Origin of the sequence: Streptomyces sp. NBC_01775 (assembly GCF_035917675.1) — a bacterium.
Taxonomy (GTDB): Bacteria; Actinomycetota; Actinomycetes; order Streptomycetales; family Streptomycetaceae; genus Streptomyces.
In genome coordinates, this window is record NZ_CP109104.1 from 7,572,128 (window position 1) to 7,628,684 (window position 56,557).

The window sequence follows — 56,557 nt, forward strand, 5'->3', positions numbered from 1 at the left end:
ACTCGCGGTCGTGATCATCCATGCCACGGCGCGCGGCGCCGTGCTCACCTGGCTGTCGCTGCCGGAGGGCCGGCGCCCTCCGGCCCTGTTGACCGCCCTGCGGGAGTCCATGGTCACCGCCGTCACCAGCCAGGAGCCGGCTGTGCGGGACGCGGGCCCGGCCGGTGCCGCCCGTGCCTTGCGTGCCGTGCTGCCCGAACAGACGACGCTCAGCGGCGCGGAGCGGCAGCTGCTGCGGGAGTGGCTGGACCGGCTCGCCGCCGACGGTTGAGGCGCGGCGGCTCCCGTCTGGCGCGGTGGCTCTCCTCCGGGTGCGGTGGCTCCCGTCTGGTGCTGACCTGCGGTGATCCTTCCCACCCCTTCATTCGAATAGTAGTTCGAAATCTGGTCTATGGTGGAGCCGGGACAGCAGAAGAGGGGGGTGCGGAAGTGGCAGGAGGTGTGCGCCGGTGGCCGAGTTCTCCGGGATGCCCGGATTCACGCATCTGCACGTCGCCTCCGGCTTCTCGATGCGCTACGGCGCCTCGCACCCCGAGGCCCTCGCCGAGCGGGCGGCCGAGCGGGGGATGGAGGCGGTCGCGCTGACCGACCGGGACACGCTCGCGGGTGCCGTACGGTTCGCGAAAGCGACGGCGCGGGCGGGGGTGCGGCCCGTGTACGGGGTCGAGCTGGCCGTCGGGGAGCGCGCGGCGCGGGGCGGGGAACGGCCCGGCGTCCGCCGCCGCACCCCTGTCAGAGGTGGGGCCTTTGTCGATGAATCGGCACAGCGTGCCGTCTTCCTCGCCCGGGACGGCGCCCACGGCTGGGCCGAGCTGTGCCGGATGGTCACCGCCGCACACGCGGACGCCGACGGGAAACCGCTGCTGCCCTGGGAGGCGCTGCGCGGCGAGGCGGTGACCGTGCTGCTCGGCGCCGACTCCGACGTCGGCCGCGCCCTTGCCGCCGGGCGCCCCGACCGCGCCGCCGCGCTGCTGGGGGAGTGGCGCGAGATCTACGGCGACGCGCTCCGGCTGGCGGTCACCGCCTCCGGCCCGCTGCGCGAGGCCGCCAGGGCGCTGGGCCTGGCAGCGCAGGAGGGCGTCAAGCCCGTGTTGACCAACGCCGTGCGCTACGCCGACCCCGCGCGGGCCGACGCCATCGAGGTCGCCGATGTGCTCGACGCGGCCCGCCGCCTGGTGCCCGTCGACCCGCGCAAGGGGCTCGACAACGGCGAGCGCTGGCTGAAGGGGCCGGACGGGATGGCGGAGGCCGCCCAGCGGATCGCCGAGGCGGCCGGATACCGCCACAACACCGCGCTCCGGCTGCTCGCCCTCACCGAGGAGACCGCGGCCGGCTGCCGCATGGACCCGGAGGAGGACCTGGGTATCGGCCGGGTGCACTTCCCCGAGCCCTGGCTGGCCGGGACCGGCGGCCACACGGCCGAGCGCGCGCTGCGCTCCCGCTGCGCGGCGGGAATGGTCTCGCGCGGGTACGAGCGGGAGGGCAAGCGCTGGCGCCGGCTGGAGGACGAGCTGGCCGTCATCGAGAGCCTCGGCTACTCCTCGTACTTCCTGACCGTCGCGCGGATCGTCGAGGACGTACGGGAGCTGGGGATACGGGTCACCGCGCGCGGTTCGGGCGCCGGATCCCTCGTCAACCACCTGCTGAACATCGCGCACGCCGACCCCGTCGAGCACGGGCTGCTGATGGAGCGCTTCCTCTCCCCGCGCCGCGCCGTGCTCCCCGACATCGACGTCGACGTGGAATCGGCGCGGCGGCTGGAGGTCTACCGCGCCATCTTCGAACGCTTCGGCGAGGAGCGGGTGGCGACCGTCGCCATGCCGGAGACCTACCGGGTGCGGCACGCCATCCGGGACGTGGGCGCGGCGCTGGGCATGGACCCCGACGAGGTCGGCCGCCTCGCCAAGGCGTTCCCGCACATCAGGGCGCGGGACGCGCGCGCGGCGCTGGCCGAGCTGCCGGAGCTGAGGGAGCTACGGGAACTGCGGGAGACCGGCGGCCCCGGTGCGCACGGGGAGCACTTCTGGGAGCTGGTCGAGGCGCTGGACGGGCTGCCGCGCGGGGTCGCCATGCACCCGTGCGGGGTGCTGCTGTCGGACTCCTCGCTGCGGGCCCGTACGCCCGTCGTGCCCACCAGCGGCGAAGGCTTCGCGATGGCGCAGTTCGACAAGGAGGACGTGGAGGACCTGGGCCTGCTCAAGCTGGACGTACTGGGGGTACGGCTCCAGTCGGCGATGGCGCACGCGGTCGCCGAGATCGAACGGGCCTCCGGCGAGCGGCTCGACCTGGACGCGGTCCCGGCGGGCGACCCCGCCACCTACGAGCTGATCCGCGCCTCGGAGACCCTGGGCTGCTTCCAGATCGAGTCGCCGGGCCAGCGCGATCTGATCGGCCGGCTCCAGCCGGAGAACTTCCACGATCTGGTGGTCGACATCTCCCTCTTCCGCCCCGGCCCTGTGGGCGCCGACATGGTCCGGCCCTTCATCGAGGCCCGGCACGGGCGGCGCCGGATGCGGCTCCCGCACGAAGACCTGGAGCCCGCGCTGCGCGAGACCTACGGGGTGGCGATCTTCCACGAGCAGGTCATCCGGATCCTCTCGATGCTGACCGGGTGCGACCGGGGCCGGGCCGACGAGGTGCGCCGGGTGCTGAAGGACGACGAGAAGCGCGCGGCGGCGAAGCTCTGGTTCGAGCGCGCCGCCGGCCGCCGGGGCTACGCGCCCGAAGTGATCGAGCGGTCCTGGGAGATCGTGGAGTCCTTCGGCTCGTACGGCTTCTGCAAGGCGCACGCGGTGGCCTTCGCGGTGCCGACCTACCAGTCGGCCTGGCTCAAGACGCACCGGCCCGCCGCCTTCTACGCCGGGATCCTCGAACACGACCCCGGGATGTACCCCAAGCGGCTGCTGCTGGCGGACGCGCGGCGCCGCGGGGTTCCGGTGCTGCCGCTGGATGTGAACCGGTCGTCGGCTTCCTATCAGATCGAACTGGAGTCTGATTCTGGATTGTGGGGACTCCGCCTCGCGCTCTGTGACGTGCAGGGCATCAGCGAGGCCGACGCCGCGCGGGTCGAGGCGGGCCGGCCCTACGGTTCACTCGCCGACTTCTGGCAGCGGGCCCGCCCGCCCCGCCCGGTGGCCGAACGCCTCGCCCAGGTCGGGGCGCTGGACGCCTTCGCGCCCGGCGGCAACCGGCGCGACCTGCTGTTGCACATCGCCGAACTGCACCGCGCCCAGCGCGCGAAGGGGGCACGGGAGGGCCAGCTCGCGCTGGGCGAGGGCGGGAACGGCGGGGGCGCCGGGGACGACAGGGATGCCGGGAGCGGCAGGGGCGGGGAGAAGGGGACCGGGGCGCAGGAGGCCGAGCCCGTACACCTGCCCGACCTGGACGGGGACGAGAGGCTCGGCGCCGAACTCGGCGTCCTCGGCATGGACGCCTCCCGGCACCTGATGGCCGATCACACCGCCTTTCTGCGGGAGTTGGGCGCGCACTCGGCGCGCACCCTGCGCTCGGCCCGGCACGGCGAGACCGTACTGATCGCGGGCGCCAAGGCGGCCACCCAGACCCCGCCGCTCGCCTCGGGCCGGCGCGTCATCTTCACCACGCTGGACGACGGCACGGGCCTGTCCGACCTCGCCTTCTTCGAGGACTCCCACGAGGCGTGCGCCCACACCGTCTTCCACTCCTGGCTGCTGCTGGTGCGCGGCGTGGTCCAGCGGCGCGGGCCGCGCAGCCTCAGCGTCGTCGGCTCGGCCGCCTGGGACCTGGCCGAACTGGTCGAACTGCGCCGCGAGGGCGGCCTGGAGGCGGTCGCGGCCCGGCTGGCGGAACCCCCGGAGGCGCCCGCGGACCCCGAGGACGGACCGGCCCCGGAACGCACCATCGAGGTCGCACCCGGCTACGAGATGCACCCCTGGGCCGACCTGCGCCCGGCCGGCGAGTCCGCCGGCTCGCCCAAGGCGCTCCGCAAGATGTGGCACTCCAGCACGGGGAGCGCGGGATGAACGGCCGGACGGGACGGACGGGACCGGACGGTGCGGCCCCGGAGCACGAACCGCACGTGCTGTACGTCCACTTCGGCGCCCGCGTGCGCGAACACCCCGAGCGCTACGAGGCGCTGCTCGCGCTCCTCACCGACATCACCCCCGTCGTCCAGCCGCAGCCGCCGGAGGCCGCGCTCGCCGATGTCCGCGGCGCGCTGCGGTACTTCGGGCGAGACGCGGTGGGCCTCGCCCAGCTCGTACGGCTGCGCGCGCTCGCCCTGCACGGCACCGACTGCGCCGTCGGGGTGGCCGCCAGCCCGCTGCTCGCCCGGATGGCCGCGACCGCCGGGCCGCCGGAGTCCGGGCGGGTACGCGAGGTGCGGCCCGAGGAGGCGGCCGGGTTCCTCGACCGCAGGCCCGTCGCCGCGCTGCACGGGGTCGGCCCCGCCACGGCCCGGACGCTGTGCTCGTACGGCCTCGACAGCGTAGGCCGGGTCGCGGCAGCGCCGCCCGCCACGCTCCAGCGCATCCTCGGCGCCGTACCGGGGCGCCGGGTGCACGAGTGGGCGCGCGGCATCGACCCCACGCCGGTGACCCCTACAGCGCCGGCGCGCTCGGCCGGAGCGGAGCACCGCTTCGGCCACGACGAACTGGACGCGGGACAGCGGCGGCGGGCGCTGCTCACGCTCGCCGACGAACTGGGCTTCCGGATGCGTACGGAACGGCAGGTGGCGCGAGGCCTGAGCCTCACCGTCCGCTACGCCGACCGCTCGGCCACCACCCGGACCCGAAGGCTGGCCGAACCCACCGCGCACACCCCGACTTTGGCCGCCACGGCCTATGCCCTGCACGACGCGCTGGGCCTCCAGCGGGCCCGGGTGCGGGGGCTGGCGCTGCGTGTCGAGGAGCTGACGGCGGCCGAACTGGCCACGCATCAGCTCTCGTTCGAGGCGCGGGACGAGAAGGCCCGGCGCGCGGAGGCGGCGGCCGACCGCGCCCGCCACCGCTTCGGCGCGGACGCGGCACGCCCGGCCGGGGGGTGGGGGAGAGCGGCGGCCTGAAGCGCGGCCGAAGGCCGAAGCGGCCACCCGGTGCGACGGTGCGCTGTCAGGGGCCCGTGCCAGCATGCGGACATGGGTTTCTTTGACGATCTCGTCGTGGAGGAAGAGCCGGGGAAGGAGCCGCCCCGCGTGCTCGAACTGGGGCCTCCCACACCGGAGTCACTGTCCGACCGTCCGCCGGAGGACTGGTATCTGCCCGCCGTGCTGCCGCGCCGTACACATGCCGGCGCGGGTCCGCACGCGCGGGTGATGCTCACCGGCCTGTCCGTGTGGCCGGGCGCGGTGACGCTCCATCTGGTCGCCTTTCTCCGCCGCATGGAGACAAGGGGTTTCGGCTTCCGTCCAGAGCGCGAACGCGCGGGCGGGCTCAGAGCCGGGCTGCTGCTCGGGGACGGGCTGAGGGTGACGACGATGGACGGCGACCCGTGGCCCCCTCCGCGCGGCAGAGGGCGGCCGTACACCCTGACCAGCCACGGCGGGCACGGCGGCGGCTTCAGGACCGAGGTGGACCTCCTGCTCTCCGCGCTGCCGCCCGAGGGGCCGTTGACGCTGGTGATCGAGTGGCCCGGCCAGGGCGTGCCCGAGACCCGGACGGACCTGGACGCGGCGGAGATACGCGCCGCCGCCTCCGAGGCGCTGGAGATATGGCCCGGACTGGGCACCCCCGTGCCCGACCCGGACCCGGACCCGGAAGCGGGCCAGAACACGGAGGCGGAGGCGGACCCGGACCCGAACGCGGAGGCCGGTGAGACCGTCTCCTTCGGCTTGGTCAGCGCCGGGCCCGACGACATCCTGGCCCCCGCGCCCGAGGATCTTCTGACGGGCCCGCTCCGGCGGCTGTTCGCGCGGGCGGACCCGGACCCGGACCCGGAGCCCGACCCGCACCGCTACGATCCGCGCCCCGACTGGGACGGGATGCCCCCGGACGGCTGGAGCGATCCGCGTCTCGTACGCGTACGGCTCGACGCCGGTGCCGACCCCCACTGGGCGGGCGAGGCCGAGGACGATGAGGGGCGCACCCTGCTGCACTACGCGGTGGAGAGGGGTGCCCCCGCTGAGGTGCTGACCGAACTGGTGCGGCACGGCGCACAGGTGGACGCCCCCGACGAAGAGGGGGTGACTCCGCTGTGGGAGGCGGTCTGCGAGAGCGCGCCCGAGATGTGCGAGACGCTGCTGGCGGCGGGCGCCGATGCCTGGCGGCCCTGTATGGACGGGTGGACCCCGGGCCGGCTGGCGCTCACCCATCCCGTGCTCGCCCCGCTCTTCGAGAGCCTGCCGGGGACCGTGCCGCTCACCGAGGAGGAGCGCGCGGCGCAGGCCGAGGCAGACCGGCTCATCGAGGTCTTCCGCGCGGTTGAGCACACGGAAGGTGCCGGCTTCGCGTTCGTGGCGGGGGACAGCGAGGAGGACATCCTCCGCAAGCTGGGCTCCGACCCCGCGACGTGCCCGGTGCTCGACCTGAACCGCGAGCCGGGCCCGCACGGCACGGGCCCCGGCGGCTTCGACCCCGGAGACCACGAGGAGAGCCAGTACTGGGTCGGAGTCACCGGGGTGGAGGGCGGCTGTGTCATCACCCAGCCGATGGGATACGTCCCCGAGGACGCCCGCTTCCTGAAGAAGATCTCCCCGGGCACCGTCGCCTACGGCGTCTACTTCAACCCCAAGGGCGGCACGTTCGGGACGCTCGCGCGGGACGGGAAGGAGAAGAAGCACGAGGAGATCGGCCTCCGGCCCTTCGAGGGGGACCCGCCCGAGTTCTACCGCTTCCGCTTCTGGGAGAGCGGCGAGAACGCCCCCCACTGCGCCGCGCCCCTCGCCTACGCCTGCGCCATGGCGGGTATGGCCTTGACCGACGCGGCGCCGTTGACGGGCCCGCCTCGCCGCTGGGTCCGGATCCCGTACAAGCCGTAGCGCACGACGCACGGGCTCGCCGCCCTGGCAGCCCGGCCACGGCGGCGGGCCTCGCGCCCGTCACGCCGCGGTGCGGAACCTCCGCAGGCGCAGGCTGTTGCCGACGACGAAGACCGAGGAGAAGGCCATCGCGGCTCCCGCGATCATCGGGTTCAGCAGCCCGGCGGCGGCGAGCGGCAGGGCCGCGACGTTGTAGGCGAACGCCCAGAAGAGGTTGGACCGGATCGTGCCCAGCGTCTTGCGTGCGAGCCGGATCGCGTCGGCGGCGGCCCGCAGGTCACCGCGTACAAGGGTGAGGTCGCCCGCCTCGATCGCCGCGTCCGTGCCGGTGCCCATCGCGAGCCCCAGGTCGGCCTGGGCGAGCGCTGCGGCGTCGTTGACGCCGTCGCCGACCATGGCCACCGAACGCCCCTCGTCCTGAAGCTTCTTGACGACGCTGACCTTGTCCTCGGGCATGACCTCGGCGATCACGTCCTCGGCGTCGATGCCGACCTCGGCGGCAACCGTCTCGGCCACGGCACGGTGGTCGCCGGTCAGCAGCACGGGCCGCAGGCCCAGGCCGCGCAGCCGCCGGACGGCCTCGGCGCTGGTCGGCTTGATGGCGTCGGCGACCTCCAGGACGGCGCGGGCCGTCCCGTCCCAGGCCACCGCGATGGCGGTGCGCCCCGCCTGCTCGGCCGCCGCCTTGGCCTGCGCCAGTTCGGCGGGCAGTTCCATCGCCCGGTCCCTGAGCAGCTTCTCGCGCCCGACCAGCACCGCGTGCCCCTCGACGATGCCCTGGACGCCGAGCCCGGGGACATTGGCGAAGTCCTCGGGGGCGGGCAGGGCGCCGTACCGCTGGGTCGCGCCCTTGGCCACCGCCCGGGCGATGGGGTGCTCCGAGGCGCCCTCCAGCGCGCCCGCCAGCCGCAGGACCTCTTCCTCGGTGGCGCCCTCGGCCCCGTCCGCCACGTGGACGGCCAGCAGGGTCATCTCGCCGCTCGTCACGGTGCCGGTCTTGTCGAGCACTATGGTGTCGGCCCTGCGGGTGTTCTCCAGCACCTCCGGGCCCTTGATCAGGATGCCGAGCTGGGCGCCGCGGCCGGTGCCGACCATCAGCGCGGTCGGGGTGGCCAGGCCCAGCGCGCAGGGGCAGGCGATGATCAGTACGGCGACGGCGGCGGTGAACGCCGCCGTCAGCCCGGCCCCGCTGCCCAGCCAGAAGCCGAGGGTGCCGAGCGCGAGCGCGATCACCACCGGCACGAAGACCGCGGAGACGCGGTCGGCCAGCCGCTGGGCCGCGGCCTTGCCGTTCTGGGCGTCCTCGACCAGTTTCGCCATCCGCGCGAGCTGTGTGTCGGAGCCGACGCGGGTGGCCTGGACCACCAGCCGCCCGCCCGCGTTGAGGGTGGCGCCCGTGACCGGGTCACCGGTGGTGACCTCGACGGGCACGGACTCACCCGTCAGCATCGAGGCGTCGACGGCCGAGCTGCCCTCGGCCACCGTGCCGTCGGTGGCGATCTTCTCGCCGGGGCGTACGACGAAGCGGTCGCCGACGGCCAGCTCCTCGGTGCGGATGAGCACCTCGCGCCCATCCCGCAGGACGGTCACCTCCTTGGCGCCCAGCTCCAGCAGCGCCCGGAGGGCCGCGCCCGCGCGGCGCTTGGAGCGTGCCTCGAAGTAGCGGCCCGCCAGGATGAAGGCGGTGACCCCGGCGGCGGCCTCCAGATAGATGTTGCCGGCGCCGTCCGTGCGCGCGATCGACAGCTCGAAGGGGTGCGTCATCCCCGGCTCGCCCGCCGTGCCGAAGAACAGCGCCCACAGGGACCACAGCATCGCCGCCGAGGTGCCGACCGAGATCAGGGTGTCCATCGTGGCCGCGCCGTGCCGGGCGTTGACCCAGGCCGCGCGGTGGAAGGGCCAGGCGCCCCAGACCACGACGGGCGCCGCGAGCGTGAGCGAGAGCCACTGCCAGTAGTCGAACTGGAGAGCCGGGATCATCGCCATCGCGATCACCGGTACGGCCAGGACGGTGGAGCCCGTCAGCCGCTGCCGCAGTGGCGTGAGCTCGCCGTCGTCCTCCTCCTCGCCGCTGCCCTCACCCGCCGCTTCGTCGTCCGTCCCCGTGCGGGCGGGGGCCGGAGGGGCGGCCGTGTAGCCGGTGGCCTCGACGGTGGCGATCAGATCGTCGACCGCGACCCCGCCCTCGTAGCTGACCTTCGCCTTCTCCGTCGCGTAGTTGACGGAAGCGGTGACCCCGTCCATGCGGTTGAGCTTCTTCTCGACGCGGGCGGCGCACGAGGCGCAGGTCATCCCGCCGATCGCCAGCTCGACCTCGGCACCGCCGGTGCGTCCGGCGTCCTGAGTGGTGGTGGTCGTCATCGCTCCTCCTGGACAAGGGTGTCGCGGCCACTACTGTGTCATACCCTTCGGGGGTATCGGTAGCGCCGGGATCATGTATACCCCCACCCCCTATTGAACGCAAGGCGCTCCAGGGCTTGAATTGCTACCCCCTAGGGGTATCTTGTGCTGTGGGTTCGCCCCGTCCGGGGCGGCACGCTGGGGAAGATCCGTCCAAGGGGGCACCATGAACACCGCAGTCAAGATCGCAGCCTTCGGTACCGCGCTCGCCGCCACGTTCGGCACCGCCTACGGCGCGGGCAAGGGGCTCGGCCCCCTGGGCACCGACGCCGAGCCCGAGTCCGTGGCACGGCACGGCGCGCACGGCGAGGAGAGCGGCGGGGCAGGGGGCGACGGGGGTGGGTCGCACGGCGGCAAGGGCGCCGGTGCGCACGGCGGCCACGGGCCGGACGGGAACGCGGAGGCGGCGGGCGCCGCCCGGCCGGGGGGCCTCGCGCTCACGGAGCGGGGGTACGCGCTGGAGTTGAAGACCCCGCGCGTCCAGGCGGGCAAGAAGGAGGAGCTGCGCTTCACCGTGCGCGACACCGAGGGCAAGAAGGTCACCGCGTACAAGAAGGAGCACGACAAGGAGCTGCACCTCATCGTCGCCTCCCGGGACCTGTCCACCTTCCGGCACCTGCACCCGAAGCGCTCCGCCGACGGCACCTGGAGCACGGCCGTCAACCTGCCCAGGGCGGGGGGCTACCGCCTGTTCGCGGACTTCACCCCGGACGCCAAGGAGGCGAAGGGCCGCACGCTCGGCGCCGACCTGGCCGTGGCGGGCCGCTACCACCCCGAGAGCCTGCCCGTGCCCGCCCGCACGGCCACCGTCGACGGGTACGAGGCCCGCCTCGACGGCGGGCTGGAGCCCGGCAAGGCGCGCGAGCTGAAGCTCAAGGTCTCCAAGGGCGGCAAGCCCGTCACCGACCTCCAGCCCTATCTCGCCGCGTACGGCCACCTGGTGGCGCTGCGCTCCGGTGACCTGGGCTATCTGCACGTTCATCCGAACGGGGAGCCCGGCGACGGCCGGACGCGCCCGGGTCCGGAAATCTCCTTCACCACGACGGCGCCGAGCGCCGGCGCGTACCGGCTCTTCCTGGACTTCAAGCACGACGGCAAGGTCCGCACGGCCGCCTTCACGGTGCACGCGGGCGGCAAGGGCGACGCGGCAGCCAAGGGTGACGCGGCGGAAGGCAAGGGTGACGGAGGCGGCGAGGAGGGGGCGGGCGGCCACGAGGACGTGGGCGGCGCGGGTGCGCACCGGCACTGAATTCGTTCAGCGCGGATACTGGTCAAGCCTGCTTACTCGCGCGTAAGTTGACGGCCGTTCAACAACTCCGCTCCAACCCCAACCCTCACAGCGCGAGGAGCCGGACATGAAGCTGAAGCTGTCAGCGTCGTCAGCACAGCGCGTACGCAGACCCGCCGCCGTCGTGGCCATGACGGTCGTCGTGGCCGCACTGCCCGTCACCGCGACCGCCACAGCGGCGCCCACCGACACGCGGGCCGCCGGCGGCTGGAACGACTACTCCTGCAAGCCCTCGACGGCCCACCCCCGCCCCGTCGTCCTGGTGCACGGCACCTTCGGGAACTCCGTCGACAACTGGGTGGGCCTCGCCCCCTACCTGGTCGAGCGCGGCTACTGCGTCTTCTCCCTCGACTACGGGCAGCTGCCCGGCAAACCCTTCTTCCACGGACTCGGCCCCATCGAGGAGTCCGCCAAGCAGCTCGGTACCTACGTCGACAAGGTGCGCCAGGCCACCGGTACCCAGAAGGTCGATCTCGTGGGCCACTCACAGGGCGGCATGATGCCCCGTCAGTACCTCAAGTTCGGCGGCGGAGCCGAAAAGGTGAACGCGCTGGTCGGCATCGCACCCAGCAACCACGGCACCACCTTGAGCGGGCTGAGCAAGCTCGCCGACCAGTTCCCGCCGGTCGGCGACGTCGTCGGCGACATCGGCCCCGCGCTGCTTCAGCAGATGGAGGGCTCCGACTTCCTCAAGAAGCTGAACGCGGGCGGCGACACGGTGCCCGGCGTGAAGTACACCGTCATCGCCACCAAGTACGACGAGGTCGTCACGCCCTACAAGTCCCAGTTCCTGGACGGCCCGGGTGTCAAGAACGTGACGCTCCAGGACCTGTGCCCCGTCAACGTCTCCGAGCATCTCGCCATCGCGCTCGCCGACCGGATGGCCTTCCACGAGACGGCGAACGCGCTGGACCCCGCCCACGCCAGCCCGACGACCTGCGTGTCATGAGCGGGGCACTGTGCCCCCGGGAGTGGGCGGGACACCTGCGGTCCCGGGAGCGGGCGGGACACCTGCGGTCCGGGGGGCGAGGGCCGCGCCGGTGACTCAGCCTTCCGTGTAGATCTTCTCGGCGTACTTCGCGCCGTAGTACTCCTCCAGGAACTCCAGGGAGGCGTCGGAGCGGTCGAGTGCCTTGGCGAGCCGGGCGCGGTTCGGTACCGCGTCCGGCTGCCAGGTCTCCGGCTCCCAGGTGCGCGAGCGCAGGAAAGCCTTGGAACAGTGGTGGAAGACCTCGTCGATCTCCACCACCAGCGCCAGCTTGGGCCGGTTGCGCCGGACCACCATCTCGTCGAAGAACGGCGCCTCGCGCACCAGGCGGGCCCGCCCGTTGACGCGCAGCGTGTCGCCACGGCCCGGCAGGAAGTAGATGAGGCCCACGTGCGGGTTGGACAGGATGTTGCGGAAGCCGTCCACCCGCTTGTTGCCGGGCCGTTCGGGCAGCGCGAGCGTACGGTCGTCGAGGATCTTCGTGAACCCGGGCGGGTCGCCCTTGGGGGAGACGTCGCAGCTGCCGTCGGCCGCCGAGGTGGCCACGAGGCAGAACGGCGAGTGGGCCAGCCACTCGCGGTCGAGGTGATGGAGCCTGGCGCGTGACTTGTGCAGCGCGTGGACGGTGGGCTCGCCGATGAGGGCGCGCAGCTCCTCTTCGGTGGTGACCTCGACCATGCCGTCGGTGACAGCTGACGATTCCTGTCCCATGAACGCCCCCCGCCTTTCGTCGTGTACGAAAGAGCGTACGACAGCGCCGCCGCCTCCCCCTGAGATGAAGACAAAGGAGGGAGACGGCGGCGGGTTCGGCGGCAACGGCCACCTCTGGTAGCGGCCGGGGCGCCGGGTCAGTGGCCGGAGCGCCAGGTCAGCGGCTGGGGCGCCGGGTCAGCCGCGGTACTTGGCGGCGCGGCGGCGGGAGGTGGCGATCAGCAGACCCGCACCGGCCGCGACGATCGCGGCACCGCCGATCGCCAGCGGGGCCGTATTGCTCTCACCGCCGGTCTCGGCGAGTTTCGCCTTTTCCGAACCGCCCTTGGGATCGGGCGCGTTGGCATCCTCCGTGGGGTTCCCGGAGCTGGGTTCCACCGTGGGGTTGGCGTGCGAGGTGGGGTGCTTGCCGCCGTGGCCCTGGTGGTCCACGGTCGACTTCTTCAGTCCCTCGACGATCTGCTCCTCACCGGGGGCGGCGGGCGCGGGGGCGGCGGTCTCGGGCGGGGTGTCGCCCGGTGCCTCACCGCCGAAGGTGACGTCCGAGCAGGTGTAGAACGCCTCCGGACTGTCCGAGCGCTGCCAGGTGCTGTAGATCAGGTGGCGGCCCGACTTCTTCGGCACGGTGCCGTCGAAGACGTAACTGCCGTCCTTCAGCGTCGGGTTCGTCACCGACGCGAAAGGCTTTTCCTCCAGGTCGGACCACTTCAGCGGCTTGGCCGGGTCGTAGCCGTCCTTGGTGATGTAGAGATCGATGGTGCCCTTGTGCGGGGCCGTCGCCTTGTAGCTGAAGGTGTGCTTGCCCTCCTTCATCTCCGAGGCGGGCCAGTCGGCGCGCGGCAGGTCGAGGCCCTTGTACTTGTCGCGGCCCGCGCTGCACAGCTTCCCGTCGGGAATGATCTCCTTGTGCTTGCCCGCCGCGTCGGGGATGTTGACCTCGTTCCAGTCGTAGAACGCCTGCGGCCCGCTCGCCTGCAACGCGGCCTTGCAGGCTTCCGACTTGGGGCTCTCCGGCCCTTCGGCGAAGCAGGTCGAGATCCGGCTGACGGGGTCGGACATGGATCCGTGCGCGGCGGCGGGTCCTGCGGACACCATGGTGAGCACGAGCGGGGCGAAGCCCAAGGCCGCGATGCCGGCGGTCTTACGGCGAACAGTCATGGTGGAGGTCTCCTTGGTCACGGGGGACGTCGAAGTGGTGCGCGGGGATGCCGGATTGTGTGGGGGTGCGGGGCGGGCCCACGGCGTGCCGTCCTCCCCGGCAGCGCGCCGTGAACCCGACCCGGTGATCAGCACGCTAGCCCTGCCGAGGCCCCGTTTCGCCTGTCCAGCCTGGGTCAGGGTGATCCTTATGGCTGCTTTAAGGCCGGCCTAAGAGCCCGCACAGGATCCGGCCGCATGGCGAGCGCGAGTGCGCAGAGTGCCGCCGTGGCGACGAGCGCGAAGCGCAGCCCCCACGCTGCCGCGACGGCCCCCGCCACGGCCGGGCCCGCCAGGGTGCCCAGGCCGAGGAAGAAGACGGTGCCGCTGAAGCCCGTCGCGGGCTGCTCGGGAAAGACCTGGTGACTCCACACGGCCAGCAGCCCCGAACCGGCCATGAAACACGGCCCGTACAGCACTGCCGAGACCAGCACGGCGGGCAGCGAGCCCGGCGCCAGCCCCAGCAGCGCGACGGCGGCGCCGATCCCGGCGAACAGCCCGGCGTGCACCCGGCGCAGCCCGAAGCGCCCGATGGCATGCCCGGTCAGCACGCCCGCTGTCCCCGCGAGGCCCATCAGCGTCCAGAACAGCGGCGTCAGTACGCTCTCCGCCCCGGCGGCCGAGGCGACAGCCTCCACCGCGAACGCCCAGTAGACCGCCCCGACCAGCCCGTACAGCAGCGCGGTGGCGAACAGCGGAACGGCGGCCCGCCGCGCGAACTGGAGGAGAAGCGGGCGCGGTTGGGCCGGTGCCGACGTGGGTGCCCGCACGCGCAACCCCGGCTCCGCGCCGTGCGTCGGCGCGGGGGCCGAGGCCGAGGCCGGGGCCGGGGCCGGGGCCGGGGCCGGGGCCGGAGACGGGGGCTGTGAGCCCGTTCGTCCGGCGGCGTGGGCCTCGGTTTCTGCCCGCGCCAGGGGCCGCAGAGAGGTCGGCCCCCGATCCACTCCGCCGTGCGGCACATGCGGCACATGCGGCACGTGCGGGCCGCTCGGCAGCACGCGGGCGTTGGCCAGCGTGGTGAGCAGGGAGAGCGCCGCGAACGTCAGCCACGCGTACCGCCACCCCGCGCCCCGCGTGGCCAGCGTGAGGGGGCCCGCGACGAGGACTCCGAACGCGGTGCCGGTCGCGATCGCCCCGGTCACCCGCTCCCGCAGCCGTCGCGGCACCATCCGGTCGACCGCGTCCGAGTACGGCGCCCAGGCGAAGCCGGAGCTGCTGCCCGCCAGTACGAGCCCGGCCGTCAGTGTCCCGGGCCCGGGCGCGAGGGCCACCATGCCGGTACCCAGCGTCGCGGCCAGTCCGCCGGTCACCACCAGCGGCCGGGGACCGAAGCGCGCCACCAGCCCGCCGACCAGCAGCAGGGCGGCGAGACAGCCGAGGTAGGAGGCGCTGCCGATCAGCCCGACGCGCGAGACCGACAGCCCGAACTCCCGCCGGAACTCGGGGAGACAGAGCCCGTAGCCGTAGCGCGCGAAGCCGTAGGTGACCCCGATCGCCGCCATGCCGGACAGGCCCAGACGCCAGTGCGGGGGGAGTGTTCCGACCTGCCCGTCGACGCGGTCGCCGCGCGCAGCGGGCTGGGCACCGGCGACGGGCTGCGGCAGCACTTCCGCCGCGGGCTGGGCACGACCCCGGCCGCCTACCGCCGTACGTTCCGGCAGCGCGCGAGGTGACGGCGGGCGAGGTGATGTGGCGTCAGCTGGCCGCGTGCGAGGTGACGGGCTCCGGGCGGGGGTCAGGGCGGGTCCCGGGCAGGTTCCGGTCGCGTCGTGCGGCCCGGGTCACGCGAGGTGGCCGGGCCGCACGACGCGCGGCGGTGCGGGTGGGCGCGAGTGCGTGCGGGTGGGCGCGCGCCGTGGCTCAGGCGCGCGTCAGCAAGACCGCGCAGGCGGTCGCCAGGGCGAGGGCCAGCGCCGCCAGGCCGTGGGCGAGGCGGTGGTCGCGCAGGACGGGCAGCAGGTGGTCGGCCGCGTACCGGCCGGGGCCGGTCAGGGTGAGGCAGGCCGCGCCGGCGGCGAGCACCACCGCGTACTCCACGCCCTCCGGCGCGAAGAAGCTGCCGTCCCAGGTGACGGTGAAGGCGTTGACCATGGTGCCGAGCACAGCGGCGCCGGCGAGCGGGGTCAGCAGGCCGACCGCGAGTCCGAGCCCGCCCAGCGTCTCGGTGAGGCCGGCGACCAGGGCCATGGTGCGCCCGGAGGGATATCCCATCGCGGTGAAGGACCGAGCCGTTCCGTCGAGCCCGTGGCCGCCGAACCAGCCGAACAGCTTCTGGGCGCCGTGCGCCGCCATGGCCAGGCCGAGCACCAGCCGGAGGGTCAGCAGCCCGGCGTCGTAACCGTGCTGCGACGACCGTGACGCCTGCGCCGGGTGCGGGGTTGTCGGGTCGGGGGAGGCGGAAGGGACGGGGATCGGGGAGGAGGCGTCGTGCAGCGTTGCGTGGGGGGTGTGCATGAGTGTCGACTCCTACGTCGGTGTGGACCGCGTATGGCGAGCTCGGAACACGGGTGAACTGCCGTACGCGGGGCGCACTCGGGGGGTGCGCGCGCTCCAGCCGCCCTGACGGTAGCGATTGGTCTGAACCTGCACAACAGGGTGCGTGCGGTCTGTCACAGACGGAACCGAGAGGGAGGGGTTGTGCGTTTTCTCCCTCAAACACCGAAGCGAGCAGCGAGAACAGCGAGAGGGGGCATAGGCCATGAACCTGCTGGATCTGCTCCTGATTCTCGCGGCACTCGCCTTCGCCGGATCCGGATACCGCAGAGGGCTCGTCGCCGGGCTCCTCGCCCTGGCCGGTTTCGTCGGCGGCGCCGCCATCGGCGTCTGGCTGCTGCCCTTCGTTCTCGACCTCGTCGAGAGGGGCACCACCTCGGCCACGGTCCTCGCCATGCTGACCGTGCTGTTGCCGGCGCTCGGCGGGCACGCGCTCGCCTCCCAGCTCGCCTGGCGGCTGCGCCGCGCGATGCGCTGGCGCCCGGTGCGCTGGGCCGACGGCGCGGGCGGCGCGGTCGTCAACGTCATCGCCGTGTTCGTCGTCGGCTGGATGGCGGCCAGCGTGCTGTCCGCCTCCCCGTCCCCCGCCCTCAACCAGGCCATACGGGGCTCGGCCGCGCTGGAGACCGTCCACGAGCGGATGCCGGGCGGCGCGGCGACCTGGTTCAACCGCGCCACCGGAGCACTCACCACCGCCGGCTTCCCCCAGGTCTTCAACCCCTTCGAGCACGAGCCCGGCGGCTCGGTGCCCGAGCCCTCCGGCGACTCCGTCACCCGCGCCGCGACGGCGGCGGCCCAGCGCAGCACCGTCAAGGTCGAGGGCGTCGCCAACGTCGAGGGCGGCCAGCAGGGTCAGGAAGGCAGCGGCTTCGTCTACGCGCGCGGCCATGTGATGACCAACGCGCACGTCGTCGCCGGCGTGGACGAGCCGACCGTGCGTGTCGGCGGCACCGGCCGCCCCTACGCGGCCAAGGTCGTGCTCTTCGACGCCGACAAGGACATCGCCGTCCTCAACGTCCCCGGGCTGCGAGCCCCTGTACTCCGCTTCGCGGGCGACGCCGCGCGGGGCGATCAGGGCGTCGTCGCCGGATACCCGGAAAACGGCGGCCTCGACCTGCGCGCCGCAGCCGTCGCCGACCGCACCACCGCACGCGGCCAGGACATCTACGGCACCTCGCTGACCACCCGCGACATCTATGCCATACGCTCCCAGGTCCGCCCGGGGAACTCGGGCGGACCGCTGCTGACCCCCGAAGGACGCGTCTACGGGCTCGTCTTCGCCCGCTCCACCAGCGACGCGGGCACCGGCTACGCGCTCACCACCGACCAGATCCGCGCGCACGCGCGCCAGGCCGCGGACGCGACGCGGCCCGTCGACACGGGGAACCGCTCAGCGTTGTGAGGGGGGACGGGCCGGGGGCAGCAACCCCCGGACCAGCCCTTATGCTTGCGTGCCGTCCCCCCTTTGAACGGAGCACGTCATGCGTCGCCTCTTCCTGGCCGCCCTCGCCCTCGCCGCCCTCGTCCTGACCGGATGTGCCCAGGACTTCGACGCGGGCCCGGCCGGGAAAGTCACCGACAAGGTGAAGGACGGGAAGAAGTTCTACCTGGTCGTGGAACCGAAGAAGGGCGGCAAGGACAAGAAGTTCCGGGTCAGCAAGTACGACTACCACGACTGCAACCGAGGCGCGAAGTACCCCAAGTGCGTCGACGACTGAGCCCTCCGGCGCGGGTGCCGGGCCTGGTGCCGGAATACGGCCTGTCCAACGGATCTTTGCGTTGCCCTCATTCCTGGTGCTGAGCAGGGGGTGCCCCTGCCTGTGTTCCGCAGGGCGCAGGTGTTCCCCCAAGCTCTTCGAGCAGGGAGGTACCCCCAGGCTGGTCGCGCCCACGCGGCGGAGCCGCATATATGACACAGCATCGCGCCCCTTCGGGGCACCCGGCGCCGGGCTCACAGCTCCTTGACGTAGCGCCACTCCGCGCCCGCCTCCGTGTAACCGAGGCGCCGGTTGACCGCGAGCATCGGGGCGTTCGTCGCGTCGTTGCCGGTGAACGCGTGGGCGTACCCCGCCGCGCGTGCGCGCCGCAACGCCGCCACCTTGGCGAGCCGCGCCAGCCCCCGCCCCCGGTACGCGCGCCGGGTGCCCGTCATCCCCGACCAGTACCGGTCGATCCCGTCCGTCTGCGCCACGCTGTACGCGGCGACCTCGTCGCCCGCCATGACGACGCCGCTCAGCTCCGGATCCCAGTCCGGCCGCTGCCAGTTGAGGCGCAGCCACTCCTCGTACGGCATCGTGCCCGTGCTCACGTCGCCCGGCTCGTCGGCCGAGCACTCGATGTCCGCCTCGTACAGCGGACGCAGGTCCTTCCCCAGGTCCGCCGCGGTGCACAGCGCGAGACCGTCGGGCAGGGTGCCGGGCACCTCCGGGAGCGTCGCGTGCCGCAGATCCAGCCCGAGGAAGCGGGCCAGCCGGGAGCGGACGTAGCCCCGGCGCTCGGCGAAGCCGCAGGCGCGGGGGGTGTCCGTGACCCAGGCGTGCACCCTGCGGGCCCTCAGCGCCGTCAGATACGCCTCACCAGCCGCCGCCAGCGCTGATCCCGCGCCCGCGCCGGCCGCGTCCGGGAGCACCGCCGTGTGCAGGAAGGCTTGCCCCGGCTTTGTGCTGCCCGCGACCAGGCCCGCGTCCGCGCAGCCCGTGAGCGTGCCGTCCGCGTCCTCCGCCTCCTCGGCGACGAGCCAGCGCAGCCGTTGGCTCAGCGGTGCGTGCGTCACCTGCCACAGCAGGGCCTCGGCGGTGCAGACGAGATACGGCACGGCGGTACGGCGGATCGCGGCGACGGCCTCCGCGTCCTCGGGGCGGAAGGTCCGCACAGTTGGTGTCATGGGGCGCGAGGTTACGGCGCCCCCTGGGGTGCCGTCTCCGGATTTCCGCCGCCTCCCGGTGGCCTTCCGGCGGCTGGGGGAGAATCGGCCCGTTGCCCGCCCGCTTACCCGGAGGTCCCGTGGCCCCGAACGTCTTGAGCATCACCGTCGACGCCGCCTCGCCGGAGGCGCCGTACGAACAAGTCCGCGCGCGGATCGCCGAACTGGCGCGGGGCGGCGAGCTGCCCACCGGCTACAAACTGCCCACGGTGCGCGGCCTCGCGGAAGAGCTGGGCCTCGCGGCGAACACCGTCGCCAAGGCGTACCGGGCCTTGGAGGCCGACGGGGTCATCGAGACGCGGGGCCGCAACGGGACGTTTGTCGCCGCGGTGGGGGACGCGGCCGTCCGTGAGCTCGCCGACGCGGCGATGGCTTTCGCGCGTCGCGCGCGGCGCCTGGGCGTTGACGAGACCTCCGCGCTGTCCGCGGTGACGGAGGCTCTCCGCGCCACGGATGACGCCTGACGGCGTCGGTTCCCCGCCTCACCCTTTGTCCGCCCCACCTTTCCCGCCGCGGCGGTGAGCGATTGGATTCGACGTTTCCGGCGGTGCCGCTCCGGCCTGTGCGGCCGGTTTGGCACCGCCGGGCAGCGGCGTTGGGGTGCGCGCCGTTGCGGTGGAAAAGAGGTTGGGGGCGCTCACCGTCGCGGCGGAAGAAGAGGGGACGTAGTCCCCAGTGCGGTGGGAAGAAGAGGGCTACAGGCGGGTGGCGGCCTGCTTGGTCGTCGTGCGGAAGGCCGCCAGGGGGGCTTGGGGGAGGGTACCCATCTCGGACCAGCGGACCGCTGTCACCTTCTTGCCCTTGCGGACGACCGCGAACAGGCTGACGTTGTGCTCCGACTCGGGAGGCGCGACGTGCACACCGTAGACGTGGGCGCTGTCGCCCGCGGCGACCTTCCCGTAGTCGTCCCAGGAGGCCAGCCCGCCAGGGTTGGACCGCAGCCAGTCGGCGGCGCAGTTCGCGACGCGCGCCTCCAGCTTCGCGGCCAGCTTGCCCGCCGCGGCGGGCGACTCGGCGGTGACGGCGACCTGCTCGGCGCCGGCGTCCATGTCCGTGTGGAAGGACCGGTGGTAGGTGTCGGCCCCGGCCGGGATCGCGCCCGCCAGACAGAAGGGCTCCGGGTCGGGAAGCCCCTGGGTGACCTTGCCCGCGTACCAGGGCGAGGTCGCGTGCGGCGGCAGGTCTCCGGGCTGGAGGAAGCCCGGTGCCGGGGCCGCCATGGCGGGGCCCGCGGCGAGCAGGGCCACGGATACGGCTGCGGTGACGGCGGTCGCGCCGGCTGTGGCCCGGCGGACGGTGAATGTGCGCATGGATGTGTGCCTTCCCCCGTGAGTGAACTGTCGTAGAGACAGACCCACGACCCCCACCGATGGTTGTCGTCCCGCCGGTGGGGAGTCGTTCAGAGGTAGAGGCCCGAGCCCGCGCGCTCCTGCGAGGGGACGTGCGCGGGGGACTTGCCCTTCTTGAGGGCGTACAGCTCCGCGAGTGTCGTGCCCTCGCGGCCGATGCCGTCGTCCGTGCCGAGCCAGGCCGTGGCCTCCTCGTGGGTGAGGGAGCCGACCTCGATCCGGGCGAGGCACCGCCCGGGCCGTACGACGGCCGGGTGCAGCCGCTCCAGGTCCTCGTTGGTGGTGACGCCGACCAGCACGTTGCGGCCCTGCCCCAGCAGCCCGTCGGTGAGGTTCAGCAGCCGCGAGAGTGCCTGACCCGCCGCGTACTTCGCCTCGCCCCTGATCAGCTCGTCGCAGTCCTCCAGGAGCAGCAGCCGCCAGCGCCCGGACTCCGGGTCGGAGTCGTCCGCGCCGATGGCGATGTCCATCAGATAGCCGATGTTGTTGAACAGGTGCTCGGGGTCGAGCACACAGTCGACCTGGCACCAGTCGCTCCACGAGCGCGCGAGCGTGCGCAGCGCGGAGGTCTTGCCCGTGCCGGGCGGCCCGTGCAGCAGGAGGAGGCGGCCGGAGATCTCGTCGGGTGTGACCTTCATCAGCTCGTCCATGGCCGTGGCCACCGGCGCCGTGTAGTTCTCCCGCACGTCCTCCCACGCGCCCGCGCTGATCGTGCGGGAGGTGCGGCGCGGGCCGCGCATGGGGGAGTGGTACCAAAAGCCCATGGAGACCTGGTCCTCCTGGGGCTCCGGCTCGTCCTCCGCACCGTCGACGGCCTGCTTCAGCCGCTGCTCGGCCAGCTCGTCGGTGATCGCCGTCACCGTCACCTCCGCGCCCTGGCTCCAGCGCGACACCCGTACCGTCCAGCCCTCGCCCTCGGCGAGGACGGAACCGGAGTTGTCGTCCTTCGCCTCGCGCAGCACGCTGGCGTTCGGCGGCAGCAGGGTGCAGCCCTTCTTGACGCGGTCCACGGTGTGGCTGCGCGCGTAGGGCTGCTCGCCCATGGTGAAGCGGCCCAGGAAGAGCGCGTCGATGATGTCGGTGGTGGAGTCGCTGTCGTCGATGGCAAGCCGGGGCGGAAGCACCAGCTCAGGCGGGGTGGGGGTCTCGGAAGCCAGGATCTCGCTCCTGTCGTCGGGGCGGCTGTCGGCACACATGACGGCCATGATCCGGCATGGGGGCCCGCACGCGCACACGGGTTTCCACGCCGAAGGCGTGCCCCGCCCCGGCAGGTCGCAACCTCCCAAAGCGGGCACCTCGCACCGTACTCTGGGACCGGGGTGGGCGCATGGGGCGGGGCAGGGGCGGGATTCCGGGCCGGCACAGTGGCGGCCCGGCGGCGATGAACGTGGCGCGCTGGCGGCTGACGGGCCTGGTCGGGGCGGGTGTCGTGGCCCTCGCGCTGGCGCTCGCGATGTGCGGTTTCCCACCCGGCGACTCGGGCGCGGCCAAGAGCGGTCCGGGCGTGTACGGCAGCCCCCCACCGCGTGACGAGGACCCCGGCACCGAGCTGGGCTGGGGCTTCACCCACACCAAGACCAGCGCCGACGAGGGCGGCAAGGCGGCCCGTGAGCGCGCGGCGGCGCTGCTGAAGCGCACGGGTCTGGCACAGAACCAGCACATCATGGGCTGGGGCGCCGACAACCCGGAGCCCTCGCCGGGCCGCTACGACTTCGAGGCCCTCGACAAGCGGGTGGAGCTGATGCGCCGCAGCGGCGTGACCCCCGTGATCACCCTGTGCTGCGCACCGGACTGGATGAAAAAGGGCGGCCGGCAGGGCAGCACGGACTGGTCCGAGCTGGAGACGGCGCCCTCGCCCCAGCACTACGACGACTTCGCCGAGCTGGCGGGCGTGATCGCCCGCCGCTATCCCGATGTGCAGCACTTCATGGTGTGGAACGAGCTGAAGGGCTTCTGGGACGACGGCGCCGACCGGTGGGACTACGAGGGCTACACCCGCCTCTACAACCTCGTCCACGCGCAGCTGAAGAAGGCCTCGCCGCGCAACCTGGTCGGCGGCCCCTACGTCGTCATGGACAGCGTCGGCAAGGCCAGCCACAACGCGTCCAAGGTCACCGGCCCGTGGGGCGCACTCGACCGGCGCGCGCTGGACGCGGTCCGCTACTGGAACCGGCACAAGAGGGGCGCCGACTTCGCGGTGGTCGACGGCTCCAGCTACACCGCCGACGACCGGCTGGTGCCTGATGAGTTCGCCGCCACGGACAAGCTGACCGCCGTCAGCGAATGGATGCGCGAGGAGACGGGCCTGCCGTTGTGGTGGGCGGAGTGGTACGCCGAGGTCGGCGACGAGAACGACGAGCGCGACGGCTGGAGCGAGCGGCACCGCCTGGCCGTGCAGGCGTCCGCGCTGGCCGCGCTCGCGCGGGGCGGCACGGACGCCGCCTTCTACTGGAACCCGCAGAACACGGGCCGGGCGTGCGCGGGCTGCCTGTGGCGCGGTACGCAGTTGGCGGACGGCGGCGGCGAACTGCCGATGATGCGGCTGCTGGCCCGCTTCCAGAAGGAGTTCCCGCCCGGCACGCGCTGGAAGAAGGTGCGGGTACGGGGCGCTGACGCCGCCGCCGTCCGCACGCTCGGCGACGACGAGCGGGCGCTGGCCGTCAACACCCGCCCCGGTCCGGTGTCCGTGCGGGTGGCGGGGGACACCGTGAAGCTGAAGCCGTACGAGGTCCGCTGGCTCGCCCGGTGAGGGCCCGGCCCTCGTCCCGCCCCGGCCCGCACCGGCCTCCTGCCCGGCCTGCCCCGGGCCCCGACCCCGCCCTTACGCCAGCGTCACGAAGCGCTGGATCAACGACGCGAGCAGCAGCATCACCAGAGGCAGACCGAACCAGAACGTGCTCTGGAGCCAGGCGAGTTTGCGTTCCCCGGGCGGCGCCATGACCCGTACGACCTCCCGGGACATCAGCAACAGCACCAGCAGGCCGGCTGCCATCGCACCCATCACCGTCCACGAGGTCCAGGTGACGCGGGGGCCGGGCGGTCCGGGATCGGGCGGCTCGGCGCGCTTGGCGCCTGCGGCTCCCGGCCGCAGGGCGTACAGCGCCGCGTCCCCGTTGCGCAGCACGGTCCGCAGCTCCGGGCGCGCGTCGAGCGAGGAGGCCGTACGGCGCTGCCAGTCGGCCGGGTATCCGGAATCCAGCCGCAGATACTCCGACTGGCTCTCGTTGAGCACCAGATAGGAGTTGGGCCCGGCCTCCCGCAGCGCCTCGACCATGGCCGCCGCGCCCTTTCCGGAGGGCTCCGGAGCGGCCGGGAAGGGCACGTACTCCACCCGTTCCATGTCCCGCGCCCCCCACGGCAGCGCGGGCGTCACATCGTTGACGGGGTCGTTGCTCGGCCACAGCAGGCGCGCGGTGGGCCTGTCGTGCGCGTAGAGGTAGTCCATCGCCGCGACCTCGCCCGCGCGCACCCGCTCGAACGACTCGTTGCCCCAGCGCACCACCAGGAACCCGCCCATCAGCACCAGGCCCACCAACAGCGCGGACAAGGGCGCGAGCCAGGAGGGCCGCCGGGTGCCGGAGGGCGTACGGCTGGAGGCGCGCGGGAACAGGCCCAGCGCGCCCAGCACACACGCGGCCGGGGCGGCGAACAGGAAGACCCGCAGCGCGACTTCGCCGCCGTAGGACTGCGCGCCGAACGCGAGGAACGGCACGGCGGTCAGCACCACCAGCGCCCTGTCCGAGAGGCCGCCCCGCAGCCTGCGCAGCAGCCCGAAGGCGGCCAGCCCCAGGGTGCCGCCCGCCAGCGCGACCCGCGCGTACAGCACCAGCTTGTGCGTCTCGCTGCCGCCCTCGATGCGCCCGGAGACGGAGGAGGACACATTGCCGCCGACCCCGCCCACTCCACCGAACAGTTCTTCGAAGTGCCCCGACCAGTACGGCTCGGCCAGGAAGCCGATCCACACGGTCAGCAGCACGGCGCACAGCAGCGGCAGCCCCGCCAGGGTGCAGCGCCGCACCAGCACCAGCCCCGTCAGCACGCCCAGCATCACGAACGGGGTCAGCTGGTGCCCCGCGACGGAGGCGAGGAAGAGCGCCATCAGCACGGCGAGGATCACCGCCCGCTGGCCCCTGTCCACCTCCTGCCCGGTGTCCGCCTCACCGGGGCCGCGCCGTCCGCGCAGCAGCCTGGGCTCGCGGAACCACACCAGCAGCAGCGCCACGAACAGCAGATAGAACAGGAAGGTGAAGCCCTGGGGCGAGAAGTAGTCCTGGCCGACCCAGCCCGACAGCGCGAAGAACCACACCGCGCACCACTTGGCCCGCCACCCGGCCCGCACCGCCCGCAACAGCAGCGCCAGCGGCGCGAGATACGCGAGCTGGATCAGGGTGGGCCACCAGCGCAGCAGCCCTGACAGGTCGTCCACGCCCGCGGCCTGGGCCAGGAAGGCGGCCCCGGCGAAGAAGCCGGGCCAGCTCCAGCGCGCGTCCAGGTCGGGCACCGCCGTGCCGGTGCGTTCGATGAGGTCGACGAAGCCCAGGTGCTGCCAGGCCGTGGGGAAGCGCGGCGCGCCCTCCAGCACGGCGGGCACCGCGTGCAGGGAGACGACCGTCAGCAGCAGCGCGGTGAGCAGCAGCGCCTTGTGCTGCCCCGGCAGCCACAGCGCCCCGGCGAAGGCGCACACCAGCAGCCCCGCCCCCAGCAGCGTCGCCGTCGGCAGGACGGTGACCAGGCCCAGACCGCCCATCCCCGCCAGGTCGGCCTCGCCCAGCCCGGACAGCGGCAGCCAGTACGCCGCCGGCGCGGCGCCCAGCAGCAGCCACAGCGCGGCGACCGGCACCCACCGGGGCCCGCGCACGGGGGCTGACGGCTCGCCGGGACCGGTGAGCGAGCCGCGGGGAGTGTCCGGACCACGCGGCTCCGGCTCCGGCTGGGACGTCGGCTCCGGCTCCGGCTGGAGCTCCGCCCCCCGCTGCGGCTCCGGCTGCGACGTCGGCTCCGACCGCGGCTTGCGCTCCCGTACGGGCTCGGCCGCCGGGATGCCCCGGGGCGGGGTGACGCTCGGGTGCCGGTCCAAGTGCTCCAGGTCCGGGCGCAGATGGAGCGTCGGCTCGTCGGTGTCCCGCGCCCAGCTCGGCCTCCGCCGTACGGCGTCCTCGGGCGGGGCCGCCTCCGTGCCGGTGCGGGTGCCGGTGCCGGTGCCGGTGCCGTCCGGCGCGTACTCGACCGCCGGGTAACCGGCCGCCGTGTCCTCGTCCGCCCGGTAACCGGCTGCCGCGTCGTCGGGCTCCTCCTCCGCCGCGTCCCCGGCCGGGTACGGGGCGTCCGCGGCGCCCGGCGGGTTCGCGCGCAGGATGCCGCGGAGCTTCCAGCCCGCGATCACCGCGATCAGCAGCAGGCTGCCCGCCTCCGCGATCCCCGCCCCCGTCAGGCCCAGGTGGGGCAGCAGCCCGACCGTCAGCCCCAGCACCAGGACACACAGGAGCCCTTGCAGATAGGCGAGCCCGGAGGTGCGGCTCTGGGCGCGCAGCACCGCGTAGTACGTCTCGATCACCACGCGCAGCACGGCCCCCACCGCGTAGTAGCGCAGCAGCGGAGTGGCGGCCTCCGCGTAGCCCTTGCCGAAGACGCGCAGGATCTGCGGCGCGAACAGGAACAGCCCGCCGCACACCGGCAGCATGATGCGCGCCATCCGGCGCAGCGCGGCACGGCAGTTGTCCGCGATCCGCGCCGGGCTGTGCGAGCCCTCGACGGTGAGCGAGGCGCCCATGTTGAGGGCGAGGAGGTTGATGGTGCCGCCGATGGTGGTGGTGATGTAGAAGTACGCGTTGTCGCTGGAGCTGACCTGCGAGGCGACGATCACCGGTACGAGGTAGACGACGGCGAGCGAGAAGAGCGAGCCGGTGTAGTCGCCCGCCAGGAAGCGCCCCATCTCGCGCAGCGACGCGGGCCGCGCCCGCTCCTGGGTGGCTTTCACATGGCGGGGCACCAGCCGCCGGAAGACCAGCCAGCCCAGCGGGACCGTCGACAAGGCGATGGCCAGCGCCCAGGAGGCGAACACGCCCGCCGTGGGGACGACCGTGGCCAGCCCCACCAGCAGCGCCAGCTTGACCGTGGAGAAGACGGTGTTGCCCACCGGCACCCAGCGGGCACTGCGCAGCCCGGTCAGCACCCCGTCCTGGAGGGTCAGCAGCGACCAGGCGACCACCGCGAGCACGAAGCCGAGGCCCGGCAGCGTCCCGCGCAGAAAGCCGTAGGACGGGCCCCACCAGCCCAGCGTCAGCAAGAACACCAACGCGGCGAGCGCCACCAGCACCGAACTGGCCGCGTACGTACGGAAGATGAGCCGCGCCGTCGTCCGCCCCGCCACCGGGATGAAGCGGGCCAGCGCGCCCATCAGTGTCACGGCGGTCAGTCCCGCGAGGAACTTCATCGCCGCGATCGCCGCCGAGCCCTGGCCGACCGCTTCCTCGGAGTAGTAGCGGGCGGCCACCACCCAGTATCCGAGGCCCAGGACGGCCGAGATACCGGTGTTGATCATCAGCGCGTAGGCGTTCTTGAAGAGCTGGCTGCCGCCCGCTCCGCCGCCCCCCTCGCTTCCGGTGCCGGTGCCGGTGCCGGTGCCCGGGGAGGCGCTCGGTGCGCCCGTCCGCTGTGTCCGGCCCGGAGCGCCCGTGGTGGCGCCCCGAGCCTGGGAGGTGGTGTCGGTCACGTCGTCGGCCGACCTCCGGATCCCCGCGCACTCGCGGCCACCGTGACGGCGGCGCGGCGCGTGCGGCGCACCACCGCGTAGCCCTTGCCCAGCACCCGGTCCCGCGCGAAGTCCCGGCCGATCGACCGCCCTTCGACCATCCGCGCGAACTCCTCGATGCCCGTGGTGCGCCGGACCGTCAGCCGGGTCAGCGCGAACGGGCTCTGACTCCTGCTGGCCGGCGCGTTGTTGACGGCCAGCGACTGGCCGAACCCGGCCTCCCGCACGGCCTGCCGCACCCGTCTGCTGGAGTACCCGTACGGGTACGCGAACGACACGGGTGCGGTGCCCGTCTCCGCCGCGATCAGCTCGCGGCAGTACGCGATCTCGTGCCGCAGCGGGCCGTCGGCGAGCTGATCGAGCTGCGGATGGGTGTGACTGTGCCCGCCGATCTCCACGCCCGCCGCCGCCAGCGCGCGCACCTGGTCCCAGCCGAGCATGCGATCCAGGGCCCCGCCCGTGTGGTGCGCGCCGCGCAGCCAGCCGCTGGAGACGAACAGGCTTGCCCGGAAGCCGTGTCCGGCGAGCACCGGGAGGGCGTGCTCATACACGCCCTCGTACCCGTCGTCGAACGTGACCAGCACAGGGCGCGCCGGAAGGGCGCCACCGGCGCGCCACGCCCCGCACAGCTCCGCCGTGGTGAGCGGGGTGAAGCCGCGCGCCTCCAGGAGCGCCATCTGCCCGGCGAAGGCCGCCGGAGTGACGGACAGCGCCCTGGCCGCCCTGGACGGAGTGTCCGAGACGGCGTGGTACATCAGCACCGGGACCGGCCGGTGCGCCGCCGGATCAGCCGCGGGCGGCCGACCCGACGGCCGGCCGGTCCTCGCCGCTGTCAGGGCCGGGGCCCTGCCGCTCCCGGCCGCTGTCAGGGCAGCCGGGACCTTGGCGCTTCCGCGCAGCGACTCCGCCGCGTACCCGGCAGCCGCCGCTCCCGTTCCGAGGACGATCGCGCCCGCGCGGCCCGCGCCCCCGGGACGGCCGCGCAGGAAGTCGGCCGCGCCCCGGGCGACTCCGGAGGTCAAAGCGCGCAGGACGTAGGCCCGTTCGGTCCGCAGCCCGTCCTGCGCGCCCACCAGGCGCGAGATGTGCGCCTTGGAGACGCCCTCGGCGAAGGCGCGGGTGCGCAGATAGCCCAGCCGCTCGCGGGAGGCGGGCACCTGGTGGTGGATGACGGCACGGTCGTCGATGAGCAGCACCGCGTCCTTGCGGGCCTGCCCCAGCCGGATGCACAGCTCCGTCTCCTCGCACCCGAGGGGCAGCCGGTCGCCGTCGCGGCCGATGCCGGTGGCGAAGCCGCCGACGGCGTCGAAGGCGGTACGCCGGAACGAGGCGTTGCCGCCCAGCACATTGCGTACCCGCACCTGCCCCGGCGGGTGGCCCCGGTACATACAGCCGACCACCCAGTCGAACTCCTCGGGGAACCACGCCGGGCGGCGGCCGGAGGCCCAGACCGGCTCGGTCCTGCCGCCGACGGCCAGCACGAGGGGATCCTCGTAGGCCCGCACGAAGTGCCGCAGCCAGTGACGTTCGGCCACCGCGTCGTCGTCGAGGAAGGCGATGATCTCGCCCTTGGACGCGACGATTCCGGTGTTGCGCCCCGCCGACAGCCCGCGCGGACCGGCGTTGGCCAGCACCCGCACCCCGGGCACGGTGGTGTACACGGCAGTGAGCCGGGTCAGCAGCGCCGGGTTGTGGTCGACGACCAGCAGAATCTCGGCGGCCGGGTACGACTGCGCCCGCACCGAGGCGACGGCGGCGAGCGTGTCGTCCCAGCGGTCCACGGTGTAGGCGCAGATCACCACGGACACCGAGAGCGCGCCGGCGCCCTCGGCCGCCGAGGTCCCCGCGGGACCGGCCGGCCGGTGCTTCGTCACAACCCCTCCCGCAGTGTGGCGGCACGCACCGCCACGGGTGTCGTACCGCGTCTGCCGCCACGCTCGCGCAGGATCACCCGCAGGACGCGCAGCCCGTCGCGGACCGCGCGCAGATTGCTGACGCCGTGGATGCGCTCGTACTCGTGGCTCGGTATCTCCTGTACCCGCAGCCCCGCGCGCACCACCCGGATGTTCATCAGCGTCTCGACCTCGAAGCCGGCGCAGTCCAGCTCGATGTGGTCCAGGCAGTGCCGCCAGAAGGCGTTGTAGCCGTAGCACAGGTCGGTGTAGCGGGCGCCGAACTTGCGGTTGACGAGGCTGGTGAGCACGCGGTTTCCCAGCTTGCGCACCGGCGTCATGTCGTCGGTGCCGCCGCCGTTGGAAAAGCGCGAGCCCTTGGCGAAGTCGGCGCCGCCCACCAGCGCCGACACATAGCTGACGATCTCCGCGCCGTCGGCCGAGCCGTCCGCGTCCACCATGACCACGATCTCGCCCGTGCAGGCGGCGAACCCGCTGATCAGCGCGTCCCCCTTGCCCTTGCCGAGCTGCTCGACGACCTTGACGTCCGGCCACAGCTCGCGCGCGACCTCGACCGTGTCGTCCGTGGAATCGCCGTCGACCAGCACCACCTCGTGGATCCACTCGGGCAGGGACTTGAAGACGTACGGAAGGTTCTCGGCCTCGTTCATCGCCGGGATGACGACGCTGACGAGTGGCGTGATCGCCAGGTGTGAGGAGACCGCGCGATAGATGTGCCGGGTTTCTTCGGATTCCCGTTCGAGCGCTGTTCCGGAAGTATTCTCGGGCGCTTTTCCGGGGTCCTCCTCGGGCCCCTTTCCGGACGCCTTTTCGAATAATGGCCGCACGACAAACGTCATGAGTCTGTTCCCTCTCGTCCGGTGGACCGCGGCGAAGCCCGGTGGTCCTGCACGTGTCCGGTTCGAAAGGGGGGTTTGCTCCATGGTGCGGAGCGCTGGCATACGTCACTTCCCGCGCGGCCCGTATCCCGGCGTCGCCGCCCCCCTCAAGGCGTACGGCATTCCGGGCAACGGCACCCCCCAACCGCGCCCCGCACCCCTCCGTCCCCGACGTTCCTGGCCCTCCCCTGAAGCCGTCGGCGGCGGTCCCCACTGGTGTGGGGTGATGCGGGTGGATGTAAGACGGTATTGATTATTGGTCACCCATAGCAATACCCGGGAAATGATTCCCGATTCGCTATCGGATTACGACCCCACCTCCCTTGGCCCGTCCGCCGAGGTCTTCTCGTTCTTTCCGGCCGAACGCAGCGATCCCGCCGCTTTGAGCAGCCTGTCCGCGGGCTCGAACAGCTCCGGCCTGGCGAGCACCGCGTTTCGAAGCGCGCGCACGGGCGCACGGCGCGCGCGGTGGCCGAGCGCCACCGGATGGCGCCGGGTCACCCACCCCTCGTGCACCGTGACCTCCCGGGTCTTGAGCAGGTCCTTGTACTCCTTGTGACCCCGTCCCAGATCCACGTACGAGACCCCGTCGGCCGCCGCGCCCTCGGCCATCAGCAGATGCATGACCAGCCCGGGGGAAAAGCGCGCGAACTCCGGGTCGTAGGCGGGGAACCAGCAGGTGTGCACCCGGTCGCTGCGCAACCCGAAGTGCGCCGCCGCGGGCCTGTCACCGGCGTAGAGCACCGAGAGCTGCCCGGCGAAGCGGTCGGTGCGGCTGTGGAAGAGGTGCTCGGCCAACCGTACGATCCAGGCCCGCGCGAAGCGGTCGCTGCGCCCCGTGCGGCGGTACTGCGCGGACTTCCACGCCATGAGAGTGCTCAGCATCGCCGGGTCGCGCTCGTCGTGCACATAGCGCACGGCGCCGGCGGTGCGCCCCATCTTGCGCTCCTTGTAGCGGAGGGTGCGCACGAATTTGGGGGAGCGGGCGCGCAGTTGCGCCAGGTACGCCTCGAAGCCCTGGTCCAGACCGATCACCGGCGAGGCGTACGAGCCGGAGATCCCGGCGGCCAGTCCCGGCTGGCCTTCGGCGAGGTGGTCGAACTCCCACATCGCGAGCCCGCAGGCGCGCAGCAGCTCGGCGGGGTCCCACTCGAAGCCCGGCCGGTGCACGACGCCCTGGCAGTCCGAGAGCCCCAGCCCCACCGCACGGCCCACGCCCAGCGGACCGCGTTGGAAGGGCAGGAAGGCGGCTGGCTCCCCGTCGCCCTCCCGCACGACGGCGATGCGCACCCCGGAGCGGCAGCGGCCCAGCGCGAGCGTGAACTCGGGCGACAGGAACGGGTTCGCCAGCTGAGGTGCGCCGTGCAGATGGGCCTTGGCCTGCAACGAGGTCCACGTCGCCCGGTCTGCCGCGGTCAGCTCTCCCGGCCGGCACACCTGGATGTCCATCAGCCGCCCCGGTTCATTCGGCCGCCGGTGCCCCGGTGCCGGGCCAGCGACACCAGCAGTACGGCCACGCTCAGCGCCCCGATCGCCAGCACCCCGCCGCGCGAGGACCACAGCCGGGCCGCGATCATCACCTCGGCCACCAGCAGGTCGACGGCCATGGCGCCGATGACCGCGATGACGGTGCGGCTGAGCGGATCGAGCCGGGGCAGCGCCGCGGCGATGGCCGCCGCCGGGGCCACCAGCAGGAAGAACAGCGTGAAGGGGGCACGCAGGACCGAGTCGACATCGGCGAGCGCCAGCAGCGCCCCCACGCCTCCGACGGCCACGGCCGCACCGGCGAGGAGCGCCCACGAATCCTCGCCGCCCTCGGCGCCCTCGTGCCCGGACGGCGCGCGCGGCACCGGCTCTTGCGGCGACGCGGACGGGGCGGTCTCTGTTGGAGGTGCGGACGGGGCGGTCCCTGACGGTGGCGCGGACGGCGCGGATTGCTCTTTTTGTGCGGATGGTGCGGAAATATCACGTGAGCGCTGGATGAGCTGCGTGATCTGCATGGCGGCTGATCCCCCCCGGAATGCCCCCGAAGCGCAGGATGCGCATATCGCGTATTCAATCTGACGTAGCCGCACGAGGGCGTCAAGCGCCCGCCGGGACTGTGGCCGACACATGACGGGTCGACGGCCGTCCTTCGGTCACACCTCGGATACAACCCCGATCCGGGGGGTTTATGTCCGTTCTTGCCCCGTACCCCGAACGTGCGCCGCATGCTGTCTCCTCGTACGGTGTTCGTCAACGGGCTTGTGGGGCAGGTGAATCCCGTGACCGGGATACACGCGTGTCGTAGTCGGGAGATAGGGTTACTCTGCCCGGAGCGGGTGCCCTCGTACGGGTGGGGAGTGACATGGAACAGATAACAGTGAGCAGCAGGGCGCGAGTGCCTGCGATCAAATGCGGTACGAGCGCGACAAGTTCGCGTCTCGACCGGCATCTCTCCGTGCTCGCCGGGCCCGCCGTCCCGCAGGTCGAGACGGAGGAGGCGACGACGCTGATGCGAGAGATCACACAGCGCGACGCCACACGGAGCCGGACGAAGAGCCGGAGCGCGCGCGTTTCGCTGTTCGCACCGCTGCGCAAGCTGCGCCGGACGATCTTCGGCGGACGCGGCTGAATCCGGCCGCCGGACTGTGAGGGGACGGTCCCGGCGGCCGTTCGGTCTGCTTCAGTCCGTCACGTTCTCCAGCGTGACGGAGAAGGCGAAGCGATCCCCCCGATACCGGATGCGTACGACATCCACCACCTGGCCCTCCCCGTCGTAGGTCACCCCCGTGTAGTGCAGGATCGGGCTCAGCAGCGGCACTTCCAGCAGCCGGGCGGTCTCCGGCTCGGCCAGCCGCGCCTCGACCGTGTCGGTGATCCGGCTGATGCGCACCCCCACCCCGTCCCTCAGCACCTTGGTCATCGGCCAGCCGCGCCGCAGGTCCTCCGGGTCGATGAGTTTCGCCACATCTGAACGGATGAGGTTCACCGCCCAGTTGGTCGGCTCCCCGCTCTCCTTGTCCCGGCGCAGCCTGCGGTAGGCCACCGCCTCGGGCTCCCCGGGGAAGTGCCCGGCCAGCTCGGCGGGCACCGGCTCGGGTCCGTACCCCAGCAAGGTGGTCGGCTCCCCGGACTGCTGGGCCACGATCGTGTCGACCGAGCCCAGCAGCCGCACCGGACGCGCGCGGCGCACGTCCGGCTCGATGAAGGTGCCGCGCCTGCGGTGCCGGCTGATCAGCCCTTCCGACTCCAGCTCCTTGAGGGCCTGGCGCATGGTCAAGACGCTCACCCCGTAGTGCCCCGCCAACTGGTCCTCCGGCGGCAGCCGGTCGGGAGCCCCGGTGGGGCGCCCGAGTATGGACGCGCGCAGAGACTGGGACACCTGATACCAGAGCGGGAGCTTCCGGTTCAGCTCGACCGGATCCGGTGTGAACAGGGACAAAGTCACCTCCGCTGGGGCCGCTCGAAATGACGCTCAAGCCCCTGCCACACCGCGTCGTAGTCGGACTGGAGGTGCTCGGCGGCGAGGGCCTGCTTGGTGAGGGAGACGGGCCAGCGTGTCTCGAACATGAAGGCGAGTCCGTCGTCGATCTTCTGCGGCGCCAGTTCGGCCGCCGAGGCCCGCTCGAAGGTCTCCCTGTCGGGCCCGTGCGCCGACATCATGTTGTGCAGCGAGCCCCCACCGGGAACGAACCCTCCCTCGCCACCGGCCTTGGCATCATAGGCACCCTCGATCAGGCCCATGTACTCGCTCATCACGTTCCGGTGGAAGTACGGCGGGCGGAAGGTGTCCTCGCCGACCAGCCAGCGGGGCGCGAAGACCACGAAGTCCACGCCCGCCAGCCCCGGGGTGTCCGAGGGCGAGGTGAGGACCGTGAAGATCGAGGGGTCCGGGTGGTCGTAGCTGATGCTGCCGAGCACATTGAAGCGCCGCAGGTCGTAGACGTAGGGCACGTGGTTGCCGTGCCAGGCGACCACGTCCAGCGGCGAGTGGTCGTAGACGGCCTTCCAGAGGTTTCCGCAGTACTTGCTGACCACCTCCACCGGGCGGTCCACCTCCTCGTAGGCGGCTGTCGGGGCCAGGAAGTCGCGGGCGTTGGCCAGCCCGTTGGCACCGATGGGGCCCAGGTCGGGGAGGACGAAGGGGCTGCCGTAGTTCTCGCAGACGTAGCCGCGCGCCGACTCCTCCAGCAGCTCCACGCGGAAGCGCACCCCGCGCGGGATCAGCGCCACCTGGCCCGGCTCCGCGCGCAGCAGCCCGAACTCGGTGCGCAGCAGCAGCCCGCCGTGCTCCGGGACGATCAGCAGCTCGCCGTCCGCGTCGCTGAAGACCCGGTCGGTCATCGCGGCATCGGCCACGTACAGGTGCACGGCCATACCCGTGCGCTGGGTGACATCGCCGTTGCCGCCCAGGGTCCACAGCCCGGCGAGGAAATCGGTGCCGGCCGGGGGCTCGGGCAGGGGGCCCCAGCGCAGCCGGTTGGGGTCGGGCTCGGTGCCGGTGAACGGGGCGGCGGCCAAGGAGCCGTTGTCGGCCCGTACGAAGCGCGGGTGCGCCGCCGAGGGGCGGATGCGGTACAGCCATGAGCGGCGGTTGCGGGCGCGCGGCTCGGTGAAGGCGCTGCCGCTCAGCTGCTCCGCGTACAGGCCCAGGGGGGCGCGCTGCGGGGCGTTGCGGCCCACCGGGAGCGCTCCTGGGACGGCCTCGCTGCTGTGCTCGTTGCCGAATCCCGACAGGTGAGTGAGTCCCTCCGCCGCCTTGCGTGCCCGCTCCCGTGTCCCCTGCTCCATGGCGCTCGTGCTGTTGGTGCCCTGGCCCATCGCCAACTCCCGCCGCATAAAGGATTCCTGTGCAGGACCATAGGAATAGTTGTTGCCTCCGTCAACGAAGCAACGCGCGCGCAGGGGGGAGCCGACCCGCGTGGGGCGGGGAGCCGGTGCCCGTGCAGTGCGGAGCCGCGCGGTGACACCGCGCTGAGCTGGGGTTTTGCTCATATTGTTCACGGCTGGACGTCTTGTGGCGGCCTTCGGGGGGCGCCTACGGTCATCCGGACCGCCGCACACGGGGGGCGGAGTTCAACGGCGAACGCAGAGGTAGATCCCCATGCTCACTCTTCTCGGCTTCCTCATGATCGCGACATTTCTGACGCTGATCATGATGAAGCGGATGTCGCCCCTGGCGGCCCTGGTCCTCATTCCCGCGCTCTTCTGCGTCCTGGCGGGGCAGGCCACCAGCCTCGGGGACTACGTCCTCAAGGGCATCGGGGAGCTCGCGCCGACGGCGGCGATGCTGATGTTCGCCATCATCTATTTCGGCGTGATGATCGACGTCGGCCTCTTCGACCCGATCGTCCGGGGCATCCTGCGCTTCTGCAAGGCCGACCCGATGCGCGTGGTGATCGGCACGGCCGTGCTCGCCGCGGTGGTCTCGCTGGACGGCGACGGCTCCACCACGTTCATGATCACCGTCTCCGCGATGCTGCCGCTCTACCGCAGGCTGAAGATGAGCGTGCTGGTGATGACGGGCATCGCGGCCACCGCGAACGGCGTCATGAACACCGTGCCGTGGGGCGGCCCCACCGCCCGGGTGGCGACCGCGCTCAAGCTCGACCCCAGCGACGTCTTCGTCCCGATGATCCCGGCGCTGGCCTGCGGGCTGGTCTTCGTCTTCTTCCTGGCCTGGATCCTGGGCCTGCGCGAGCGCAAACGGCTGGGCACGCTGACGCTCGACGGGCCCGAAGGCTCCGAGGGAGCGGGCGAGGAGTCCGGGCGGATCCTCCGGAAGGCGGAAGCAGCGGAGGAGACCGAGCGGGAGGCCGCCTTGGCGGGTGCCGGCGGCCGTACGGCGGGTGCGCGCGGCGGCAGTGACGCACTGCCCGGCGGGATCCCCGCTCCCCGGAGCGCGGGCGGCGCCGGAGACGGCGTCACGGACGGCCCGGACGAGCGCGCGGCAGGCGGTCCGCACGGGCGAGCCGTCGAGGACCCGGCCGGTGAAGCCGGCGGGCTCGACCCGCACCGCGCCACCCTGCGCCCCAAGCTGTTCTGGTTCAACGCCGCGCTGACGGTGGCCCTGCTGACGACGCTGATCACCCAGCTGCTGCCGATCCCGGTGCTCTTCCTGCTCGGCGCCGCCATCGCGCTCACCGTCAACTTCCCGCACATGAAGGACCAGAAGGCCCGGATCGCCGCGCACGCCGACAACGTCCTGAACGTCTCCGGGATGGTCTTCGCCGCCGCCGTCTTCACCGGCGTCCTGACCGGCACCGGCATGGTCGAGGACATGGCCCGCAACCTCGTCAGCGCGCTGCCCGACGGCCTCGGCCCCTACATGAGCGTCGTGACCGCGGTACTCAGCATTCCCTTCACGTACTTCATGTCCAACGACGGCTTCTACTTCGGCATCGTGCCGATCCTCGCCGAGGCGGGCGGCGCGCACGGCGTCAGCGCCGTCGAGATCGCCCGCGCCTCGCTCGTCGGACAGGTGCTCCACATGTCGAGCCCGCTGGTCCCCGCCGTCTATGTCCTCATCGGGATGGCCAAGGTCGAATTCGGCGACCACACCAGGTTCACCGTCAAGTGGGCCACGCTCACCTCGCTCGTCGTCCTCGGCGCGGGGCTGTTGTTCGGCATCCTGTGAGTGAGATCCACCGCACCTCGACGCCGTGCTGACACCCTTGATGACCCGACAGTAGGTTTGCCCCCATGAAGGCACACGACGGCATGTACATCGACGGCGCGTGGTGCCCCGCGCGGGGCACCGGCACGATCGAGGTCACCAACCCCGCGGACGGAACGGCCCTGGCGACCGTCCCGGCCGGCGACGGCGAGGACATCGACGCGGCCGTACGCGCCGCCCGTGCCGCCTTCCCCGGCTGGGCGGCCACGCCCTCCACCGAGCGGGCCGCCCGCCTCGGCGCGCTCCAGGAGATCCTCATCGCCCGCCGCGACGAGATCGCCGAGACCGTCACCGGCGAACTCGGCTCGCCGCTCGGCCTGTCGCGGAAGGTGCACGCCGCCGCGCCGATCGCGGTGTGCGGCAGCTACGCCGAACTGGCCGCGGAGTTCACCTTCGAGGAGGAGATCGGCAACTCGCGGGTGCTGCGCGAGCCCGTCGGGGTCGTCGGCGCCATCACGCCCTGGAACTACCCGCTTCACCAGATCGTCGCCAAGGCCGCGCCCGCGCTGGCCGCGGGCTGCACCGTCGTCCTCAAGCCCGCCGAGGACACCCCGCTGGTCGCCCAGCTGTTCGCCGAGGCCGTACACGAAGCGGGCGTGCCCGCCGGGGTGTTCAACCTCGTCACCGGGCTCGGACCGGTGGCCGGGCAGGCCCTGGCCGAGCACGAGGGCATCGACCTGCTGTCCTTCACCGGCTCCACCGCCGTCGGCCGCCGCGTGGCAGCCGTGGCGGCGGGCGGCGTCAAGCGCGTCGCGCTCGAACTCGGCGGCAAGTCCGCGAACGTGATCCTGCCCGGCGCCGACCTGGCCAAGGCCGTCAAGGTGGGCGTCGCCAACGTGATGTCCAACTCCGGCCAGACGTGCAGCGCCTGGACCCGGATGCTGGTGGACGCCGGCCGCTACGACGAGGCCGTACGGCTCGCCGCCGAGGCCACCGCCAAGTACGTCACCGGCGACCCCCGGGACGAGGCCACCCGCGTCGGGCCCCTCGTCAACGCCAAGCAGCACGAGCGCGTCACGGGCTACATCGCGCGCGGCCAGGAGGAGGGCGCCCGCCTCGTCACCGGCGGCACCGAGCCGCCCGAGGGCCACGAGAGCGGGCACTACGTACGCCCCACTGTCTTCGCCGACGTCACACCGGAGATGACCATCGCGCAGGAGGAGATCTTCGGCCCCGTCCTGTCCATCCTGAAGTACCAGGACACCGAGGACGCGCTGCGCATCGCCAACGGCACCGTCTACGGACTCGCGGGCGCGGTGTGGTCCGAGGACGAGGACGAGGCGGTCGCCTTCGCGCGCCGGATGGAGACCGGCCAGGTCGACATCAACGGCGGACGCTTCAACCCCCTCGCACCGTTCGGCGGCTACAAGCAGTCCGGCGTCGGGCGCGAGCTGGGCACCCACGGTCTGGAGGAGTACCTCCAGACCAAGTCCCTCCAGTTCTGAGCCCCGCTCCCTTCGTGTCCCCCTTGGAGCCCCCAATGGTCCGCGCAGCCGTACTGCCCGCCGTCTCGGCACCGCTGGAAGTCACCTCGATCACGCTTCCCGAGCCGGGCCCCGGCCAGGTGCGGGTGCGGCTGGCCGCCGCCGGGGTCTGCCACTCCGACCTCTCCCTCGCCAACGGCACCCTGCGCCAGCCCGTCCCCGCGGTGCTCGGTCACGAGGGAGCCGGCACGGTCGTCGCCGTCGGCGAGGGCGTCACGGCGGCGAGGCCCGGCGACCGCGTCGTCCTCAACTGGGCGCCCTCCTGCGGCGAGTGCCACTTCTGCGCGCGGCTGTCCGAGCCCTGGCTGTGCACCCGCGCCAACGAGGCGACGACCGTCCCCTACGCCAGCACCCGCAGCGGCGACGGGCTCTACCCCGGACTGAGCGTGGCGGCCTTCGCCGAGGAGACGGTCGTCCCCGAGCGCGCGGTCCTCGCGCTGCCGGACGGAGTGCCGCTGGAGGACGCCGCGCTGCTGGGCTGCGCGATGCTCACCGGCTACGGCGCCGTGCACCACAGCGCCCAGGTGCGGCCCGGCGAGTCCGTCGTCGTCCACGGCGTCGGCGGGGTCGGCCTCGCGACGCTCCAGTCCGCGCGGCTGGCCGGGGCCGGGCAGATCATCGCGGTGGACGTCACCGAGGAGAAGGAGGGGCTGGCGCGGTCGGCCGGAGCGACGGACTACGTCGTCGCCTCCGAGAGGACGGCCAAGTCCGTGCGGGCGCTCACCGAGGGCGGGTTCGGCGCGGACGTGGCCGTCGAGTGCGTGGGCCGCGCGGAGTCGGTCCGCGCGGCCTGGGATTCCACCCGGCGGGGTGGGCGCACGACCGTCGTGGGCATCGGCGGCAAGGACGACCGGGTGTCCTTCTCCGCGCTGGAGGTCTTCCACTTCGCGCGGACGCTGCGCGGCTGTGTCTACGGCGATTCGGACCCCGCACACGATGTTCCCGTGCTCGCGGAGCATGTGCGGGAGGGGCGGCTGAATCTGGGGGCGCTCGTGACCGAGAGGGTGCCCTTGGCGGGCGTCGAGGGCGCGTTCGAGGCCATGCGCGCGGGCCGTGGGGGCCGCACGTTGGTGGTGTTCTGAGCCCCTCCCCGCCTAGTGCCGTGACCGGCATTCCAGGACGGCTAAGCGGGCGCTCAGTCGCAAGGTAAGGTGACGGGATGACGGTCGAGACCGATGAGTCGTTCGGGGGTGTCACCCCGGACGCCGCACGCAGGCTGCTCCTGGGCGCCGTCCAGGCGTTCGCCGAGCGCGGCTTCCACGCGACGACCACCCGCGATATCGCCGGCCGCGCCGGAATGAGCCCGGCTGCGCTCTACATCCACTACAAGACCAAGGAAGAGCTGCTCTTCCACATCAGCAAGGTGGGGCACGAGCGGTCCGTCGCGGTGCTGGAGGAGGCCGTCGCGGGCGCGGCGGACAGCGCCGAGCGCCTCGCCCGCGCCGTCCGCGCCTTCGTCCGCTGGCACGCCGAGTACCACACCACGGCCCGCGTGGTGCAGTACGAGCTGGCGGCGCTGGGCGAGGAGCACTACACGGAGATCGTGGCGCTGCGCCGCCGCAGCGAGGAGATCCTGCGCGAGGTGCTCCAGGAGGGCGTGGCCGCGGGTCAGTTCGCGGTCGAGGACATCCGGGGCACGACGCTGGCCGTGATGTCGCTGTGCATCGACGTGGCCCGCTGGTTCAGCCCGGAGGGCCGCAGGACGCCGGACGAGATCGGCGAGCTGTACGCCGGTCTCGCCCTGCGCATGGCGGGCTGCCGGGACGAGAGCGGCGGCTACCAGTAGTAGCGGCTCAGGCTCTCCACCACGCACACCGGCTTGCTCCCGCCCTCGCTCTCGACGCTCACCTGCGCGGTGACCTGCACGCCTCCGTCGGAGGCCGTCGTGACGTCGGCCAGCGTCGCGCGGGCGCGCAGCCGGGAGCCGACGGGCACGGGGGAGGGGAAGCGGACCTTGTTCACGCCGTAGTTGACGCCCATCCGCATGCCCTCGACGCGCATGATCTGCGGGACGAGGGCGGGCAGCAGGGACAGCGTCAGATAGCCGTGCGCGATGGTGGTGCCGAAGGGACCCTCCGCGGCCCGTGCCGGGTCGACATGGATCCACTGGTGGTCGCCCGTGGCCTCGGCGAAGAGGTCGATCCGCTTTTGGTCGATCTCCAGCCAGTCGCTGGTGCCCAGTTCCTGGCCGATGGCCTCGCGCAGCTCATCGGCCGAGGTGAAGACCCGGGGTTCCGCCATGCGAACAACCTCCCACGCGGTATGCGCCCGCCCTGTGCGGGCGGGATGCCTTGGTGTCGAATGCCTTGCCGCCGAATGCGTTGTGCCTGATGCATCGGTGCCGAATAAGCGATTGCTCAGTCTCGCTCGGCTGTCAGCATGCCAGCCCCGGCCCCTCCGGCGCCAGCCGTCACCACAGGGCGGGCCGCCGCGCGTGCCACGGCCGGGCCGCCTCCAGCTGCGCCGACAAGGACAGCAACAGGCTGTCCTCGCCGTAGCGTCCGCCCAGCATCACGCCGATGGGCAGGCCCTCCGGGCTCCAGTGCAGGGGCAGGGAGACCGCGGGCTGGCCCGTCGCGTTGTACAGCGGCGTGAACGGGGTGAAGCGGCTGCTCGCCTCGAACTCGGCGCGCGGGTCGGCGTCGTCGCGCAGGCCGCCCACCGGCCGCGGGGGCTGGGCCAGGGTGGGGGAGAGGATCGCGTCGGACGCCCGCGACGTTGTTGAGGTCCTTGACCGGCACCGGAACGCCGTGCAGCACGGGCAGCGGCCGTCCCTCACGGCGCGCGGCCAGCGCCTCGCGCTCAGCCGCCGCGGCCTGTCGGCGCGCCAGTTCGGGCGTGACGGTGAGGAAAGCGCCCACTTCGGCGTCGAGCTGGTCCATCCGGTCCAGACAGTGCTCGGTCAGCTCCACGGGTGAGACGGTGCCCGCCCGTACCGCTGCCGCCTGCTCGGTCGCCGTCAGATCGTGCAGTTGGGACTTCCCCATCGTGCCGTCCACTCCCTCGCGCCCGTGCGGGCCTCGACCGGTCGTACGGCGCATCCTCGCACCGGCACCCCGGCGGGGCGCCGGCCCCAGGCCTTGGTCGCGGGCCGTGGATCCGGCGCGAGGTCAGGTCAGCCCTGGGAGGGGAGTGCGGCTCCCCAGCCCAGCCGGGAACTCCCTTTCTGGCGGTGCGCGTTGCGCGCCTCGCGCCTGCCGGTGTCGGTGCGCACTTCCGTGCGGACCTCACGGCGGGACGTACACGCGTCCTCCGCGTCCATCACCTTGATCATGCGGCGCAGCACCTCGGCCAGCCTCGGCGTGGGCGGCTGGGCGGGATCGCAGCGCATCAGCGACCTGCCGCCCCATGTCATGCGGTGCCACTCGTCGAGCGCTGTGGGCTGTCTGATCCCCTTGCGCTTCTCCCGTCTGCGGCGCGCGGCCACTTCGGATTCGTAGACGAGCCAGACCGCGCGGGCCTCCTCCAGCTCCTCCAGCGCGGCGACGAGCAGCGCGGGGTCGGGCTCGCGGTCGTCGGGATGGAACCCGGCGTTGCGGCACAGGTGGTGCCACGTGGCGCGGTGGCCGTATGGCGCGAACCGCTCCAGGCATTTGCGGAGAGCCTGCCGACGCTGGGACGGCTCTCTCTCTGGGTCACGAACTTGTTGGGCGAGCGCTCTGAAACCGGCCAATCATCCCACCTCCGGCGGAGAGGACCCGAGTCGTCGGGGATGTGACGTACAGCCCCTCGCTTTGGATCCCTCTCCGGCGATGCTTTTTTCGCGCGGGGTGCGCGCAGCTTGCTATGGCGTGGCGGAATACCCCGGATGTGGCCCTCTATTCCTCCAGAGGACGCATGTATGTCCCATCGGCCGCAGCCGCTTCCGGGATACCCGCCTGTCACGCGTACACGACGCCGCGCGCCGCACACACCAGGGGAACGAGCCCTCGCCCGCTGCCGTTCCCGAACGCCCGCGGAAGGTGCGGCCCGCCCCTTCCGCCACGACATACCGACTGGTTAGTCTGCTCGGCGGAACGAACACGGCCGGCAGATCATCGAGACCAGCGGATCAGGCAAAGGGGCAGCGGATGGAGTCACTGCGCGACAGCGCCGTCGTCGTCACAGGTGCGGGCGGCGGCATAGGGGCGGCCCTCGCCCGCCGGTTCGCGGCCGAGGGCGCCAGGGTCGCCGTCAACGACATCGACCCGGTCGCTGCCCGCGCGGTCGCCGAGGAGATCGGCGGCGTCGCCGTCCCCGGTGATGCCTCCGGCATCGTGACCGTCGCACGCGAGGCCCTCGGCGGCACCGTCGACACCTTCTGCGCCAACGCCGGCATCGGCACCGAGGGCGGCCCCGAGGCCCCGGACGCGGTCTGGGGCGCCGCCTGGGACCTCAACGTCATGGCGCACGTGCGGGCCGCGCGGGAGCTGATCCCGCACTGGCTGGAGCGCGGGCGGGGCCGCTTCGTCTCCACCGTCTCTGCCGCCGGGCTGCTCAGCATGGTCGGTTCAGCGCCCTACAGCGTCACCAAGCACGCGGCGCTCGCCTTCGCCGAGTGGATGTCGCTCACCTACCGGCACCGGGGCATCGACGTCCACGCCATCTGCCCCGAGGGAGTGCGCACCGACATGCTCGCGAGCACCGGTGTGGCCGGGGACGTGGTGCTCAAGCCCGGCGCCATCGCGCCGGAGGCCGTCGCCGACGCGCTGTTCGCCGCGCTCGCCGAAGAGCGCTTCCTCGTCCTCCCGCACCCGAGCACCGCGGGCCACTACTCCGCGCGCGCCGACGACCCCGACACCTGGCTCAGCGCCATGAACCACCTCCAGCAGAAGGTCGAGCACCGCACCTCTCCCGGCAGCGGGGGCAGCAGAGGCACCGGGGGGAGCGGGGAGAGCGGGGAGAGCGGGGAGAGCGGGGAAGGCGAGCGAGAGGGGCGCGCATGACGGCCGCATCGCACCTGACGTACGAGGACAAGCCCTGGCTCGCCCAGCTCAGCCCGGCCCAGCGCGCCCCCGTCACCCCGCCGGAGACCATCCTGCACGCCTTCCGCGAGGCGGCCCGCGAGGTGCCCGAGCGCACCGCGCTCGCCTACTTCGACGGGCGGCTCACCTACGCCGGGACCGACTCGCTGAGCGACGGCATCGCGGCCCACCTGGCGGCCCTCGGCCTGGAGCGCGGCGACCGGGTGGCGCTGATGCTCCAGAACACCCCGCACTTCGTGCTGGCGCTGCTCGGTGCGTGGAAGGCGGGCGCGACGGTCGTGCCTGTCAACCCCATGTACAAGCGTGGCGAGGTAGCCCACGTCCTGAAGGACGCCGGGGTGTCCGCGCTGGTGTGCTCCGACCGGGCCTGGGAGTCGTACCTGCGCGAGACGGCCGCCGGAACCGGGGTGCACACCGTGCTGACCGCCTGCGAACGGGACCTGCAAACGCGCGACGACCAGCGCGTGCTGGGCTTCGAACGCGCCGCGCCGGCCGACGACGCCGAGGACCTGCTCGCCGCCGCGCGCGGTGGCCGTCCCGCGCCCGCGGGCCGTGAGCCGACCGCCGACGACATCGCGCTGATCAGCTACACCTCGGGCACCAGCGGCAGCCCCAAGGGCGCCATGAACACCCACGCGAACATCGCCTTCAACGCCGAGCGGCAGCACATGGCCGGGCAGGTGCCCGCGGGCGGGTGTGTCTTCGCGCTGGCGCCGCTGTTCCACATCACCGGCATGGTCGTCCAGCTCGCGGGCTCCATCGCCAACAAGGGCACGCTCGCGCTGGCCTACCGCTTCGAGGCCGGCGTCGTCCTGGACGCCTTCCTGGAGCACCGGCCCGCCTACACCGTCGGCCCCTCCACGGCGTTCATGGCGCTGGCCGCGCACCCGGATGTGACCCGCGAGCACTTCGCCTCGTTCGCGCACATCTCCTCGGGCGGGGCGCCGCTGCCGCCCGCGCTGGTGGAGAAGTTCCGCGCCGCCTTCGGCCCCTACATCGGCAACGGCTACGGACTGACCGAGTGCACCGCCCCCTGCGCCTCGGTGCCGCCCGGAAAGGAGGCGCCCGTCGACCCGGCCTCCGGCACCCTGGCCGTCGGCGTGCCAGGACCCGACACCGTCGTCCGGGTCCTGGACGAGCGGGGCGAGCCGGTGCCCTTCGGCGCGCACGGCGAGATCGCCGTACGCGGCCCGCAGGTCGTCCCCGGCTACTGGCGCCGGCCCGAGGAGACGGCCGCGGCCCTGCCCGGCGGTGAACTGCGCACCGGCGACATCGGATTCATGGACGAGAACGGCTGGCTCTACGTCGTCGACCGCAAGAAGGACATGATCAACGCCTCCGGCTTCAAGGTCTGGCCCCGCGAGGTCGAGGACGTGCTCTACGCTCACCCGGCCGTCCGGGAGGCCGCCGTCGTCGGAGTGCCCGACAGCTACCGGGGCGAGACGGTCAAGGCCTACGTCAGCCTGCGCGAGGGCACCGGGGCGACCCCGCACGAACTGGCCGCCCACTGCGAGGAGCGGCTGGCGGCCTACAAATACCCGCGCGAGGTCCAGATCCTCTCCGACCTGCCCAAGACCACCAGTGGGAAGATCTTGCGGCGGGAGCTGCGTTCCCGCCGGGGAAGCGCGTGAACGAGCGATGAGCGAGAGGCAGGTGGCAGTCATGGCGGCCAGGGACGGTGCGGGACGTCCGGCGCATCGGGGCGCGGCGGGAACGGTGGGCCATGACGGCTCGGGCGACACCCCGGCACCCGTGCCGCAGCGCCTGCTGGCCGCCGCCACCCGCCTGTTCGCCGAGCAGGGCTACGACCGTACGTCCGTCCAGGAGATCGTCGAGGCGGCGGGCGTCACCAAGGGCGCGCTCTACCACTACTTCGGCTCCAAGGACGACCTGCTGCACGAGATCTACGGGCGGCTGCTGCGCCTCCAGACGGAGCGGCTCGACGCGTTCGCGGACCGCGAGGCCCCCGTTGAGCAGCGGCTCCACGAGGCAGCCGTCGATGTCGTCGTCACCACCATCGACAACTTCGACGACGCCATGATTTTCTTCCGTTCCATGCACCAGCTCTCCCCGGAGAAGCAGAAGCAGGTGCGCGCGGAGCGCCGCCGCTACCACGAGCGGTTCCGCGCGCTCGTGGAAGAGGGCCAGCACAGCGGCGTCTTCAGCACCGCCACCCCCGCCGACCTGGTGGTCGACTACCACTTCGGCTCCGTGCACCACCTCAGCAGCTGGTACCGCCCCGGGGGGCGCCTCACGCCGCAGGAGGTCGCCGAACACCTCGCCGACCTGCTGCTGCGCGCGCTGCGCCCCTAGCCCTGGCTCCAGCCCGCCGCCCGTAGCTCCAGGAAGGGACTTTTCGTGAAGGCATGGCGCGTCCACACCAACGGCGAACCGCGCGACGTGATGCGGCTGGAGGAGATACCCGAGCCCGAACCGGCCCCGGGCCAGCTCCTGGTGAAGGTGCTCGCCGCCAACGTCAACTACCCCGACGCCATGCTCTGCCGTGGCGAGTACCAGATCCGGCCACCGCTCCCCTTCACCCCTGGCGTCGAGCTGTGCGGCGAGATCGTGTCCGGGCCGCGCGCGGGCGAACGCGTCCTCGGCCAGCCCGTGCTGCCCGTCGGCGCCTTCGGCGAGCTGACCGTCATCAGCGAACAGACGGCGCTGCCCGCGCCCTCCGCGCTCGACGACGCGGAGGCCGCCGCGCTCCACATCGGCTACCAGACCGGCTGGTTCGGCCTGCACCGTCGCGCGGCCCTGCGTGAAGGCGAGACCCTGCTGGTGCACGCCGCCGCGGGCGGGGTCGGCAGCGCCGCCGTCCAGTTGGGGAAAGCCGCGGGCGCCAGGGTGATCGGCGTGGTCGGCGGCCCGGCGAAGGCCGAGGTCGCCCGCGAACTGGGCTGCGACGTGGTGGTCGACCGCCGCTCCGACGACGTCGTCGCCGCCGTCAAGGAGGCCACCGGCGGCCGGGGCGCGGACGTGGTCTACGACCCGGTGGGCGGGGACGCCTACGCCAAGTCGGTCAAGTGCGTCGCCTTCGAGGGCCGCATCGTCGTGGTCGGCTTCGCCAGCGGCGCGGTGCCGACACCCGGCCTCAACCACGCCCTGGTCAAGAACTACTCGATCCTCGGCCTGCATTGGGGCCTCTACGCCCAGCGCGAGCCCGCCGCGATCGTCGCCTGCCACGAGGAGCTCTCCCGGCTTGCCGCCTCGGGGTCCATCCGCCCGCTGGTGAGCGAGCGCACCCCGCTGGACGGGACCGCGGACGCGGTGCAGCGGGTGTTCGACGGGGTGACCACAGGCCGCGTCGTCGTGGTCCCCACGGAGGAGTCCCCCTAGGTCGTGTCTTCGAAGTCCCGTCTGCCCGGCGGACGACGCTACTTTGAAGACACTCCCCAGCACCCGCTGTTCGGCAACCGCACGGGAGCGCAGGGGCCGGCCACGCGACGGGAGGCCCACCACGCCCGTCGCCTGGCGGCGACCGGTGGTCGGGAGCGGATGACGGCGGCCCGGTGTCCGCTCCACAGCGGCCAGGACCGTCCGGGTCGCCGCGTAGCCCGAGGCCCCACCCTCACTCGCGGTGACAGCGCCGTGCGACATTGTGGGGATGGAGTCCCAGACAGGAACGCCGTACGGCGGCGGCCCGCCGCTCAATCCCTCGCAGGTCCCGGCGGGGGACGTGCGGCCACGGCGCGTCTGGTACGTGGTCGCCGGGGTGCTGGCGCTCGTGCTGGCCGGTGCCGGTGCCGCCGTCATCGTGGTGACGGTGAAGGACACGGTGGACTCGGTCGACACCGGCCGGAGCTTCTCCGGCGGCAGCTCGGAGACGTTCAGCTTCACCGAGGGGGAGACCAAGGCGATCTACGTCTCCCAGCCCCGGAAGGGCCGGGTCGACTGCCGTATCCCGAAGATGGAGTCCGGGTCGATGACCCAGCCGGACAGCACGATCCGGATCACCGTCGGGTCCCGCACCTGGGACCGCGTCTTCGAGGTGAAGCCCGCCGACAGCGGCGACTACACGCTCACCTGCATCTCGGAGCAGCAGGCGGAATTCGCGTTGGGGGACAAGCCCCAGGTGGGGGCCACGGTGGGCGGCATCTTCGCGGCGATCGGCCTCTTCTTCGCCGCGACGGCGGCAGCCGTGGGCATCAGCGTCATCACGGCTGTCCGGCGTGGCCGCCACCGCCGCCGGCTCGCCGCCATGTGGGCTCCTCCACCGCAGTGGGCCCCGGGCGCCGCCGGCCCGCCCCCGGGGCCCCGCCCAGGCCACTGGCCTCACGCTTAGGGGGTTTTGGCGTGGCCGGGCGGCCGGCCCTGCCAGGGCGCAGAGCAAGGTGACGCCGTGCCCGGTGGCCCTGGAGCCTGTCTGACAGAAGATCAGCAGCTGTGGACCAGGCCCGGAGCAACGGCCTTGCTGAGGTGACACCGGGCGGGCGATGCTGGGCCGGTGCCGGGACAGCGAAAGAGGAAGCGCCAGCAGCAGGACGTGAGTCCGCGGGCCACCACTCACACCACTCCTGGCACAGGCCACTGGGAGCTGCTGTTCGAGACTCAGGACGCGTCGGAGCTGCGTGCTCACCTGCGCCGTCCGCGTTCCGCGGAGCGACGGATCGACTGGAGGCTGACCAGGATCGACACGCTCTGTGGGCGACGGGCGCAGCCGACCACCTATCGGCTGAGCTTGTTCGTGCCGGACCGGAGTGAATCCCACCCGGCACCATCCTGATCACCGATCTTGTGGCGGGACATGGTGAGTTGACGGGTGTGTTGTGGCGTCTGCGGACAGGCGGTCCCATGGCGTGACCTTCCGGAACGCCATGGAGAAGCCCCCTCCCGGAACGCGGAAAGAATCAGGCGTACCGCCGCAACTCACGCCGTGCCAGCGAACGCTGATGAACCTCATCAGGCCCGTCAGCCAGGCGCAGCGTCCGCGCCGCGGCCCAGAGCTCCGCCAGCGGGAAGTCCTGGGAGACGCCACCCGCACCATGAAGCTGGACCGCGTCGTCAAGGATGCCGACCACCGCGCGCGGGGTCGCGATCTTGATGGCCTGGATCTCGGTGTGCGCGCCCCGGTTGCCCACCGTGTCCATCAGCCAGGCCGTCTTCAGCACGAGCAGCCGCAGCTGCTCGACCTGAACACGGGCATCCGCGATCCACCCGTGGACCACGCCCTGCTGAGCGAGCGGCTTGCCGAACGCCGTTCGGCCCAGCGCCCGTCGGCACATCAGCTCGATCGCCCGCTCGGCCATGCCGATGAGCCGCATGCAGTGGTGGATGCGGCCGGGCCCCAACCGGGCCTGGGCGATGGCGAAGCCGCCGCCCTCCTCGCCGACGAGATTCGAGACGGGCACGCGCACCTCGTCGAAGACGACCTCCGCGTGGCCGCCGTGGTAGTGGTCCTCGTAGCCGTACACGGACATCGCACGCCGGATCTCGACACCGGGAGTATCCCTCGGGACGAGCACCATCGACTGCTGGCGCCGCACATCTGCCCCGTCCGGGTCGGTCTTGCCCATGACGATGAAGATCCGGCAGTCCGGGTTCATCGCCCCGGAGATGTACCACTTGCGGCCGGTGATGACGTAGCTGTCGCCCTCCCGCCGGATGCGTGTGCCGATGTTCGTCGCGTCCGAGGAGGCCACCTCGGGCTCGGTCATCGCGAACGCCGAGCGGATCTCCCCGTCCAGCAGCGGCTTCAGCCACCGCTCGCGCTGCTCGGGCGAGCCGAACTGGGCCAGCACCTCCATGTTCCCGGTGTCGGGCGCCGCGCAGTTGAGGGCCGTGGGCGCGAGCTGGGGGCTGTGCCCTGTGATCTCGGCGAGGGGCGCGTACTGGAGGTTGGTGAGGCCCGCGCCGTACTCCGGGTCCGGCAGGAAGAGGTTCCACAGGCCCTGCTTGCGCGCCTCGGCCTTCAGCTCGTCCACCACCCGGGGCGTCTGCCAGGGTGACTCCAGCTCGGCCCGCTGCTCGTGCGACACGCGCTCCGCGGGGCGCAAGTGCTCCGCCATGAAGGCCGACAGCTTCTCGCGCAGCTCTTCGGTGCGCGCGTCGAATGCGAAGTCCATGTGCTGCCTCAGCCTTTCCGCAGGGTGGTGAGTCCGTTGTCGATGAAGACCGGAACGAGGGAGCCGATCCGGTCGAAGCCCGCGCCGACGGTCTGGCCGAGCGTGAAGCGGTAGTGGATGCCCTCCAGGATCACGGCGAGCTTGAAATAGGCGAACGCCGTGTACCAGTTGATCCGGGACACGTCCCGGCCCGAGGCCCGCGCGTAGCGCTCGATCAGCTCCGCCGCCGGGGGGTGTCCCGGCGCGCCGCTGGTCGTGCTGACGGGGGAGTCCGGCGCGTCCTGCTGCTCGCTGTACATCGCCAGCAGGCCCAGGTCGGTCAGCGGGTCGCCCAGCGTGGACATCTCCCAGTCGAGCACGGCCGCGATCCGGTCGTCCGCGTCCACCAGCACGTTGTCCAGCCGGTAGTCGCCGTGCACCACTGTGGGGCGCGGGGAGTCGGGCAGCGCCTCACCGAGCGCGGCGCGCAGCGCGTCGATGCCGGCCAGCTCCCTGCTGCGGGACGCCTCCAACTGCTTGCTCCAGCGCCGCAGCTGACGCTCCAGGAACCCCTCGGGCCGCCCGAAGTCGCCCAGGCCCACGGCCTCCGGATCCACCGCGTGCAGGGCGACGAGTGTGTCGGGCAGTGCGAGGACGATGCTCCGGGTGCGCTCGGCGCCCAGCGGCGCCAGCTGAGCGGCCGTGCGGTACGGCGTGCCCGCCACGTGCTCCATCACGTAGAAGGGGGCGCCGATGACCTCGGGGTCCTCGCACAGCAGCACCGTCCCCGGCACGGGTACGTCCGTGTCACGCAGGGCGCTGATGACCCGGTGCTCGCGGCCCATGTCGTGCGCGGTCGCCAGGACGTGGCCCAGCGGTGGCCTGCGCACCACCCAGCGGCCGGTGCCGTCGGTGACGCGGTACGTCAGATTCGAGCGGCCCCCCTGCACGACCTCGGCCCGCAACGGGCCCTGGACCAGCCCGGGACGCTCACGCTCCAGGTACTCGGCCAGCCGTGCCAGGTCGAGGCCGGGCGGGTTCTGTTCGCTCATCGTGCGCGCTCCTCTGCGTCGGTCGCTCCGATCATGCCGACTAGTCGGTATGGAGTCCAGACCGAACGTCCCCCGACTTTCGGCCACCCCTCCCGTCCCTCTTCCCGCCGCGACGGCGAGCGCCCCGTCCAACCTGCCCGGCGGTGCCGTACCCGCCCGCACCGCCGGGACCGGACCGCCGATCACGATGTCGCGCAGACGCACCGTCGTGGCGGGAAGGGGAAGCACTCCGACGCGCCTCGCGGCGGGACAGGCGCCAGCCCTATCCGCGAGGGGCGCCGCCCGCCAGGGCCCGCGCTCGGGCCGTCGTCTGGTCCACGGTGCCGTCGACCGGCACCACCGCACCCGCCTCGTCCGCCTCCAGCCGCTCCAGCGCCTCGAACTGGGACCGCAGCAAGCCGGCCGGCATGAAGTGCCCCTCGCGCTTCCCCAGCCGGCCGGCGATCAACTCGTAGGAGCCGTCCAGGTGGAGGAAGAACAGCCGTGAGGAAGCCTGCCGCAGGCGGTCGCGGTAGCGGCGCTTGAGGGCCGAGCACACCAGGACGGCGCCGCTTTCCGTGTGCTGGGCCAGCCAGTCGGCCATCGACGCCAGCCAGGGGGCGCGGTCCTCGTCGGTCAGCGGGGTGCCCGCCGACATCTTCTCGATGTTCCTTCGCGGGTGGAAGGAGTCGGCGTCCGCGAACGGCACGCCCAACCGGGGCGCCAGCAGCTCGCCCACAGTGCTCTTTCCGGAGCCGGAGACCCCCATCACGACCACCAGCGGCCCCGACCCCGACTCCGGCCCCGGCCCTCGTCCCGGCCCGGACCCGGCCGCCTCCGCGCGTGGATCGTTCACAGCGTCATCACTCCTACGACGATCAGCACCAGGACCGGCAGCAGCACGCCGCCCAGCTCCCGCGCCCCCATGGCCGCGGGACGCGCGCTGGAGAGGGCGCCGATGCGGCGGTGTGCGGTCATGAGCATGGCCAGCCAGGCCAGCGCTCCGAGGCAGGCGGCCAGGACGGCGACGGTCGTACCGTCCCGCAGCGCCGAGCGGGCCGCCAGCGCGGCGGCGACCGCGAAGGCAAGCGTGGTGCGCCGCCAGGCGAACCATGTCCGCTCCGGCTGGGCGCCCGGGTCCCGGACCGGATTGCCGGGTTCCGGCTCCCCGTGCCGGTGGGTCACAGGCCGGCCCAGCCCATCGACACGACGACGACCACCAGCAGCGCGGCCCCGGCCGTGCCCAGTGCCAGCAGCACGGGGAAGCGGGAGGCGGGCAGGTCCTCGCCCCGGCGCATGGCGCGCTCGCAGCGCACCCAGTGGTTCACGGCGCGGAGCGCGCACAACACGGCCCCGGCCAGCAGCACGATCGCGATGGTGGTGCGCACGCCCCAGCGCAGGTCCGTGAGGAACTGGTCCACCGCGATGCCGCCCGCGACCAGCGCCAGCGCGGTCCTTATCCAGGCGAGGAAGGTCCGCTCGTTCGCCAGCGAGAAGCGGTAGTCGGGCGTGCTGCCCTCCTCCCTGATCCGCTGGGGGGCGAACCACAGCCCCAGGGTCTCGGTGAGCCGGGTGAACATTGCTCCACCGTACGCCGTGACCTGCGACGGGGCCCCAGTGGGCGGGCGGCGGCCGGTCGGCAGGGGGTCAGCGGCCGGTCGGCGAACGGTCAGCGGGTGTTGAGCCGGCGGTGACACTCCAGGCCGTCGGGGACCACGTCCCAGCCGGGCAGCCTGCGCTCCAGCTCCTCCTCGGGCAGGAAGTCCCACCAGGTGACCTCCTCCGCCTGCGGCTGGACGGGCAGCGTGCACACGACCTCGTACACCTGGAGAAACCAGGAGTAATCGGGCGTCTCGAAGAGGAACTTCAGCCGCCGCTCCGGCATGGGCAGCCCGCTGACCCCCAGCTCTTCCTCGGCCTCCCGCAGTGCTGCCGTGTCGTAGTCCTCCCCGGCGCCGACGACGCCGCCGACCACCACGTCGTACATCGAGGGGAAGATCAGCTTTGTGGGGGTGCGGCGGTGGACGAAGATCCGTCCCTCGCCGTCCCGTACGCGGATGGAGGTGCTGCGGTGCCGCAGCCGCCTCTCGTACACCTCTCCGCGCAGCCGCTGTCCGACGACCCGGTCCTGCTCGTCCACGATGTCCAGCAGTTCGTCGGCCGAACGCGGCGGCTGCCGCTCCTGATCCGTCTGCCGTTCCTGATCCGTCATGGGCTCATCCAAACACCACGGGGCGCGGGGGGTGCCGGCGGCCGGAGCGGGAGGTTACTCTCCGGTCATCAGTAACCAGTGCTGCCCGGTGCTGTCCAGCGCTGTCCGTCGCGAGAGGGTGGGGTGCATGGCGTACGACGCCGATGTGATCGTGATCGGAGCCGGGCTCGCCGGCCTGGCCGCCACGGCCGAACTGGCCGAGGCAGGACGCCGGGTGATCCTCCTCGACCAGGAGCCCGAGCAATCCCTCGGCGGCCAGGCGCACTGGTCCTTCGGCGGGCTCTTCTTCGTCGACTCGCCCGAACAGCGCCGGATGCGCGTCAAGGACAGCCGTGAACTCGCCTGGCAGGACTGGCAGGGCACTGCCGCCTTCGACCGTCCCGAGGACCACTGGCCGCGCCGCTGGGCCGAGGCCTACGTCGACTTCGCCTCCGGCGAGAAGCGCGCCTGGCTGCGCTCGCAGGGCGTGAAGTTCTTCCCCGTCGTGGGCTGGGCCGAGCGCGGCGGCTACGAGGCGTCCGGGCACGGCAACTCCGTGCCGCGCTTCCACATCACCTGGGGCACCGGGCCCGGGCTGGTCGAGCCCTTCGAGCGACGGGTGCGAGCGGGCGTCGCGCGCGGCCTGGTCGAGCTGCGGTTCCGGCACCGCGTCACCGGGCTGTCCCGTACGGGCGGCGCCGTCGACACCGTCAGCGGCGAGGTGCTGGCCGCCAGCGACGCGCGGCGCGGCACGGCCAGCAGCCGGGAGGCGGTCGACTCCTTCGAACTGCGCGCCCAGGCCGTGATCGTCACCTCCGGCGGCATCGGCGGCAACCACGAACTGGTGCGCGCCAACTGGCCCGAGCGGCTGGGTACTCCGCCCGAGAAGCTGCTCTCGGGCGTGCCGGCGCACGTGGACGGGCTGATGCTCGGCATCGCCGAGAGCGCGGGCGGACGCCTCATCAACCGCGACCGCATGTGGCACTACACCGAGGGCATCGAGAACTGGAATCCGATCTGGGCGCGGCACGGCATCCGCATCCTGCCGGGACCCTCCTCGCTCTGGCTCGACGCCACGGGCAAGCGGCTGCCCGTGCCGCTCTTCCCCGGGTTCGACACCCTGGGCACGCTCGACCACATCATGCACACGGGACACGGCTACACCTGGTTCCTGCTCAACCAGAAGATCATCGAGAAGGAGTTCACCCTCTCCGGCTCCGAGCAGAACCCGGACCTGACGGGCCGCTCGGTGCGCGAGGTGCTCGGCCGGGCGCGCGGCGGGGCCCCCGGCCCGGTGCGGGCCTTCATGGAGCACGGCGCGGACTTCCTGATCGAGCGAGATCTGGCCACTTTGGCGCGGCGGATGAACGAGCTGACGGGGGACAAGCTGATCGACGCGGACGCGCTGCGGGGTGAAGTGGCCGCGCGGGACCGGGAGATCCGCAACCCCTTCAGCAAGGACTCCCAGGTGACGGCGATCCACGGGGCTCGCCGCTATCTCGGCGACCGGCTGATCCGCGTCGCCTCCCCGCACCGCCTCCTCGACCCCGCGGCGGGCCCGCTGGTGGCCGTGCGGCTCAACATCCTTACGCGCAAGACGCTGGGCGGGCTGGAGACGGACCTGTCGTCGCGCGTGCTGACAGAGGGCGGCGCTCCAATGGAGGGCGTCTACGCGGCGGGGGAGGCGGCCGGGTTCGGCGGCGGCGGCGTCCACGGCTACCGCTCCCTGGAGGGCACCTTCCTCGGCGGCTGCCTCTTCTCCGGGCGGACAGCAGGCCGCGCGGCGTCCCGCGCGGTCGGCTGAGCGAACGTCAAGCCGGTCCGGCGTTTGAGGACGAGCGCGTGGTGTGGCTCTCTGGCGGAAGCGGGGTGGATCAAGCCCGTCCGGCGTTTGAGGACGAGCGCCCTGGCGCGATTCTCTGACGAAAGCGGGGGAGCGGAGTGCCGGCAAACCGTCAGCGAGGGCGAGGGCTGAGAGCAAGGGCGGACCACCAAAGGCGGAGCGGCGAAAGCGGGGGCGAGGGCGGTAGCCCACCCGCGGTAGCCCACTCGTTCGGTGAGCGGACACGGAATCGGGGTCAACGGACGACTTCTGGCCAACTTGCTGTCAGGCACCTGACACTTCGGTCCGCTGGTGCCATCGTTCAGCACGCCGAAGTGCCGCGCCCCCCATGCCCAACATGCGCCGCCCTTCGGTGACTTCCTCCCACACGTGCACAGCTCCACCAGTTCTGCCATCTCTCGCAGAAGGAGTTCAACGTGCGTAAGAGAATCACCCCCCGAAGACGTGCCACCGTCGGTGGTGCGCTGGTCGCCGTGACCGCGATGGTCACGGTGGGCATGCAGAGCGGCACCGCCTCGGCGGGGCCGGATGCGAGCAAGCTCGGCAAGCCGGACGCCGGAGAGCTTCCCGTGAAGCTCTCCGCACCGCAGCGGGCCGGTCTGCTGAAGACGGCGAGCGACACGAGGGCCGAGACCGCGCAGGCGCTGAAGCTCGGTGCGAAGGAGCAGCTCAAGCCGCGTGATGTCGTGAAGAACGCGGACGGCTCCGTGCACACCCGCTACGAGCGGACCTACGACGGGCTGCCCGTGCTGGGCGGCGACATGGTCGTTCACGAGACCAAGAGCGGCAAGATCGAGGGCGTCGACAAGGCGACGAAGGCCAGGATCCAGGTCGCCACGACCAAGGCGGCCGAGAAGGCGCCGGCCCTGAAGAAGGAGGCGGCCGAGCCCCGCAAGGTCGTCTGGGCGGCGCAGGGAAAGCCCGTGCTGGCCTGGGAGACCGTCGCCGGCGGCAAACAGAAGGACGGCACGCCCAACGAGCTGCACACGATCACCGACGCGAACAGCGGCAAGAAGCTGTTCTCGTACCAGGGCGTGCACAACGGCACCGGCAACAGCCAGTACAGCGGCAAGGTCACCCTCGGTACCTCGGGCTCCGCCGGGTCGTACAGCATGAACGACACCGGGCGCGGCGGGCACAAGACGTACAACCTCAACCGCGGCACCTCCGGCACCGGGACGCTGTTCACCGACGCCGACGACGTCTGGGGCGACGGGACTCCCTCCAACGCTCAGACCGCGGGCGTCGACGCGCACTACGGGGCGGCCCTCACCTGGGACTACTACAAGAACGTGCACGGCCGTTCGGGCATACGCGGCGACGGCGTCGGCGCGTACTCGCGGGTGCACTACAGCAGCAACTACGTCAACGCCTTCTGGCAGGACTCCTGCTTCTGCATGACCTACGGCGACGGCGACGGCAATCAAAAGCCGCTGACCTCCATCGACGTGGCCGCGCACGAGATGACGCACGGGGTCACGGCCGCCACGGCCAAGCTGGTCTACAGCGGCGAGTCCGGCGGCCTGAACGAGGGCACCTCGGACATCTTCGCCGCGGCCGTCGAGTTCAACGCCAACAACCCCAACGACGTGGGGGACTATCTCGTCGGCGAGAAGATCGACATCCGGGGCAACGGCACCCCGCTGCGCTACATGGACAAGCCCAGCAAGGACGGCCAGTCCAAGGACAGCTGGTACTCGGGCATCGGCGGCGTCGACGTGCACTACTCGTCGGGTGTCGCGAACCACTTCTTCTACCTGCTCAGCGAGGGCAGCGGGGCCAAGGAGATCAACGGCGTCAAGTACGACTCGCCGACCTACGACAACCTCCCGGTCACCGGCATCGGCATCAAGGACGCCGAGAAGATCTGGTTCAAGGCGCTCAGCGAGAAGATGACCTCGAACACCAACTACGCGGGGGCGCGCACCACCACGCTCTCCGCCGCCGCCGACCTCTTCGGGCAGAGCAGCGCGCAGTACACCGCCGTCGCCAACGCCTGGGCGGCCGTCAACGTCGGCTCCCGCCCCGGTGGGCCCGGCCCCGGTGACGGGTACGAGAACACCGACGCCTACGACATCCCCGATCCGGGCACCGTCGAGTCCCCGATCAGCGTCACCCGGGACGGCAACGCGCCCAGCACCCTCAAGGTGGACGTCGACATCACCCACCCCTACCGGGGTGACCTGCGCATCGATCTGATCGCGCCCGACGGCTCCGCCTACCGGGTGAAGAACACCAGCACCACCGACTCGGCCGACGACGTGAAGGCCACCTACACCGTCAACGCCTCCTCGGAGAAGGCGACGGGCGCCTGGAAGCTCCGCGTCGCCGACATCTACCGCACCGACGCCGGCACACTCAACTCCTGGAAGCTCACCTTCTGACCCGTACCGCCCGCCCCGGTAGTGCCCGGAGCACGGCAGGAAGGGAAAACGCGCCCCGGAGACACGTGAGTTGGTGTCTCCGGGGCGCGCGGCCGTGCGCTTGCCCGTCCGCCTC

General features: G+C 72.5%; 46 protein-coding genes and 3 pseudogenes (1 of these 49 only partly in view). 23 read left to right on the top strand and 26 right to left on the bottom strand.

Going from position 1 to position 56,557, the window contains the following annotated elements:
- The 4 genes from OHB04_RS33650 to OHB04_RS33665 all read left to right on the top strand — a co-directional run.
- A protein-coding gene (locus OHB04_RS33650; protein WP_326691410.1) for a TetR/AcrR family transcriptional regulator crosses the window boundary here: on the top strand, window positions 1-271 show its 3' end. The gene continues 479 nt to the left of window position 1, outside the view; only the last 271 of its 750 coding nucleotides appear in the window; its start codon lies off the left edge, out of view; it ends in the stop codon at window positions 269-271.
- A 196-nt stretch (window positions 272-467) separates the two neighbouring features.
- Complete coding sequence (locus OHB04_RS33655; protein WP_326693045.1) at window positions 468-4,001, top strand: DNA polymerase III subunit alpha; 3,534 nt, start codon at window positions 468-470, stop codon at window positions 3,999-4,001.
- A complete protein-coding gene (locus OHB04_RS33660) occupies window positions 3,998-5,041 on the top strand; it encodes a DNA polymerase Y family protein (protein ID WP_326808923.1) in 1,044 nt (347 codons plus the stop codon). Before OHB04_RS33655 ends, OHB04_RS33660 begins: the two co-directional genes overlap by 4 nt.
- A gap of 72 nt (window positions 5,042-5,113) precedes the next feature.
- Entirely contained in the window at window positions 5,114-6,952 is a 1,839-nt protein-coding gene (locus OHB04_RS33665) for an ankyrin repeat domain-containing protein (protein ID WP_326808924.1), read from the top strand.
- A 60-nt stretch (window positions 6,953-7,012) separates the two neighbouring features.
- Here the strand turns inward: OHB04_RS33665 and OHB04_RS33670 are convergent, their stop codons facing one another.
- Window positions 7,013-9,313 carry a heavy metal translocating P-type ATPase gene (locus OHB04_RS33670; RefSeq protein ID WP_326691413.1) on the bottom strand — a complete coding sequence of 767 codons (2,301 nt, stop codon included), beginning with the start codon at window positions 9,311-9,313 and terminating at the stop codon, window positions 7,013-7,015.
- 205 nt (window positions 9,314-9,518) lie between these two features.
- On the opposite strand from OHB04_RS33670, the gene OHB04_RS33675 reads away from it, so the two are divergent.
- Window positions 9,519-10,601, top strand: a complete 1,083-nt coding sequence (locus tag OHB04_RS33675) for a hypothetical protein (RefSeq protein WP_326691414.1) — start codon at window positions 9,519-9,521, stop codon at window positions 10,599-10,601.
- Between the two features lie 106 nt (window positions 10,602-10,707).
- The gene (locus tag OHB04_RS33680; protein ID WP_326808925.1) at window positions 10,708-11,589 is read left to right on the top strand and encodes an esterase/lipase family protein; all 882 of its coding nucleotides are present in this window, start codon (window positions 10,708-10,710) and stop codon (window positions 11,587-11,589) included.
- A 96-nt stretch (window positions 11,590-11,685) separates the two neighbouring features.
- On the opposite strand, the gene OHB04_RS33685 is transcribed toward OHB04_RS33680, so the two are convergent.
- The 3 genes from OHB04_RS33685 to OHB04_RS33695 all read right to left on the bottom strand — a co-directional run bounded on the left by OHB04_RS33685 (window position 11,686) and on the right by OHB04_RS33695 (window position 15,038).
- The gene (locus OHB04_RS33685; RefSeq protein WP_326691416.1) at window positions 11,686-12,339 is read right to left on the bottom strand and encodes a pyridoxamine 5'-phosphate oxidase family protein; all 654 of its coding nucleotides are present in this window, start codon (window positions 12,337-12,339) and stop codon (window positions 11,686-11,688) included.
- Between the two features lie 177 nt (window positions 12,340-12,516).
- On the bottom strand, window positions 12,517-13,497 hold the full coding sequence (locus OHB04_RS33690; protein WP_326808926.1) for a lytic polysaccharide monooxygenase auxiliary activity family 9 protein: 981 nt from the start codon (window positions 13,495-13,497) through the stop codon (window positions 12,517-12,519).
- Between the two features lie 188 nt (window positions 13,498-13,685).
- Window positions 13,686-15,038 carry an MFS transporter gene (locus OHB04_RS33695; RefSeq protein WP_326808927.1) on the bottom strand — a complete coding sequence of 451 codons (1,353 nt, stop codon included), beginning with the start codon at window positions 15,036-15,038 and terminating at the stop codon, window positions 13,686-13,688.
- A 30-nt stretch (window positions 15,039-15,068) separates the two neighbouring features.
- Between OHB04_RS33695 and OHB04_RS33700 the strand changes: the two are divergent.
- Window positions 15,069-15,209, top strand: a pseudogene (locus tag OHB04_RS33700) (AraC family transcriptional regulator); the annotation flags it as partial.
- 187 nt (window positions 15,210-15,396) lie between these two features.
- Here OHB04_RS33700 and OHB04_RS33705 read toward each other — a convergent pair.
- Window positions 15,397-15,990, bottom strand: a complete 594-nt coding sequence (locus OHB04_RS33705; RefSeq protein ID WP_326808928.1) for a DoxX family protein — start codon at window positions 15,988-15,990, stop codon at window positions 15,397-15,399.
- 244 nt (window positions 15,991-16,234) lie between these two features.
- Between OHB04_RS33705 and OHB04_RS33710 the strand changes: the two genes are divergently transcribed.
- Together OHB04_RS33710 and OHB04_RS33715 are read left to right on the top strand one after the other, a co-directional pair.
- Complete coding sequence (locus tag OHB04_RS33710; protein ID WP_326691420.1) at window positions 16,235-17,431, top strand: MarP family serine protease; 1,197 nt, start codon at window positions 16,235-16,237, stop codon at window positions 17,429-17,431.
- A 79-nt stretch (window positions 17,432-17,510) separates the two neighbouring features.
- Complete coding sequence (locus OHB04_RS33715; RefSeq protein WP_326691421.1) at window positions 17,511-17,747, top strand: hypothetical protein; 237 nt, start codon at window positions 17,511-17,513, stop codon at window positions 17,745-17,747.
- Window positions 17,748-17,980: 233 nt separating this feature from the next.
- On the opposite strand, the gene OHB04_RS33720 is transcribed toward OHB04_RS33715, so the two are convergent.
- Window positions 17,981-18,913, bottom strand: a complete 933-nt coding sequence (locus tag OHB04_RS33720) for a GNAT family N-acetyltransferase (RefSeq protein WP_326691422.1) — start codon at window positions 18,911-18,913, stop codon at window positions 17,981-17,983.
- Between the two features lie 119 nt (window positions 18,914-19,032).
- On the opposite strand from OHB04_RS33720, the gene OHB04_RS33725 reads away from it, so the two are divergent.
- Window positions 19,033-19,416: a GntR family transcriptional regulator gene (locus OHB04_RS33725; protein WP_326691423.1), complete on the top strand. Its 384-nt coding sequence runs from the start codon at window positions 19,033-19,035 to the stop codon at window positions 19,414-19,416.
- 231 nt (window positions 19,417-19,647) lie between these two features.
- Here OHB04_RS33725 and OHB04_RS33730 read toward each other — a convergent pair whose 3' ends face one another.
- Window positions 19,648-20,262, bottom strand: a complete 615-nt coding sequence (locus OHB04_RS33730) for a hypothetical protein (protein WP_326691424.1) — start codon at window positions 20,260-20,262, stop codon at window positions 19,648-19,650.
- 89 nt (window positions 20,263-20,351) lie between these two features.
- Window positions 20,352-21,497 (bottom strand): DUF5925 domain-containing protein, encoded by a 1,146-nt coding sequence (locus tag OHB04_RS33735; protein WP_326691425.1) that lies wholly within the window; start codon window positions 21,495-21,497, stop codon window positions 20,352-20,354.
- 131 nt (window positions 21,498-21,628) lie between these two features.
- On the opposite strand from OHB04_RS33735, the gene OHB04_RS33740 reads away from it, so the two are divergent.
- Window positions 21,629-23,050 (top strand): xylan 1,4-beta-xylosidase, encoded by a 1,422-nt coding sequence (locus tag OHB04_RS33740; protein ID WP_405803128.1) that lies wholly within the window; start codon window positions 21,629-21,631, stop codon window positions 23,048-23,050.
- A 72-nt stretch (window positions 23,051-23,122) separates the two neighbouring features.
- Here the strand turns inward: OHB04_RS33740 and OHB04_RS33745 are convergent, their stop codons facing one another.
- The 6 genes and pseudogenes from OHB04_RS33745 to OHB04_RS33770 form a co-directional block, all read right to left on the bottom strand.
- Window positions 23,123-27,013 carry a polysaccharide biosynthesis C-terminal domain-containing protein gene (locus OHB04_RS33745; protein WP_326691426.1) on the bottom strand — a complete coding sequence of 1,297 codons (3,891 nt, stop codon included), beginning with the start codon at window positions 27,011-27,013 and terminating at the stop codon, window positions 23,123-23,125.
- Window positions 27,010-27,807, bottom strand: coding sequence for a polysaccharide deacetylase family protein (locus OHB04_RS33750; protein WP_326693047.1), 798 nt, complete (start codon window positions 27,805-27,807; stop codon window positions 27,010-27,012). The genes OHB04_RS33745 and OHB04_RS33750 overlap by 4 nt, the downstream gene beginning before the upstream one ends.
- Window positions 27,808-27,945: 138 nt before the next feature.
- Window positions 27,946-28,851, bottom strand: a pseudogene (locus OHB04_RS33755) (glycosyltransferase family 2 protein); the annotation flags it as partial.
- A 71-nt stretch (window positions 28,852-28,922) separates the two neighbouring features.
- Entirely contained in the window at window positions 28,923-29,804 is an 882-nt protein-coding gene (locus tag OHB04_RS33760; RefSeq protein WP_326691427.1) for a glycosyltransferase family 2 protein, read from the bottom strand.
- Window positions 29,805-30,149: 345 nt separating this feature from the next.
- The gene (locus OHB04_RS33765; RefSeq protein ID WP_326691428.1) at window positions 30,150-31,292 is read right to left on the bottom strand and encodes a GNAT family N-acetyltransferase; all 1,143 of its coding nucleotides are present in this window, start codon (window positions 31,290-31,292) and stop codon (window positions 30,150-30,152) included.
- On the bottom strand, window positions 31,292-31,693 hold the full coding sequence (locus OHB04_RS33770) for a hypothetical protein (protein ID WP_326691429.1): 402 nt from the start codon (window positions 31,691-31,693) through the stop codon (window positions 31,292-31,294). Before OHB04_RS33770 ends, OHB04_RS33765 begins: the two co-directional genes overlap by 1 nt.
- Window positions 31,694-32,190: 497 nt before the next feature.
- Here OHB04_RS33770 and OHB04_RS33775 point away from each other — a divergent pair, with 497 nt between their 5' ends.
- A complete protein-coding gene (locus OHB04_RS33775) occupies window positions 32,191-32,457 on the top strand; it encodes a hypothetical protein (RefSeq protein ID WP_326691430.1) in 267 nt (88 codons plus the stop codon).
- Between the two features lie 51 nt (window positions 32,458-32,508).
- Here OHB04_RS33775 and OHB04_RS33780 read toward each other — a convergent pair whose 3' ends face one another.
- Together OHB04_RS33780 and hmgA are read right to left on the bottom strand one after the other, a co-directional pair.
- Window positions 32,509-33,267, bottom strand: a complete 759-nt coding sequence (locus OHB04_RS33780) for a GntR family transcriptional regulator (protein ID WP_326808929.1) — start codon at window positions 33,265-33,267, stop codon at window positions 32,509-32,511.
- A 2-nt stretch (window positions 33,268-33,269) separates the two neighbouring features.
- A complete protein-coding gene (hmgA, locus tag OHB04_RS33785; RefSeq protein WP_405807259.1) occupies window positions 33,270-34,616 on the bottom strand; it encodes a homogentisate 1,2-dioxygenase in 1,347 nt (448 codons plus the stop codon).
- Between the two features lie 313 nt (window positions 34,617-34,929).
- Here hmgA and OHB04_RS33790 point away from each other — a divergent pair, with 313 nt between their 5' ends.
- The 4 genes from OHB04_RS33790 (at window position 34,930) to OHB04_RS33805 (ending at window position 39,771) form a co-directional block, all read left to right on the top strand.
- On the top strand, window positions 34,930-36,462 hold the full coding sequence (locus tag OHB04_RS33790) for a CitMHS family transporter (RefSeq protein ID WP_326691432.1): 1,533 nt from the start codon (window positions 34,930-34,932) through the stop codon (window positions 36,460-36,462).
- 65 nt (window positions 36,463-36,527) lie between these two features.
- Window positions 36,528-37,946, top strand: coding sequence for an aldehyde dehydrogenase family protein (locus OHB04_RS33795; RefSeq protein ID WP_326808930.1), 1,419 nt, complete (start codon window positions 36,528-36,530; stop codon window positions 37,944-37,946).
- Window positions 37,947-37,981: 35 nt separating this feature from the next.
- Complete coding sequence (locus tag OHB04_RS33800) at window positions 37,982-39,067, top strand: alcohol dehydrogenase catalytic domain-containing protein (protein WP_326808931.1); 1,086 nt, start codon at window positions 37,982-37,984, stop codon at window positions 39,065-39,067.
- Between the two features lie 77 nt (window positions 39,068-39,144).
- Complete coding sequence (locus tag OHB04_RS33805; RefSeq protein ID WP_326691435.1) at window positions 39,145-39,771, top strand: TetR/AcrR family transcriptional regulator; 627 nt, start codon at window positions 39,145-39,147, stop codon at window positions 39,769-39,771.
- On the opposite strand, the gene OHB04_RS33810 is transcribed toward OHB04_RS33805, so the two are convergent.
- The 4 genes and pseudogenes from OHB04_RS33810 to OHB04_RS33825 all read right to left on the bottom strand — a co-directional run bounded on the left by OHB04_RS33810 (window position 39,762) and on the right by OHB04_RS33825 (window position 41,658).
- Window positions 39,762-40,226: a MaoC family dehydratase gene (locus tag OHB04_RS33810; protein ID WP_326691436.1), complete on the bottom strand. Its 465-nt coding sequence runs from the start codon at window positions 40,224-40,226 to the stop codon at window positions 39,762-39,764. The genes OHB04_RS33805 and OHB04_RS33810 overlap by 10 nt on opposite strands.
- A gap of 169 nt (window positions 40,227-40,395) precedes the next feature.
- Entirely contained in the window at window positions 40,396-40,647 is a 252-nt protein-coding gene (locus OHB04_RS33815; protein ID WP_326691437.1) for an amidase family protein, read from the bottom strand.
- 103 nt (window positions 40,648-40,750) lie between these two features.
- A pseudogene (locus OHB04_RS33820) lies at window positions 40,751-41,026 on the bottom strand (hypothetical protein); the annotation flags it as partial.
- Between the two features lie 74 nt (window positions 41,027-41,100).
- Entirely contained in the window at window positions 41,101-41,658 is a 558-nt protein-coding gene (locus tag OHB04_RS33825) for a hypothetical protein (RefSeq protein WP_326691438.1), read from the bottom strand.
- Between the two features lie 397 nt (window positions 41,659-42,055).
- Here OHB04_RS33825 and OHB04_RS33830 point away from each other — a divergent pair, with 397 nt between their 5' ends.
- The 5 genes from OHB04_RS33830 (at window position 42,056) to OHB04_RS33850 (ending at window position 47,234) form a co-directional block, all read left to right on the top strand.
- On the top strand, window positions 42,056-42,910 hold the full coding sequence (locus tag OHB04_RS33830; RefSeq protein ID WP_326808932.1) for an SDR family oxidoreductase: 855 nt from the start codon (window positions 42,056-42,058) through the stop codon (window positions 42,908-42,910).
- On the top strand, window positions 42,907-44,580 hold the full coding sequence (locus OHB04_RS33835; RefSeq protein WP_326808933.1) for an AMP-binding protein: 1,674 nt from the start codon (window positions 42,907-42,909) through the stop codon (window positions 44,578-44,580). Before OHB04_RS33830 ends, OHB04_RS33835 begins: the two co-directional genes overlap by 4 nt.
- 31 nt (window positions 44,581-44,611) lie before the next feature.
- The gene (locus tag OHB04_RS33840; protein ID WP_326691441.1) at window positions 44,612-45,262 is read left to right on the top strand and encodes a TetR/AcrR family transcriptional regulator; all 651 of its coding nucleotides are present in this window, start codon (window positions 44,612-44,614) and stop codon (window positions 45,260-45,262) included.
- A 45-nt stretch (window positions 45,263-45,307) separates the two neighbouring features.
- Window positions 45,308-46,288 carry an NADPH:quinone oxidoreductase family protein gene (locus tag OHB04_RS33845; protein ID WP_326691442.1) on the top strand — a complete coding sequence of 327 codons (981 nt, stop codon included), beginning with the start codon at window positions 45,308-45,310 and terminating at the stop codon, window positions 46,286-46,288.
- 268 nt (window positions 46,289-46,556) lie between these two features.
- Window positions 46,557-47,234 carry a serine/arginine repetitive matrix protein 2 gene (locus OHB04_RS33850; protein ID WP_326808934.1) on the top strand — a complete coding sequence of 226 codons (678 nt, stop codon included), beginning with the start codon at window positions 46,557-46,559 and terminating at the stop codon, window positions 47,232-47,234.
- A 565-nt stretch (window positions 47,235-47,799) separates the two neighbouring features.
- On the opposite strand, the gene OHB04_RS33855 is transcribed toward OHB04_RS33850, so the two are convergent.
- The 6 genes from OHB04_RS33855 to OHB04_RS33880 all read right to left on the bottom strand — a co-directional run bounded on the left by OHB04_RS33855 (window position 47,800) and on the right by OHB04_RS33880 (window position 52,236).
- Window positions 47,800-49,014 carry an acyl-CoA dehydrogenase family protein gene (locus OHB04_RS33855; protein WP_326691444.1) on the bottom strand — a complete coding sequence of 405 codons (1,215 nt, stop codon included), beginning with the start codon at window positions 49,012-49,014 and terminating at the stop codon, window positions 47,800-47,802.
- A gap of 8 nt (window positions 49,015-49,022) precedes the next feature.
- On the bottom strand, window positions 49,023-50,045 hold the full coding sequence (locus OHB04_RS33860; protein WP_326691445.1) for a phosphotransferase family protein: 1,023 nt from the start codon (window positions 50,043-50,045) through the stop codon (window positions 49,023-49,025).
- 262 nt (window positions 50,046-50,307) lie between these two features.
- The gene (locus OHB04_RS33865; protein WP_326693049.1) at window positions 50,308-50,793 is read right to left on the bottom strand and encodes a gluconokinase; all 486 of its coding nucleotides are present in this window, start codon (window positions 50,791-50,793) and stop codon (window positions 50,308-50,310) included.
- 83 nt (window positions 50,794-50,876) lie between these two features.
- Window positions 50,877-51,209: a DUF202 domain-containing protein gene (locus OHB04_RS33870; RefSeq protein ID WP_326691446.1), complete on the bottom strand. Its 333-nt coding sequence runs from the start codon at window positions 51,207-51,209 to the stop codon at window positions 50,877-50,879.
- Window positions 51,206-51,604: a YidH family protein gene (locus tag OHB04_RS33875; protein ID WP_326691447.1), complete on the bottom strand. Its 399-nt coding sequence runs from the start codon at window positions 51,602-51,604 to the stop codon at window positions 51,206-51,208. The genes OHB04_RS33870 and OHB04_RS33875 overlap by 4 nt, the downstream gene beginning before the upstream one ends.
- 89 nt (window positions 51,605-51,693) lie before the next feature.
- Entirely contained in the window at window positions 51,694-52,236 is a 543-nt protein-coding gene (locus OHB04_RS33880) for an NUDIX domain-containing protein (RefSeq protein WP_326691448.1), read from the bottom strand.
- Between the two features lie 127 nt (window positions 52,237-52,363).
- On the opposite strand from OHB04_RS33880, the gene OHB04_RS33885 reads away from it, so the two are divergent.
- Together OHB04_RS33885 and OHB04_RS33890 are read left to right on the top strand one after the other, a co-directional pair.
- Window positions 52,364-54,019, top strand: a complete 1,656-nt coding sequence (locus tag OHB04_RS33885) for an FAD-binding dehydrogenase (RefSeq protein WP_326808935.1) — start codon at window positions 52,364-52,366, stop codon at window positions 54,017-54,019.
- Window positions 54,020-54,540: 521 nt separating this feature from the next.
- Window positions 54,541-56,442, top strand: coding sequence for a M4 family metallopeptidase (locus OHB04_RS33890; protein ID WP_326693050.1), 1,902 nt, complete (start codon window positions 54,541-54,543; stop codon window positions 56,440-56,442).
- Window positions 56,443-56,557: the final 115 nt, after the last annotated feature.

What these genes read in the sequence shown, in the direction of transcription:
- OHB04_RS33735 (WP_326691425.1), bottom strand. Translation starts at nt 21,497, where the DNA reads ATGTGTGCCGACAGCCGCCCCGACGACAGGAGCGAGATCCTGGCTTCC.
- OHB04_RS33675 (WP_326691414.1), top strand. Translation starts at nt 9,519, where the DNA reads ATGAACACCGCAGTCAAGATCGCAGCCTTCGGTACCGCGCTCGCCGCC.
- OHB04_RS33715 (WP_326691421.1), top strand. Translation starts at nt 17,511, where the DNA reads ATGCGTCGCCTCTTCCTGGCCGCCCTCGCCCTCGCCGCCCTCGTCCTG.
- OHB04_RS33885 (WP_326808935.1), top strand. Translation starts at nt 52,364, where the DNA reads ATGGCGTACGACGCCGATGTGATCGTGATCGGAGCCGGGCTCGCCGGC.
- OHB04_RS33795 (WP_326808930.1), top strand. Translation starts at nt 36,528, where the DNA reads ATGAAGGCACACGACGGCATGTACATCGACGGCGCGTGGTGCCCCGCG.
- OHB04_RS33765 (WP_326691428.1), bottom strand. Translation starts at nt 31,292, where the DNA reads ATGGACATCCAGGTGTGCCGGCCGGGAGAGCTGACCGCGGCAGACCGG.
- OHB04_RS33660 (WP_326808923.1), top strand. Translation starts at nt 3,998, where the DNA reads ATGAACGGCCGGACGGGACGGACGGGACCGGACGGTGCGGCCCCGGAG.
- OHB04_RS33875 (WP_326691447.1), bottom strand. Translation starts at nt 51,604, where the DNA reads ATGTTCACCCGGCTCACCGAGACCCTGGGGCTGTGGTTCGCCCCCCAG.
- OHB04_RS33685 (WP_326691416.1), bottom strand. Translation starts at nt 12,339, where the DNA reads ATGGGACAGGAATCGTCAGCTGTCACCGACGGCATGGTCGAGGTCACC.
- OHB04_RS33710 (WP_326691420.1), top strand. Translation starts at nt 16,235, where the DNA reads ATGAACCTGCTGGATCTGCTCCTGATTCTCGCGGCACTCGCCTTCGCC.
- OHB04_RS33680 (WP_326808925.1), top strand. Translation starts at nt 10,708, where the DNA reads ATGAAGCTGAAGCTGTCAGCGTCGTCAGCACAGCGCGTACGCAGACCC.
- OHB04_RS33890 (WP_326693050.1), top strand. Translation starts at nt 54,541, where the DNA reads ATGGTCACGGTGGGCATGCAGAGCGGCACCGCCTCGGCGGGGCCGGAT.
- OHB04_RS33880 (WP_326691448.1), bottom strand. Translation starts at nt 52,236, where the DNA reads ATGACGGATCAGGAACGGCAGACGGATCAGGAGCGGCAGCCGCCGCGT.
- OHB04_RS33695 (WP_326808927.1), bottom strand. Translation starts at nt 15,038, where the DNA reads ATGGCGGCGATCGGGGTCACCTACGGCTTCGCGCGCTACGGCTACGGG.
- OHB04_RS33810 (WP_326691436.1), bottom strand. Translation starts at nt 40,226, where the DNA reads ATGGCGGAACCCCGGGTCTTCACCTCGGCCGATGAGCTGCGCGAGGCC.
- OHB04_RS33805 (WP_326691435.1), top strand. Translation starts at nt 39,145, where the DNA reads ATGACGGTCGAGACCGATGAGTCGTTCGGGGGTGTCACCCCGGACGCC.
- OHB04_RS33670 (WP_326691413.1), bottom strand. Translation starts at nt 9,313, where the DNA reads ATGACGACCACCACCACTCAGGACGCCGGACGCACCGGCGGTGCCGAG.
- OHB04_RS33655 (WP_326693045.1), top strand. Translation starts at nt 468, where the DNA reads ATGCCCGGATTCACGCATCTGCACGTCGCCTCCGGCTTCTCGATGCGC.
- OHB04_RS33840 (WP_326691441.1), top strand. Translation starts at nt 44,612, where the DNA reads ATGGCGGCCAGGGACGGTGCGGGACGTCCGGCGCATCGGGGCGCGGCG.
- OHB04_RS33730 (WP_326691424.1), bottom strand. Translation starts at nt 20,262, where the DNA reads ATGCGCACATTCACCGTCCGCCGGGCCACAGCCGGCGCGACCGCCGTC.
- OHB04_RS33850 (WP_326808934.1), top strand. Translation starts at nt 46,557, where the DNA reads ATGGAGTCCCAGACAGGAACGCCGTACGGCGGCGGCCCGCCGCTCAAT.
- OHB04_RS33855 (WP_326691444.1), bottom strand. Translation starts at nt 49,014, where the DNA reads ATGGACTTCGCATTCGACGCGCGCACCGAAGAGCTGCGCGAGAAGCTG.
- OHB04_RS33665 (WP_326808924.1), top strand. Translation starts at nt 5,114, where the DNA reads ATGGGTTTCTTTGACGATCTCGTCGTGGAGGAAGAGCCGGGGAAGGAG.
- OHB04_RS33860 (WP_326691445.1), bottom strand. Translation starts at nt 50,045, where the DNA reads ATGAGCGAACAGAACCCGCCCGGCCTCGACCTGGCACGGCTGGCCGAG.
- OHB04_RS33775 (WP_326691430.1), top strand. Translation starts at nt 32,191, where the DNA reads ATGGAACAGATAACAGTGAGCAGCAGGGCGCGAGTGCCTGCGATCAAA.
- hmgA (WP_405807259.1), bottom strand. Translation starts at nt 34,616, where the DNA reads ATGGAGCAGGGGACACGGGAGCGGGCACGCAAGGCGGCGGAGGGACTC.
- OHB04_RS33865 (WP_326693049.1), bottom strand. Translation starts at nt 50,793, where the DNA reads ATGGGGGTCTCCGGCTCCGGAAAGAGCACTGTGGGCGAGCTGCTGGCG.
- OHB04_RS33830 (WP_326808932.1), top strand. Translation starts at nt 42,056, where the DNA reads ATGGAGTCACTGCGCGACAGCGCCGTCGTCGTCACAGGTGCGGGCGGC.
- OHB04_RS33750 (WP_326693047.1), bottom strand. Translation starts at nt 27,807, where the DNA reads ATGTACCACGCCGTCTCGGACACTCCGTCCAGGGCGGCCAGGGCGCTG.
- OHB04_RS33760 (WP_326691427.1), bottom strand. Translation starts at nt 29,804, where the DNA reads ATGACGTTTGTCGTGCGGCCATTATTCGAAAAGGCGTCCGGAAAGGGG.
- OHB04_RS33705 (WP_326808928.1), bottom strand. Translation starts at nt 15,990, where the DNA reads ATGCACACCCCCCACGCAACGCTGCACGACGCCTCCTCCCCGATCCCC.
- OHB04_RS33790 (WP_326691432.1), top strand. Translation starts at nt 34,930, where the DNA reads ATGCTCACTCTTCTCGGCTTCCTCATGATCGCGACATTTCTGACGCTG.
- OHB04_RS33740 (WP_405803128.1), top strand. Translation starts at nt 21,629, where the DNA reads ATGGGGCGGGGCAGGGGCGGGATTCCGGGCCGGCACAGTGGCGGCCCG.
- OHB04_RS33720 (WP_326691422.1), bottom strand. Translation starts at nt 18,913, where the DNA reads ATGACACCAACTGTGCGGACCTTCCGCCCCGAGGACGCGGAGGCCGTC.
- OHB04_RS33800 (WP_326808931.1), top strand. Translation starts at nt 37,982, where the DNA reads ATGGTCCGCGCAGCCGTACTGCCCGCCGTCTCGGCACCGCTGGAAGTC.
- OHB04_RS33690 (WP_326808926.1), bottom strand. Translation starts at nt 13,497, where the DNA reads ATGACTGTTCGCCGTAAGACCGCCGGCATCGCGGCCTTGGGCTTCGCC.
- OHB04_RS33835 (WP_326808933.1), top strand. Translation starts at nt 42,907, where the DNA reads ATGACGGCCGCATCGCACCTGACGTACGAGGACAAGCCCTGGCTCGCC.